The sequence below is a fragment of the Bacillus sp. CFBP9009 genome, assembly GCF_036541465.1.
In the GTDB taxonomy this organism is placed as follows: Bacteria; Bacillota; Bacilli; order Bacillales; family DSM-1321; genus Peribacillus.
Genome location: NZ_JAZHFU010000008.1, coordinates 57,672 through 115,342, shown reverse-complemented (window position 1 = coordinate 115,342; position 57,671 = coordinate 57,672). Strand labels below are relative to the sequence as shown.

The following is a 57,671-nucleotide window of genomic DNA, read 5'->3' as shown; positions in this document are numbered from 1 at the left end:
CGGGGATGTCCACATCTACTCTAACCACCTTGAACAAGTGGAACTGCAGTTGACTCGTGATCCTAAACCATTGCCAATCATGAAAATCAATCCGGATGTGAAAAATATCTTTGATTTTAGCTTCGAGGACTTCGTTTTGGAAAATTACGAAGCCCATCCCCATATAAAAGGTGAGGTTAGCATATGATATCATTGATAGTGGCTATGGATCAAAATCGTGTGATAGGTAATAACAATAAACTGCCGTGGCATTTACCGGCAGATTTGCAGTATTTTAAAAAAGTGACGATGGGCCATCCGATCGTCATGGGCCGAAAAACATTTGAATCGATCGGGAGGGTCCTGCCTGGCCGCGAAAATGTCATCGTTACCCGCAATCAGGATTTTAAAGCGGAAGGCTGCGTAGTTTTACATGATATAGCAGAAATCAAAACGTTTGCAGATAACCGAGATGAGGAAGTCTTCGTGATTGGCGGAGCTGAAATCTTCAAGGAAATCCTTCCTTTTACCGACCGCTTGTATATAACGGAAATCCATGAAACCTTTGAAGGTGATACTTTCTTTCCCGTGATTGATGAAAATGAATGGGATAAAATCTCTTCAAACCCTGGCAGCATCGATGAAAAAAATCGATATGCCCACGATTTTATTATTCTTCAAAAAAAATAAAGTGCTAATCCGATTATGGGGAAATGACCATAATCGGTTTTTTTTGGTATGAAACAAACAAAAGAAAGAATTTTTAGAAAAATCAATTACATTAATAACAGTAAAGTGCTATAATGATTGAATTCATTAGGAAGGAAAGAGGGATTGTTATGAATCAGACTGCATCTAAGAATAGGGGGATTCAATTGGAAGATATTCTAATTGCCTATAGAGAACTGAAAGAAATCGTTTTGCATACTCCTTTACAAAAAAATCAGAGACTCTCTGAAAAATATGATTGTAATGTTTATTTAAAACGTGAGGACTTACAACACGTACGTTCCTTTAAATTAAGAGGGGCTTACTATAAAATGAAAAGCCTGACCGCTGAAGAGACGAAGAATGGAGTTGTTTGTGCCAGTGCAGGAAACCATGCACAGGGAGTAGCTTTTTCCTGCAGCCAATTGGGTATCCACGGGAAAATTTATATGCCTGCTACAACTCCAAGGCAAAAAGTCGATCAAGTTCAGCTATTCGGCAGGGATAATGTGGAAATCATCCTTATCGGGGATACATTCGATGACGCATTTGCCATGGCGATGGAATGCTGTGAAAAAGAAGGCCGTTCCTTTATCCATCCATTTGACGATGAAAAGGTAATCGCCGGGCAGGGTACAACCGCTGTAGAAATCCTGAATGATTGTGAAGATGGAATCGACTATGTATTTGCCGCTATGGGCGGAGGCGGATTAATGGCCGGAGTATCAAGTTATTTCAAATCGGTTTCCCCAAAAACGAAATGCATTGGAGTGGAGCCGCAAGGTGCTGCTTCGATGGAATTCTCCTTCAAGGAAGGAAAAGTTTCTGAACTTGAAAACATAGATACATTCGTTGACGGAGCAGCCGTCAAGTGTGTGGGACAGTTGACATATCAGCTTTGTAAGGAAAACCTGGAAGATATCATTGTCGTCCCCCCAGGCCAAATCTGTACGACGATTCTCGATTTATATAATCAGCATGCGATCGTAGCTGAACCGGCAGGGGCTATATCTGTAGCCGCGTTGGATTTATACAAAGAACAAATCAAAGGCAAAACGGTTGTTTGCATGGTCAGCGGAGGGAATAACGACATTGGGCGTATGCAGGAAATTAAGGAGAAATCCTTATTATATGAAGGGCTGCTTTATTACTTCATCGTGAATTTTCCGCAACGTGCTGGAGCTTTAAGGGAATTCCTTGATGAGGTGTTAGGACCGAATGACGATATAAGCCGTTTTGAATATACGAAGAAAAATAATAAAGAAAGCGGGCCGGCCCTGGTTGGTATTGAGCTAAAAGATAAAAATGATTATGCAGGGCTCATTCAAAGGATGAACAAGAAAGGATTCTCTTTTGTAGAGGTCAATAAAGACAGTAATTTATTTCACTTATTGATTTAATCATGGACAAAATGTTAAATTAGGATAGAATAATACCTATGTTTTTACATTTTATTCTGCCGGCCCAGTCGTACATGAGCATACTGTCGATAATTGTTACCATTCTATGACGAATTGCCAGTTCCCTTTCAATTGGTTGGAAATGGTATTATAATCGGAGTAGGTCTAATTACAACACCAAAGGGGATGTATCCATGTCGAACATTGGAGTACCTGGTCTAATTCTCATCTTAATATTGGCATTAATTATCTTTGGTCCGAAGAAACTTCCAGAAATTGGCCGTGCTTTTGGACAAACGCTTCGTGAGTTTAAAAAGTCCACGAGTGATTTAACAAAAGGTGATTATGAAGAAGATAAGAAGCTGCAACAAAAAAATCATGAATGATTGAATGCTGGGCGTAAGATGGAATCGTCTTGCGCCTTTATGCTGGAACAAGATACGGATTTTCAGATGAAGGCGTGATCAACTTTGGAAGATAAAGAATTAAATATCATCGATCATCTCGATGAATTGAGAAAACGGCTCATCATTACAGCTGTTGCTTTTGTCATCTTTTTTATCGCCAGTTTTATTTATGTTGAGGAGATTTATAATTGGTTCGTGAAAGATCTCGATTTTGAACTAATGGTATTGGGACCGAGCGATATAATCTGGATTTACTTTATGCTTGCAGGTGTCGTAGCCATTGCGGCAACGATACCGGTAATTGCCCTGCAAATCTGGTTATTCGTTAAACCCGCTTTGATGCCAAATGAAGTAAGGGCGACCCTTGCCTATATTCCGGCACTTTTCCTGCTTTTTATCGGAGGGCTTGCTTTCGGTTATTTTGTCATCTTCCCGACCATTCTTCAATTTTTGATTGAATTGGGCGATGGGATGTTCATAACCAGTTTTACAGCGGATAAGTACTTTTCATTCGTATTTAATATGACGATACCTTTTGCTGTTTTATTCGAGCTTCCTGTCGTTACCATGTTTTTGACCTCCCTTGGCATAATTAATCCTTATGTGCTTCAAAAGTTAAGGAAGTATGCATACTTTGTACTGGTTGTCATAGCGATATCGATTACGCCGCCTGACTTTATGTCAGACTTTATGGTGATGGTTCCGCTTCTGTTATTATATGAAATCAGTATTTCTTTATCTAAAGTCGTCTATAAACGAAGGGTGAAACGTGAAAGCTTGCGGGAAGGCACCTACGAGGAAGGTTTATAAAAAGAGGTCCATAAAGGCATTTTGCCCTTTATGGGTCTTTTTTTTGTGAAAGTCAATCTGATTTGTCTGTTTTTTTACACATTTGAATATTTATACTTTTGGATTTATTGTGTATAATATAAGCAATCGGTGAAAAATGAGGATTGATATTTTGATGTTCAAATGCTTGGAATTCAAAGATTGTTTTGGACATAAGGTCACAATTTCAGAAATACCTGTCTTACTGCCTAGTGATCCGAATTTTTTTATGTTGACCGTGCGTTTGGAAGTATTTGTAAAGAAGGTTTTTGCCAATAAAGATCATAAAGAAAATTACTCATTTAAGCATTATTTAGCATCCGTACTCAAATGGCCCGTTTATAACAAGCTTTTTTTTGGAAGTTTACTAAATAATGCTTAATGCGGACTGTTCCATAGCTAACTTCTCCGTTAAAAGAGATGACACGAATGCCATGCAATATCTAATAAATCGGCATGTGTTCAGGTTAGCTCATGGGACGGTCTTTTTTTGTGTGATCATTTCAAAAGACTAGTATCACTTCACTTGAAAAAAAGAAAACCTTTGGTTTGAATGCGTACCTTGAATAGGTATAATACAATAGATATGTTAATTTAGGGATGTGTAATGATGAATAAAGTAAAGATAGTAACAGACTCGACAGTAGATATGACACCTGAGGAACTGGAATTTTATAATATTACAATGGTCCCTTTATCGATTTTTATAGATGGGGAGACTTTTTTGGATAAGGTTGAAATCGAACAAGAAGAATTCCTGAAAAGAATGAACCAGTCAAAAGAACTGCCAAAAAGTTCACAACCAGCCGTAGGTACCTTTGTGGAGGTATATGATGAACTAGGAAAAGACGGCAGCGAGATTATATCCATACATATGACAGGTGGCATGAGCGGCACAGTTCGCTCAGCGGAAAGCGCAGCAAGCATGTCTGAAGCGAAGGTTACCGTTCTTGATTCGAAATTCATTTCAAAAGCGATGTCATTCCAGGTGATCGAGGCAGCGAAGATGGCGAAGGAAGGGAAATCCGTAGCTGAGATAATTGATCGACTGGAACATATTAGAAAACAGTCAAGTTTAATCATTGTCATAGAAACACTTGATAACCTCGTTAAGGGCGGAAGGATTGGCAAAGTTTCTGCTTTTATTGGTTCATTGCTGCACATAAAGCCGATTGCACTTCTTGATGATGGTGTACTGAATCCTGTATCCAAAGCTAGGAGCCAGTCACAGGTCGTGAAGTTCATCATCAAGAAATTCAAAGAAGATACTCAAGGCAAAAAAATTAGAGGCATTGGTTTTGTACATGCGAATGGCCTTGAAATAGCGGATAAAGTCCGCCACGCCATTGCAGACTTAACAGGATATCAAGACATAAAGATAGAAGCAACGACTGCCGTTGTCAGTACCCATACGGGTGAAGGCGCAATGGCAATCATGTATTATTGGGATTGATATTCATAAACCATATGAAACTGCGTTTGGCGGCGGTTTTGTCACTTTTACAATTGTCTTTAATTCGTAGAAATAGTTGCTGTTCTCATTCCGATTGGTCTGTTAGAATAAATGAAGTAACAGAATATTTTATACATAAAGGACGGGGTAGGGATGAGAAAGCTGCAATTGCTTATGGCAGCTATGGGAGCATCAATTTTATTGCTGTTGACAGCATGTGGTTCCAATGGTGTACCTGATGCTAAAAATTGGGACCTTGAAGATTTCAGTTACATCGATCAGGAGGGTAAACCTTTCTCAAAAAGCGATCTTAAAGGAAAGGTTTGGGTAGCGGATTTTATATTCACTAGCTGTGAGACGGTCTGTCTCCCCATGACTTCGAATATGACGAAGCTGCAGCAGCAATTGAAGGATGAAGGTATTACGGATGTAGAGTTCGTTTCATTTTCCGTGGACCCGGAAATTGACAAACCTGATGTTTTAAAAAAGTTTGGTGACCAATTTAATGTGGATTACGGCAACTGGCACTTTCTGACCGGTTATGGACAGGAAGAAATCGAGCAGTTTGCATTGGATAACTTTAAAACGATCGTCAAAAAACCAGAAGCAGAAGATCAGGTGATTCATGGTACCAGCTTTTTTCTGATTGATCAAGAAGGAAAGATCATCATGGATTATACAGGCCTGCAGGATATTCCCTTTGATGAAATCATTAAGCATATTAAAATTTTACAGAATTATTGAACAGGTTAAATGACCTGTTCTTTCTGTTTTCATCCATCCTTTATAAGGATTTCAATGGAGCTTTAACGATGCTGAAAATGAGCAATAAGTTTTTGAAGAAACAGCGGTAGTTAAGAATGATTTTACATGCTCAGTACATGCTAATTTTTATAGGACTAGCTTTATTTCACTGCATTTTTCATATTGTATAGTAAGGAATGCTCAATTCTGGAAGTACAATGAAGGTATATTGTTTGCAATCTTTCGTTTTCTGCATGATATAATATATGGGTAGGAAGGTGAGGGTCATGAGGTACAAAATCACCTGTCTTTTCATATGCCTAGTTTGGATTTCAGGCTGCAGTCAAAGTGAAACAGCCTCAAATCAGCCATCTGTTCAGCAGAAAAGCATAGTTGAGCTGAGTAAAAAGGAAACCATTCCTGCCAGCTTTTTTCCGGACCCTGTGAAAATCGTATCGATTGGCGACTCCTTGACTCAAGGTGTCGGTGATAGTAAAGATAATGGCGGGTATCTGCCTTATTTACAAAATAAGCTGGAAAAAGAACCATCGATTACTTCAGTTGAGATGATTAATCATGGCATACGTGGAAATAGGACCGACCAACTATTGAAAAGACTGGATAAGACTAGGATTAAAGAAGACATAAAGCAAGCTGACTCGATTGTCGTCACAATCGGTGGAAATGATATCATGAAGGTCTTTAAACAGAATTTCTCCAACTTGGAACTGAATCAGTTTGAATCGGCAAAAATAGGGTATGAAAAAAGATTAAGGCAGATACTTGATAAGGTTCGTTCCGAAAATGATTCTGCGCAAATTTACCTTGTAGGCGTCTATAATCCATTTTCCAAATGGTTCGGAGACTTTTATGAACTTGATATGATCATGAATGATTGGAATGAAAGCGGAAAAGAGATCATTGAAGAATATGATTCAGCCTATTTTATTGAAATAGCAGACATTTTCGAGAATTCCGAAGAAGATTTGCTGTATGCCGAGGATTATTTTCACCCAAATGACCGCGGATATGAATTAATCGCGACAAGAATCTATAATGATATGGATATTACCACTATCGGAAAGGACACATTGGAAGCGAGTGCCAAAGGAGATGATGACCAAGAATGACAAATGTCAAATGGAAGACATTGTTTATTTCCCTATTAGCCCTAAACATCCTGGTCATCCTGTTTGTAACGATTTTAGTTAATCTGCCGACTAAAGATCAAGATCTGATACCCAAAGTAAGCCATGAAGAAGATATCCAATTTCAAATTCATACGAATCGGGAAGATTTGACAAGATTAATCAACCAGTATCTGGATAAAGAGGGATTGACGGGATCCATTCACTACGAAGTGTATTTAACGGATGAAGTCGAATTATATGGAACAATGCCATTTTTCAACCGTGAAGTGGAAATGAAATTGACTTTTGAACCAATTGCCCAAAAGAATGGGGATTTGATCCTGAAGCAAAAATCAATTGCAGTCGGTAAAATGAACCTTCCTGTTTCATATGTAATGAGTTTAATAAATGACCGTTATAATATGCCGGATTGGGTTAGCATCAGTCCTAATGACGAAAGTATTTATGTGTCATTACAGGATATGGAACTGAAAAGCGATATTAGGGTTAAGGCGAATGAATTCGATCTAAAAAATGATGATATTTCATTTTTATTGACCATCCCATCATCATTACAGTGATAGTGAATAGATGGATAAAAAACCAGGATCGATGCATCCTGGTTTTTTATCCATTTATGGAGATAGCGTTAAGGTTTCCAGTGAGGATGACTGCCGATTCGAACCAATTAAATAAATGGTTGTGGGAGTATTTACTTGGAAGGCTTTGTTTGGCAAAGGGAGTGCGATCTCTTTTGTCCCAGCTATCCTCACTTCGAAGTCTACTATCATGGGATGTATATTAAGATATTCGCTTGCTTTCCTGAAATGGAGTTGATCAAAAACGACATCTCCATCTTTGACGGCAATATCCACCGAGAGTAAATCATGTGAAAGCTGGATGAATCGTACCTTTGCTTCATTTGGAGGAACAAATGGAATATCTTCGAAAGGTAACATGTTCAATGATTCATTAGCCAGGGCAGATGCAAGAGCAATGGTATAGAAAGTCCCGCTTTCGAGTGTCACATTACAGCTTAAAAGAGGTAAGGCGCTTTGTCCGCTGCGGTATATTTCCAATGGGTACTTGCCAGGGGGGAGTGGTAAATAACCATTGTTCTCTTTATATGAGAAATTTTTAAGGATAGGCATTTCATTTACATAAATATCAAATGAGGGAGCTGTTGGGGCAGCATGTAAAAAGCGTACTTGTGCAGGCAGTAGGACATTCATTTGTTCATATCTCAATTGTTGTGTTGATTTTTCGAGACTTTTCAAATGCTTATGGAAATAATAATCATGCAATTGCGGATCGCTGTTTTTGTAATAAGACGATAGTAAATCATATGTTACCGATTTTTGTGAATATGATTGTTTATCGCTCATTTCAAACACCTCTCATTTTTCCAGTATGTTCTTATCATATGTTGTCATGCTTGGGCGTGTGTCTCCCGTTTAAAAAGAGGAGGGACGATTTTTCGTAAAAAGGGTCGATCGGCATATTATTTTACAGCGTCATATAAAAGCGTTAAAATTCATTCAATGGATTGTTTGTAAAAAAGGAGGATTTTCATTTGACAAAGCAATTAGAGAAGGCAACATTCGCAGGCGGATGTTTCTGGTGCATGGTGAAACCATTCGATGAACAGCCTGGCATCGAATCCGTTATCTCTGGCTATACGGGCGGGACTACGGAAAACCCTACGTACAAAGAAGTTTGCTCCGAAACCACGGGCCATTATGAAGCAGTTCAAATCACCTTTGATCCAAGCGTATATCCATATGAGGAGATAATCGAGTTATTCTGGCAGCAAATTGACCCGACAGATGCTGGCGGGCAATTTTATGACCGGGGAAGTTCTTATCAAACGGCCATTTTTTATCATGACGAAAACCAACGTGAAATTGCAGAAGCATCCAAAGCTAAGCTGCAGGCAAGCGGGAAATTTTCAGGACCGATCGTAACGCCGATTATACCAGCCAAAACGTTTTATCCAGCCGAGACATACCACCAGCATTATTATAAAAAGCAACCTGAGCATTATGAAAGATATTCGATTGGTTCAGGACGGAAAGCATTTATACAACATCACTGGGGGGAAAAAAATGAAAAGTAAAGAAGAATTAAAACAGAAACTCACTCCGATTCAATATGAAGTCACACAAAATAATGGAACGGAACCAGCCTTTAACAATGAATATTGGAACTTGAAGGAGGAAGGATTATATGTGGATATCGTTTCAGGCAATCCTCTTTTCACTTCAAAGGAAAAGTTCGATTCAGGCTGCGGTTGGCCAAGCTTCACTAAACCGCTTAAAGAAGAGGAAGTAGTGGAAAACCTCGATACGAGTTATGGTATGAGAAGGATAGAGGTTCGCTCAAAAACTGCCGATTCTCATCTGGGTCATGTTTTCAATGATGGGCCGGGACCGTCGGGATTACGCTATTGCATCAATTCTGCATCATTAAGGTTCATCCCGCTCCAAGATCTTGAAAAAGAAGGATACGGAGAATACAAAAAGCTGTTTGATTGAATGCAAAACCCCCTATCAGCTAATGATAGGGGGTTATTTATGAGTAATATTCAATCTGTGATGATTGATGCGATCCGGACATATGGAATGGTGGTAAGTTCCATTGCTTTATTCCTGCCAGTCACCTCAAAACGGACAGTATGTGAACCGGGACGGAGCCCATTTGTGATAAATAAATATCTTTCACGGGCAAATGGCCACCACGTATTCAAAGTCGTAATTTCATTTCCGTCGATCCATACATTCACTTCCCCGCCATCAGGACTTCTAAGCAGTTTCACACCAAGCATACTTCCTTTGAAGGTATATTCAATCACACTGCCCTTTTCACTGCTAGTGAAATAGCCACCCCTTGGACGAAAACCGCTCATTTTTCCATAGTGGTCAATTTCCGATAATTCAAATCCAGAACGGGCATGCAGCTTAGATGGAAGGCCTGCTACAGCCTTTTCCCGTTTGATGTTTTCCAGGAACCGTTCATAAATTGCATCAGCATATAATTTATAACCCAGCCCATTTGGATGAATCAAATCTCTTGTCAGCTGTTTTTCCGTATATCCTGAATCTTTGAATATAGGTCGCATATCCACATTGGTTGCACCGTAATGTTTGGATAAAAGTCCGATGGCTGACGCAAATTCCTCATATTTCAAGGAACTCTCTGTAATTGTGAATAATTCAGCGTTAGGGTGGAGACGTTTCGCTTTTCTCATTAATGCTTCATATGTCATGGTAAAATCATCGACATCCATATATTTGCGATCATTCTCACCAAAAACGAAGAAAATCAGATCTTTATGATCATGCTCCCTTCTTTGGGAAAGCTTGAATAGGCCTTCAAAAGCAGTGGCTCCGCTTTGGACCACGTAGTCACCGTGTAAAGCAATATCATTGGCTTCATTCATCTTATTTTCTAACTGTTTGAACCATGTTAGATCAGGCTTTTCAGCTCCCGACCCTCTTCCGATACTGTCACCAATGACGAGATATTGAATGGCCTGGCCTGATTGGAATTTTTGATAAACATTTATCGAATCATCTGATCCATATGTTTTAGGGACTTTTTGAAGGATATAGCTGATTAGAAGGATCGTGGCGATTGCAGCGAAAGGGATGAAGGATTTTGCGTTCGTTTTCAATTATGTTCCCCCGTATTGCCTTTTATGTATCCATGTAGGTATGAGATAGCTTAAAGAGGCTAAGAATTGTTTTTCCTTATTATATCCCAATTTTAACGTAACACAATAAATATGAAACGTTTTTTTGACATTTTTCTGGTTACTTGCGGTATTTCAGCCATTGAATGATTAACGGTGAAGATGGTGTTGCTTGAAGTTTTTTCTTAAATCCAGAAAAATAGGCAAATGCACAGACCAAGGCGGGCGTATTGACATATGGTAAGGTGTAAAGAGAAATAAGAATTCTAAAAGGAGTGAAACTTAATGTACGGATATGGTGGAAATGTTGCAGGACCAGGATTTGGTTATGGTGGCGGTGGATACGGCGGCGGCGGTTGCTGCGGATTTGGATCAGGCTTCGCATTAATCGTTGTCTTGTTCATTCTATTGATTATCATCGGCGCTTCATTCTGCTGCTAATACAATAACCTAAAGACCAGCTGATAAAGCTGGTTTTTTCTTTTTTGTAAGGAATGTGGGTGGACCTTTTTAGATTCCATGGTTGTTGACTGAAAAGGCAGGTTAAATCCATGGTGGACAGGCGATACATAACCAATCCTATTTCGAATCCTGATACGGGCATGGCCAATCTGCAAGAAAATAACTTGTGTGAAGGACATACCATAAAGGTTCTGGGTTTTTCTTTGTTCACCATTTCTGCTAAAATAACGACAGAATGTAATTAATTTAGGGGGATAAAGATATGAAACCTTCCCGTTTACAAGCAGGGGATGAAATACGCGTAATTGCTCCTTCAAGAAGCTTGGCGATTGTCAAAGGGGAACAACGCAGATTGGCAGAAGAAAGGTTGACTGAACTTGGTTTTAAAGTGACATATGGTGAAACGGCTTTGTTCCATGATGACTTTTTCTCGAATTCGATCGAAGACCGGATCGAGGATTTGCATGAGGCGTTCAGGGATCCAAATGTGAAGGGGATTTTTACAGCCATCGGGGGGTATAACGCTAACCAATTGTTACGATATATCGACTATGATTTGATTAAGGAAAATCCAAAAGTGTTGATGGGTTATAGTGATATAACCGCAATTTTATTGGCCATTTATAATAAAACAGGTTTAACTACATATTCAGGTCCTCATTTCTCGACGTTCGGGATGAAGGCTGGTCTGGAATATACGATGGAATATTTTAAAAAGGCTGTAATTGAAAGTGAAGGCTTTTATCTTGAGCCAAGTGAAACGTGGAGTGATGATTCCTGGCATTTAGAACAGGATGACCGAACTTTTCACCCGAATGGTGGATATATGGTCATTCAGGAAGGTGAAGCGGCCGGGACAATCATTGGAGGTAATCTTTGTACACTCAATCTATTACAAGGGACAGAGTTCATGCCATCTTTAAAGGACAGTATCCTTTTCATAGAAGATGATGAAGAAAGCCATCCTTTCAGTTTTGACCGGGATTTACAATCCTTGCTCCATCAGCCAGGTGCAAGCGGGATTAAAGGAATCGTCATCGGCCGTTTCCAAAAGGATTCAGGAATGACTGAATATGCCTTGCAGGAAATCATCACTTCCAAAAAGGAGATAAATGGCATACCTGTGATCGCTAATGCCAACTTCGGTCATGTCCATCCATTTGTAACGGTGCCGGTTGGTTCAAAAGCATTAATGAAGGTGAAGAATGGAAAAGCGACGATCCAGATCCTTTCATGACACATTATGAAGACGCCGTTCAAAAAGTGGACGGTGTCTTTATCTGTCGGGATATGTATGAATATATTTTACATTATGGTGTATTTTGGAGTCTTTCCTCTTGTAAGCCCTGGAAATTGTCCTATTTTACAAGCATTATTAGGGAATATGAGTCTAATAGTTCAAATTCTATATTTTTCTGATATAATACTAAGAGATTTAAAATAGAAAAGGTGATTATGTGTTATTAACAATTCCAGCATCCATTCGTTTAGAAGGGGCTTTGGCCGAGTATAATAAAAAAGGCCGTGTGAGCCATACATGTTTCGTATGTAACGAAGACACTTCTAATGGGGATGCAAGTAACTTGAACTACTATAAGTTAGGAACTAAAAAAGTTTGTCATTCCTGCATGAAAAATGTTTTGCGTCATCCGTCTTTAAAAGAGTATGAATATGTACATACTTCAGTTATCGATAAAACTGCTTTTTATAAAAATGTGCTGGCTGTTTTAAAGGATGAAAGTTTTTTGGAGTCAATTCGTGAAGAAAAACTAAATAGCGCATTGTAAGAAAAAAGTGTATCTCTTGCGGATACACTTTTTTTGTCGCCATTTTTTTGACGATCTCCCATGAAACCAAGAAACTTATCCGATTACATGCCTAGGCCAATTTCCTTAGCAAGATTGCCTTCACCTGGACATACACTTTATTATATTGCATTTGTTTTTAAAGAGAAGGAGTGTGCAGGCTTATGGAGCAGTCTTCATTGATCAAACCGGTCCTGGGAGGAGCCTACCCGACTATCAGTCATGGTCAGGGAGTTTTTTTGTACGATAAAGATGGAAAGGATTACCTGGATGCTTCTTCCGGTGCTGTTACAGCCAATATTGGCCATGGAGTCCAGGAAATCATTGAGGCGATGGTCAAACAGGCTAAACAGGTTTCATTCGTGTATCGTTCCCAATTTACCAGCGATGCTGCAGAGAAACTTGCCGGGAAAATTGCAGAATTGACAAAAGGGGAACTGACATACAGTTTTTTTGTAAACAGCGGCTCCGAAGCGACTGAAACGGCATTGAAAATTGCCATTCAGCATTGGCAGGAAAAAGGGAAGCCAAAGAAACAGAAAATCATATCGAGATGGATGAGCTACCATGGCATCACGATGGGAGCTCTTTCAATGTCCGGACATCCGATTCGCCGGGAACGATTTACTCCTTTGCTTGAATCATATCCTTCTGTATCTCCTCCATATTGTTACCGATGTCCACTTCAACTTGATTCACATACGTGCGGAATGGCCTGCGCTTCGGAATTGGAAGCATCAATCCGGCGTATTGGCAGTGAAAATATAGCTGCATTCATTGCTGAACCTGTTATCGGCGCTGCAGGAGGGGCAATCGTTCCTCCTGATGGTTATTTTCGAAAACTCAAGAAAATATGCGAAGAGAATGATATTTTATTTATTGCGGATGAAGTAATGACCGGATTTGGACGTACCGGAAAGATGCTTGCTTCCGAATATTGGGATGTGGAACCTGATATCGTAACATTTGGTAAAGGCATGAGTGGAGGCTATACCCCGATAGCAGCCGCAGTAATGACCAAAAACGTCATGGAGCCCATAATGAAAGGCTCGAAATCAATTATAGGAGGCCATACGCTTAGTGCTAATCCGTTATCGTGTGCGGTATCGTTGGCCGTTTTGGAATACGTCGAAAGGAATGAACTTGTCGAAAAATCGGCCGACAGAGGGAATTACCTGATTAGGGGCTTGAAAAAGTTGGCAGGGAAGTATTCCTATATCGGTGATATACGCGGTAGAGGTTTATTGATTGGCATCGAATTTGTCCAGGATAAAGCAACATCGGCCCCATTTCCGAAGGAGGAAGACGTGACCAATGAAATCATTGAATTGGGAATGAGAAATGGAATACTTCTTTATCCCGCGGCCGCAGGCCTTGATGGTGTAACCGGGGCAGCCATCATCATCTCCCCGCCGTTAACGATATCAGAAGAGGAGTGTGCTGAATTGTTAATGAGGGTCGATATAACTTTTAGGCAATTCAATGAATCGATAGGTAAACGTTCATCACAACAAGGAAGTGAGTCATAGTGGTGGAAAATACATTCCAGAAGATTTGTCGTTTGGAGGATGTCCGCCATCACTTTAAAGATAATCAGTCCATCCTCTATGGGGGATTCGGTGGCATAGGGACGCCTCCGGGATTGATCAATCTGATTTTGGAATCAGGTATTAAGGATTTAACCTTGATTGGGAACGATACAGGTTTCCCCGATATCGGAATCGGAAAACTGGTCACGCAACGCCGAGCGAAAAAGATCATCGTTTCCCATATCGGTTCCAATCCTAATGCAGGACTATTAATGAACAATGGAGAACTCGAAGTGGAGTTCTCTCCGCAAGGGACACTTGTCGAACGCATCCGGGCCGGAGGGATGGGACTAGGCGGTATATTGACTGATATTGGAATTGAGGCCGATATCGTCCGGGACGGCAAGCAAACCGTAAAGCTAGGTAAGAAAAATTATCTGGTGGAACCGGCATTAACTGCAGATATCGCCATTGTATACGCAGAAATGGCAGATCCTTATGGAAATCTTAAATTTGATAAAAGCGCCCGGAACACGAATCCAATCGTTGCTGCAGCTGGACAAATCACTATAGTCGAAGCCATGCAAATCGTTCCGCTTGGCTCTATGGATCCAGAGGACATCATTGTTCCGGGTGCCTTTGTGGATTATATCATTCCATCAAAAGGAGTCGATTGGAAATGGGTTTGGGAACAGAAGATAGGAATAGAATAGCGAAACGGGCAGCAGCAGAAATAAGCGATGGGATGCTGGTCAATTTGGGAATCGGCATTCCATCACTTGTACCGAATCATCTGTTGAATGACCATAAAGTTATGTTTCATGCGGAAAATGGCCTTGTGGGAATAGGCAGTACTCCTGAAACGGGAAAGGAAGATGCGCATCTTTGCAATGCAGGCGGACTGCCGATCACCATTAGAGCCGGGGCTTCCTACTGCGACAGTACTGTTGCATTTGGGATGATACGGCGTGGCAGGGTGGATATCACGATTCTTGGAGCCCTTCAAGTAAGTCAAGCGGGGGATCTCGCTAATTGGATTGTCCCGGGAAAGCGGGTGCCAGGCATGGGCGGTGCCATGGAGCTGGCGGCAAAGGCCAAAAAGGTCATTGTCTTGATGGAGCATAACGATAAAGCGGGCATGTCTAAATTAGTCAAAAAATGTACGTTGCCGTTAACTGCCAAGAAATGCGTACATATGATCATCACCGAATTAGGCGTGTTTTCCGTAACTTCGGAGGGCCTCCTTTTAACTGATGTATTTGATACGTCCAGCATTCAGGAAATCAGGAATCGGACCGAAGCCTCGTTTACCGTCTCTGAAAACATCCATATTTTAAAAGAATGAGAGAGGAGAATGGATATGTATGAGGAAAAAATAAGAACATGGTTGAATGAACATCGGATGAATGGGGTTCAGCTTTTGCAAAAACTGGTTCAGGAACCGAGCAAAAGGGGGCAAGAAGGAAGTGCACAAGCCATAGTGGTCGAGAAGTGCAGACAACTTGGTCTAGAAATAGATCTTTGGGAAATCGGGGATGAACAATTAAGAAAACATCCCCATTTTTATTGCGACCGCCGGGATTTTAAAGGAAATCCAAATCTTGTGGCTATTAAAAGAGGAACGGGCCAGGGGAAATCCCTTATTTTAAACGGACATATTGATGTAGTTCCTGAAGGAGATCTTGCAGCATGGCACGATGAACCCTATAGCGGCAAGTTAATGGACGGGAAAGTTTTCGGGCGGGGAACGACGGACATGAAGGGCGGCAATGTATCTTTATTGCTGGCCATTGAAGCGATCGTCGAATCCGGAATCAAATTGAAGGGGGACGTGATATTCCAGAGTGTGATTGAAGAGGAAAGCGGTGGTGCCGGCACACTTGCGGCAGTAATACGGGGGTACAAAGCTGATGGTGCAATCATTCCGGAGCCTACAAATATGAAACTATTCCCTTTACAGCAAGGTTCGATGTGGTTTCGACTGAAAATAAAAGGCAAGTCTGCACATGGAGGCACTAGGTATGAAGGAGTCAGTGCAATAGATAAAGCGGTTAGTGTAATGAAAGAAATCAAGATGCTCGAACAAGAACGGAATGAGTCACTCCGTCATTCACTCTATAAAAATGTCCCTATCCCCATTCCAATCAACATAGGTAGCATTCAAAGCGGGAATTGGCCTTCCTCCGTGCCGGATACAGCCGTTCTGGAAGGTAGATTCGGCATCGCACCGACAGAAACCATGGAAGAAGCACAAAAATCGCTGATGGAGCGAATAGATGCTTTAAACGAGAGTGATGCATGGTTTAAAGAAAAACCGATTGAATTGGAATGGTTTGGGGCAAGATGGCTGCCTGGCAATCTCGAAATAGATCATCCGCTCATGAAGACAATTAGCACATATTATGAAAAAGTGGTAGGGGAGGAACCGCTTATCGAAGCGTCCCCTTGGGCGACGGACGGAGGGTATCTTTCATCGGTTGGCTCTACCCCCGTAGTTGTGTTTGGACCAGGGGAAACGAAGATGGCCCATGATTCGAACGAATATATAGAGGTGGATAAAATGATGGAGGTTGCGGAAATCATTGCATTGACCATCATAGAATGGTGTGGGGTGGACCAGGAATAATCATTTTTCCGGAGGTCTGATTCCAGGAAGGGTCAGGCCTTTCGCAACAATTTCGAAGTTTTGAAGGGAGCGGGACAAATGGAGGCTGGAATCATTGAAAAAAGGATTCAAAAGCCAAGGTACACCATACATATTACGATCGACCATTTTAATAAGCGAATCAGGATTGATGATTATTTAGGTCATTTTCAAGAATGCGTGGAGGAATCTTTAAAGGTGGCTAAAGACATTTCAGCGGAAAAGATCATCTTCAAGTCACGCAAGGAAAACGTTCTGGCATTGCTTGCTCAGGGCTTTCTATATGAAGGAAGCATCGATAAATTCTTTTTGGGAAGCGATTGTTTCTTCCTTGTTAAATATAACCGGAATGCAAGGCGCAACAGTGCAGAATGGGAAAAGGAAGATCAAATCCTTACCGATGTACAGAGGCTGCCGATAAAATCCGGATTAGATAATCCGCCGTCAGCCTATCAAGGCCGTAAAGCGAAAGTTACCGATGCACCTCAGCTGGCCCAATTGTATGGGGAGGTTTTCAAAGTGTATCCCACACCGATGAATGATCCGGTATATGTAAAAAAGTGCATGGAAAAGGGAACGGTTTTTTATATTTATGTCCATGATGACAGGATTGTCAGTGCTGCTTCAGCAGAAATTGATTCCTTTTACCATAATGCAGAAATCACCGATTGTGCGACATTGCCAGAACATCGGCAGTACGGCTTAATGAAACACTTGATTTCCGCGCTTGAAGAATATCTTATTTCACATGGGGTTTATTGTATTTATTCGATTGCCAGGTCGCTCTCATTCGGCATGAATGCTGCATTGCATCAGCATGGATACTCGTACCGCGGACGTTTGGCCAATAACTGTTACATCTTCGATAAACTGGAAGACATGAACCTTTGGGTGAAAAATTTCACTTGAATGCTCAATTTTAGGCAGTACATGACAAGTTTTTGGCATTTCCTCATATACATCTAGCAAGAAGGTCTTGAGGAGGGATATCTTGCCAAGTGAATTTTTTAATACAAGTGAAGTATTGGAAGCAATATTAGAAACCATTGATGAAGGCATTCATGTGATAGATCCAAAAGGACAGACCATCTTTTATAACGAAGTGGCGGCCAATCATGATGGGATGAAAAGAAGTGAGGTGCTTGGGAAACCTTTGCTTGAAGCCTTCCCTTCTTTGAATCACAAATCATCGACATTGCTGCGGGTCATTAAATCTGAAAAACCAATCTACAACTATAGCCAATCGTATGTAAATGCACATGGGCGAATCATTGAGACGTTAAACACGACGCTCCCCATATATGTAGATGGGTTTATGATAGGTGCTATAGAGATTGCCAAGGATTATTCAAGCTTGAAGCAATTATCTGAAAGGTTAGCAGACCTGGAGAGCTCGATCAAGACGATCAAAAGTCCTGAAAGGAAAACGCCCGGAACCGGCGGATTATATTCTTTCACTGAAATCCTGACTATTGATGCTGGATTTAAAGGTCTGATCTCACAAGGGAAAAAGGCTGCCCGCTCCTCCTCATCGGTGTTGGTTCATGGGGAAAGCGGTGTAGGAAAAGAGCTTTTTGTTCAAAGCATACACCAGGGCTCGAGCCGCAGTAAAGAACCATTCATCGCGCAAAATTGTGCGGCCTTACCAGAAAATTTATTGGAATCGCTTCTATTCGGTACGGCTAAAGGAAGCTACACTGGTGCTGTGGAACGCCAGGGACTGTTTGAATTGGCCAATGGCGGAACGTTGTTTTTGGATGAATTGCAATCGATGCCGATTGACTTGCAGGCAAAGCTTCTGCGTGTGCTCGAAGATGGGTTCATAAGGAGGATAGGAGGTACAAAGAGTGTACAGGTGGATGTGAGGATCATGGCAGCGATGAATATAGATCCGAAAAAGGCGGTATCGGATAACAGGCTAAGACCCGATTTATTTTACCGATTGAACGTATTGAGCTACGAGCTGCCTCCGCTAAGGGAGCGGATTGATGATATAGAGCTTCTTACTGAACATTTCATATCAATATTTAACAGTAAATTAGGATCGTCCATAAAAGGCATGGATGAGCAGACAAAGGTTTTTTTTCGGGAATATCATTGGCCTGGAAATGTAAGGGAGCTTAAACATTCCGTAGAATTCATGATGAACCATACGGAGAATGATGTTTTGAACCTTGCAGATTTGCCCCAGTCTTTAAAAAAGCGCACCCCATCTGAAAAAATACTTCCGCTTCGTGAGGCCATGATTGAGATGGAAACAAAATTGATTACCGAGGCCCTTCTTCAAACGAACGGTAACGTTTTCCAGGCATCGAAGCTATTGCAAATTCCAAGACAGACCTTGCAATATAAAATTAAAAAGCATATTTGAATGGGGAAAATCCGGATGCAGCCTGCAGTCCGGTTTTTTTTATGGGCCTTCGAATTATTGGGTCATTTTGGCACCCTTCTTGCATTTAATACTACTATCATAACTCAGGAGGTATAACCATGTTATTTGACTTATATAAGCCAGATCGCAATTGGAAAGATATAGAGCTATGGAAAGATGTAACCGAAGAACAATGGAACAACTGGCTGTGGCAGCTTACGAATACGATCCGAACTGTTGATGATTTGAAGAAAGTGATAAACCTTACTCCGGATGAAGAGGAAGGTGTGAGGATTTCCACAAAAACCATTCCATTGAATATCACCCCATACTATGCTTCGCTAATGAATAAAGATGACCCAAGGTGTCCAATCAGAATGCAATCGGTCCCAATCTCGGAAGAAATGCATAAAACCAAATATGACATGGAAGACCCCCTTCATGAGGATGAGGACTCCCCAGTGCCGGGACTGACCCATAGATATCCGGATCGCGTTCTTTTTTTGGTGACGAATCAGTGCTCCATGTACTGCCGTTATTGTACGAGAAGACGCTTTTCAGGACAAATTGGCATGGGCGTGCCAAAAAAACAATTGGACGCTGCAATCGGTTATATACGTGACACACCGGCAGTTCGGGATGTCCTTATTTCAGGCGGGGACGGATTATTGATCAATGATACGATCCTTGAATATATCCTCAAAAACTTAAGGGAAATTCCTCATGTTGAGATAATCAGGATAGGTACGCGGGCTCCTGTTGTTTTTCCTCAAAGAATCACTGAAAATTTATGTGCCATTTTAAAAAAATATCATCCGGTTTGGCTGAATACTCATTTCAATACCTCAATAGAAATTACCGAGGAGTCAAAGAAAGCATGTGAGATGCTTGCCGATGCAGGTGTACCTGTGGGCAACCAGGCAGTTATTTTAGCGGGGATCAATGACAGTGTCGCAATCATGAAAAAGCTGATGCATGATCTTGTTAAGATTCGTGTCCGCCCTTACTATATTTATCAGTGCGATCTGTCGGAAGGCATCGGTCACTTCAGAGCTCCCATTTCAAAAGGCATTGAAATCATCGAGGGGCTCCGAGGCCATACATCCGGGTATGCTGTACCTACCTTCGTCGTCGATGCTCCAGGAGGGGGAGGGAAAATCACGCTGCAGCCGAATTATATCCTTTCACAATCTCCAACAAAAACGGTGCTGCGCAATTTTGAAGGTGTGATAACCACTTATCCCGAACCTGAGCAATATACACCAGGACTTGCAGATGAGTACTTCAAAGGGGTATATCCGAATATGGAAGAAAAACAATCAGATATAGGTGTATCCGGTTTAATGAACGACAAGCAATTCAATTTAGTGCCTGAAGGACTTAAGCGAATGAATCGAAGGGAAAATTACGTGACCAACCCAGAGCATGCTTCATTGAAAAACCAACGTGAAAAGCGAGATTTGTTAAAAGAAAAGAAATTCCAGGCACAGCAAAAAAAGAGCACGCCTAAGGGAGATGAATAGCATGGAGACGTGTCCATGGTGTGAGAAAGGGAAGCTTGCATCAGTAAATGGGACTGTGTATTGGGAACTGCCGGATGGTACGAGGGCAGTTGAAATTACGGAGACCCCTTCATCTCATTGTGAGAGTTGCGATGCGCTTTTTCAAAGTGATGAAATAGTGAAGGGAATTGAAAATCAACTATTTTTAATTGATTCGAAACAGCTTGAAAAACAAACGACATACAGTGAGCTAATGAACATGAAAAGGCTGTTGAAACGTAATTACTTTGACTTTTAGCGGCAGGATGCATTTACGTTTCCATATATGAATGTATAAATCCCCCCATTTGGACAGAATTAGTGTAAACCACTATTTCCATCTTAGATGAAGGGGATTTTCCTTTTCAGAAAATGAAAATAATAAGGTTTTTGAAGTGCATTTGTTTGAAAGAGTGGGTTAATGAAGCACTTCGTTCCTTTGTCGAATCATGAAAAACGTATAAAATAAAAAAGATTTTCAGTCTTAAAAGGACGGGATTAATATGGTAGGGAATACGATATTTAAGTGTAATTCCGTAAGAAAATGAATGCAATTTTTGTTGAAAAATCGTGGATTTCTATAAAGTGAGGAAGAATAGACCAAATTCTTTTTAAAAAAGTGGACGGAAGCGAAAGTTTCCGATATATTAAAGCAGAAATCATAGTTATTTTAGGGGGGGCTCAACATCATGAGACCATTTTATTTATATTTAATGAAATTTCGACAACCAAAGGAAATTGATGCAATCACTAAATTTGCCAATCATGCCTATGAGGATCATGGCTTCCCAAAACAATCGACTGATTATAATGAACTGAGCAGTTATTTAGAATTGAATGCAGACTATCTCGATAGTATGTCACTATTCGATCAAGCATGGGAACAGTATGTCCAAATAGAAGAAGGGCTCTTATTAGGAGATCAGGAATAGGGAGGATCGGAAGGATGCTTAAAAGCCTTCAAACCCGAATTTTGCTTTATTCATTACTTATTGCAAGTGTTCCTCTTCTGATATTGGGGATCATATCCTATGGATCACAACGGTCCCTGCTTGAGAAGGAAGCAAAAAACGCTCTGAATGCAGGTTCACTGAATATTGTAAATGAAACATATAGCTATTTGAACGAACGGATCAGTGATGTGAAGTTAATGAGCGCAAATTCGGTAATCATCAATCCTGGCCATTCTAAAGAAGAGAAGTCAGAGGAACTAAAAAAGTTTATCGATGCAAAAGGAAATTATTACAGTGTCTTGCATTTGGATATGGAAGGCAATGTCATTGCAGATACATCCAATAAAATGATCGGGGACAACCTCGCGCAGAGAATATGGTTCAAAGAGGCCATAGAAGGTCATGAATTCCTTTCTGACGTTTATAAAACCCGGGCTTACTCAGAACCGATAATAGCTCTGAGTGCGCCGGTATATGATAATGCAGGGAAAATGATCGGTGTCGTATCTCCAGCTTTCCGATTGGAAGGACTTTGGGAGCTGATGGAGAAAAAGGCTAATGAAATTAGCGATAAATACCCAGTGAACTTTTTCATGATCAATCAAGAAGGCATCATGATTTCGAAAAAAGACCCGCATGGAGTCATGCAGGATTCTGCATTGAAAGAAATGGGATTAACGAAAGGTAAGCTGATGGAAGCTTCTTTATCGGATGAATTGTACAGCGCAGAGAACGGGGAAAAAATATATTCCATCCAGCCTGTTCATACGATTGCAAAAACGGAGAATAACTGGTTTGTTGTTGTGGGTGCAGATAAGAAACAAGTGTTTCAGCCTTTGAATGACCTTTTAACACGGTATCTGACAATCTACAGCATCGTTTTTGTTTCTATCATTCTGGCTGTCTATTTACTAACAAAGACCCTTGTGCGGCCAGTTCAAGAACTTGTTGAAGCGACAGAGGATTTCATTGGAGGAAAGGAATTCATCATTTCCGATAAAAGAAGCTTCGAGGAAATGGAAAAATTGAACCTTGCCTTTCTAAGAATGATGGAAACGATAGAAGATCGCGAGAAGGAAATCGTCCGTACGGAAAAATTGAAATATGTCGGCCAGCTTGCTGCCGGTGTCGCACATGAAATCAGGAACCCGCTGACGACAATAAAGGGCTTTTTCCAATTATTGAAGAGCCAGGATCATGATAAAACATTAATAGAAAAATATAGTGATGTCATGCTTCATGAAGTGGACCGGGTTAATGTATTCGTGACACAACTTCTTGATTTGGCAAAACCGCATCAACTGGAATGGGAGAAAATCGATTTAAAGGATTTCCTTGAAGAAATAATAGATACCTATATCCCTTCAATTCCGAGTTCTCATGTAAGACTAATTAATGAAGTGACACACTCTGTCGTTGTTTATTCAGACAGAAATCGGTTAAGGCAGGTTCTCTTGAATGTCTTGAATAATTCTTGTGAAGCCATCGAAGCAAGGGGGCAGATTGAATTGCGTTATACTTCCGTGTCCCATTATGTAAGATTAGTGATCAGCGATGATGGGAAAGGCATCAGTCCCGAGAATTTAAAAAATATCGGCATGCCCTTTTTTACCACCAAACCGGATGGAAACGGATTAGGTGTGGCGACGTGCATTCAGATAATGGAGGAATTAAAAGGGAAATTCCAAATTGAAAGCGTCAGCGACGAAGGAACGAAAGTGACGCTCATCATTCCAACTACGAACCGTCTCATTAAATGAGGCGGTTTTTTGTTGTAATGCCATTTAATAAATGGGCCGGTTACTTAGCTAAATGAGCAAAATGCCCTCTCATTTCCATTAACCTCCATGTTTGTTTGTGCATATAATTTACTAATCAAACGATAAGGACCATATTGGGGGATGTCTCTTATGGGCAAAAAAAAACAGCCGAAATTTAAATTAGGCGATACAGTCGTAATAACAATGTATGGGACAGTCGGGAATATAACCGATGTGAAATTTCTCGATGGTGCTTATGTGTATGAAGTGAACTATAGTGAAGGTCTTTATATCGAAAAAACATTGCAATCGATAAATGAATATGAAGGTGAAATCCTTTATCAAAAAGAACAAATCGATATTGAATATAAATATTTATTAGGTGACTTGGTCCAGGTGGATGGGTATGAACAGGATTATTTCAAGATTATCGGCTATCGAACGGAAATTTGGCGCTATAAGGAAAATGCCTGGGAGGATGTAATCTATGAGTTATCCAGAATCTCTGATGGTGAATGGCTTGAAGCGCATGAGGAAGAACTGACTTTGATAGCCGATGCTAAACGTGCAGATGGAATCATTAAAAAGTTGGGTCTGCTACTTCCTAAAAAGAAAAATGAGCTTGCTATCATTGCTAAACAAAACAACCCTGGTAAAGGTGAGCGAGAAATGACAATGACAAAAAATGAAAAAAAGGAAATGATTGATGGACTGTTGGATTTATATAATGATTATTGTAAGCTCTACGAACATTTTGGCGATGATGAATATCGTCACATCATGAAGATCGCCCTTGCTAAAATTGGAAAAGCGGCAGAGGAAATTTATCCAGATCATAAAAAGAAGCAAACGAAGTGAAAGTATCCTGAATTTTTAAAGGGGCAATTTCCAAATTTCCTATAGAAGCTTCCATTCAAATTGAACACGGATGGATCATGATAAATATAGGCCCTTCAAATGATTTTTCATAATGGGATGCCTTACTGGTATATTTGTCTCTACACATTCATAGACCTTTAAATAAGGGGGCGATGATTTGCGAGAAATTGAGGTTTTTATTGATACAGAAGAGATAGCGGAATTCTTTTTTCAAGAATTGATAAGACGGGGCTATCTTCCAACAGAAGCTGAAGTTGAAGATCTTGCTGACATCACATTCGAATATCTTCTTGAAAAGTGCATAATTGATGAAGAAGTCGATGAGTAACCTGTCATAAGACGGTTAACAGCTTCCTATCCCTTAATTTTATTAACCTTAAAAAAAAGACGGCGGACCTCCGCCGTTTTGTTGCGGTTCAAAGGAAGGGTGCCAAAGTCTTTTCATGACTTCCAGTTTCCTTATCTTTTTCAAGTTCTAGGATAAGGTTGGATTTTCCTAACTTGTGGTTGATATGGTATAGTAGTTTTTGAATATCATTTCAACCACAAGTTAAGGAGGACATAGTCGTATGAGCGTACATATTGGTGCAAAAGAAAATGAAATTGCGGAAACGGTCTTACTTCCTGGGGACCCGTTGCGTGCAAAATATATTGCTGAAACATTTTTAGAGGATGCTAAACTTTATAATGAAGTCCGTAACATGTTTGGATATACAGGGACATATAAAGGGAAAAGAATTTCTGTACAAGGTACAGGCATGGGTGTCCCATCCATTTCGATTTACGTGAATGAATTGATGAATAGCTATAATGTCCAGAAGCTGATTCGTGTGGGAACTGCAGGAGCGATTCAGAAGGATGTAAAAGTCAGGGATGTTATCCTTGCAATGAGTGCTTCCACCGATTCCCAAATGAACCGCATGACTTTCGGCGGGGTGGACTTTGCCCCAACGGCGGATTTCGAATTACTAAGAAAAGCTTATGACGCCGGCACAGCTAAGGGCTTGCAATTGAAGGTCGGTAATGTTTTTACGGCCGATCAGTTTTATAATGATAATAGTGATTTGGAAAAATGGGCAAAATACCAAATCCTTGCGATAGAAATGGAATCAGCAGCGCTTTACACGCTTGCTGCTAAATTTGGCCGCCAAGCATTATCTGTATTAACCATTTCCGATCACATTTTAACCGGTGAGGAAACGTCGGCGGATGAGCGCCAGTCAACCTTTAACGAAATGGTTGAAGTGGCTTTGGAAGCAGCTATCCAGGACTGATAATTGGATGTAAATGACAGGCGGGTGACCAGGAATAAGTGAAGCTGTATAATGACAGTTGGATACAGGCTCAGTTATTCCTTGGTAGCCCCATTTTTGTAATGTCAATAGATGCCTGTAGTCCATGGAGCGTTTAACGTTTGCGAAGGCGTAAAAAAATACATATGGGCATAAGTTGTTATTTTTGATAACAATTATTTTTCGATTGTCATGAAAGCTGTTAAAATAGATAGAAATCGTTTATATCGTCATGAAGAATGAAAGTGGTGAGGCTTCAGTGGAAGAAGAAAATCAAGGACAGCCAAAAGAGGCAGGGAAATTCATTAAAATAAAAAAGTTTACGTTCATTATGGGGATTTTCTTAGTCATATTTCTAACTGCAGGGATTACTACAATAGCCTTGACCTTTGGAGATGAAAAAGTAGAGTCATTAGCACCGGATAAGCATGCGGAATTTGAAAAGCTGTATACTACATACGATGAGATAAAAGATAACTATTATGAAGAGGTTGATGAAGAAAAGCTGGTTGACGGCGCAATTAGTGGAATGATCAAATCATTGGATGATCCTTACTCTGCTTATATGGATAAAAAGGAAGCATCGAGTTTCAATGAGAGCATCTCTTCATCTTTTGAAGGAATCGGTGCCGAGATTCAGGAGCAGGATGGACAAATCATGGTCGTCTCACCGATAAAAGGGTCCCCAGCAGAAAAAGCGGGGGTAAAGCCGAATGATATCATTTTAAGTGTGGACGGTAAAAGCGTTGAAGGGCTAAGCTCTTCTGAAGCTGTCCTGAAAATCAGGGGCGAGAAGGGTACGAAAGTGGATCTATCCATCTCAAGAGCTGGTGAGTCGGAACCGATTGAGCTCACCATTAAACGGGACACAATTCCGATTGAGACGGTTTATGCGGAAATGCTTGATGATGGAGTTGCAAAAATTCAAGTGACCAGTTTTTCCGAACATACAGTACAAGAGCTGAAAACGGCGCTTGAAGAAATGTCCAAGAAGGATATGAAGGGTCTCGTATTGGATTTGCGGGGAAACCCGGGGGGACTGCTTAAACAAGCAATAGAAATGGCAAGCCTGTTCATACCTAATGGGGAAGTGGTCCTTCAAGTTGAGGAGCGCAGCGGGAAAAAACAAGTCTATAAATCGGAGAATGATGGAGAACTGAAAATCCCGGTAGTCGTGTTGATTGATGACGGAAGTGCCAGTGCTTCTGAAATCGTTGCAGCGGCTGTCAGTGAATCTGCGGACATTCCATTGATTGGTGTCAAGTCATTTGGGAAAGGGACAGTGCAAACTGCCGAACCCTTTGAAGATGGATCTAACTTCAAATATACGGCAGCTAAATGGTTGACTCCTGAAGGCAATTGGATTCATAAAAAAGGGATCAAGCCGGATATTACTGTGAAGCTTCCTGATTATGCCAGCCTTCCGTACATTTCGCCTGACAAGGAATTGAAAGCATCCGATTCTTCGAGTGAAGTGAAAGCTGCTGAAGAGATGCTGAAGGAAGCAGGCCATGATCCGGGTAAGGTAGATGGATTCTTTGATGAAGCAACAACGAATGCTGTCACAGCATTCCAAAGGGAACAAAAAATTAAAGAAACTGGCACCATTAAAGGTGATACTACCGTGAAATTGATGCAGGTCATCCAGGAGAAAATCCTTAAGAATGACACACAAGTGAAAAAGGCGGTAGAAGTATTAAAGAAAGAAATCAATAAATGATTTAGCACGAAAAGCCTGTCAGCGATTATCGTTGGCAGGCTTTTTTTGTCGTTTAATGCATAAGATTCCAATATTAGGCAGAGAATAGGGGTAATTTTCCGATGAGGTGAGGTAATGAAAGAAAAGGTATTGTTCATATATCTATTGATCTTGATTCTGGCAGGCTGCACTTATGCCCCTTTACCCAAACAAAATGGAAATGCAGGTACGGAAAAAAAACTAACCAAAGAAGAGAACCAGGAAAGCGTGAAAACATTTCTGTTAATTGGTGTTGATACAAGGGGAGAGGAAAAATCTCGATCAGATGCGATTATACTGGCAAAATACTTTCCTGAGCAGGAAAAACTGAAACTAGCTTCGATTATGCGTGATAGTTATGTGAAAATCCCCGGGAATAAATCAGGATATAACAAAATAAATGCAGCTTATTATTATGGTGGAAGGGAACTTCTCAAGAAAACCATACAGGAAAACTTCGGTGTCAAGGTCGATCATGTAGCGGTGATTGACTTTCAGGGATTCGTGAAGATGGTCGATTTACTTGCACCTGAGGGGGTAGCGGTGAATGTGGACCAGGAAATCATTGATGATATGAGCATTCAAGCAAGCGTCGGTAAAAATGTTTTACATGGGGAGGAAATATTGAAATATGTCCGTTTTAGACATGACGATGAAAGTGATTTTGGAAGGATTGAGCGTCAACAAGAAGTAATGGTTCAATTAAAAACAGCGTTTATAAATCAAATCTCGTCCTTCGAAGGGATGGCAGCCCTTCCTAGTATAATCGAACAAGGACTCTCGTACTTGGATACAGATATTGGACTGAAAACAATAATGGAAATGGGTCCAAAAGCCGTCTTCCATACACCGGACACCGTCGAAACCTTAAGGGTTCCAGTGGAAGGAAGCTTTAAAGATGAAATATATCCCCAGTCCGGAGCCGTTTTGGAAATAGACTACACTAAAAATAAGAAGGCACTTCAGGAGTTCTTTTCCAAAAAATAAAAATTGTATTATGGACCTCGCAAGAATAATCACAAAAACGAGAGGGATACGAAATCCTTCTCGTTTTTTATCATCAATAAAGCAAAATGGATCATTTAACAAAAAGCGGAATGTTTTTAATGAAATCCGGTGTTATGATGCCATTTTCGGTAATGATGCTTGTAATTAGATGATTCGGTGTAACGTCAAAGGCTGGATTGAAAGTCTTCACGTTTTCAGGAGCGATCCTAACACCTTGAATGAAGGTGATTTCCGCTTCATTCCGTTCTTCGATCGGGATGGAAGTGCCGGACTCGAGAGTAAGGTCGAATGTGGTTGATGGAGCGGCCACGTAAAAAGGGATACCAAAGTGCTTGGCTAATATGGCCAATCCCAATGTCCCGATTTTATTGGCTGTATCTCCATTAGCCGCAATTCTGTCGGCACCGACGATGATTCCATTTATTCCTTTCTGGTGAATCGTATGGGCAGCCATATTATCAGAAATTAATGTGACATCAACCCCCGCTTGCATCAATTCCCAAGCAGTCAAACGCGCCCCTTGCAGGACAGGCCTGGTTTCACATGCATACACTTTTAGCGGAAAGTCCTTTTCTTTAGCCAGGTGGAAGGGAGCCAAGGCTGTGCCATACCGAGCCGTGGCAATTCCCCCAGCGTTGCAATGCGTTAGAATGGAATCACCTCTAGTGAATAAGGATAAACCATGTTCCCCGATTTTCCTGCACATTTCTTCATCTTCAGCAAAGATGGCTTTAGCCTCCAATACAAGTGCTTCCTTGGCAGTTGAAATGCTTTGCGCAGCTTGCAGAGTATTTTCCATCCTCCTTAACGCCCAAAAAAGGTTGACAGCAGTTGGCCGTGAAGAGGCGAGTTTTTCAATATGCCTCGCTACATTTTTCTTGAATTCCGCTAATTCAGCGGTTGTTTCCTGTTTCGCACCAAGTGCAACACCAAATGCTGCCGTCAGTCCAATTGCTGGAGCCCCGCGAACTTTTAATGTCAAAATGCTGTCATATACATCATCAACAGAATGAAGTTCAATAAATTCAGTTATGGAAGGAAGGGCTTGTTGATTTAATAATGTAATATGGGTATCAGCCCATTGTACCGAATAAGGTAATGGTGCTAGTGTAGTCATGTGCAGGTCTCCTTTTAAATGGTTGAATAAGATGGCAGTGTACGTTGCTTCAACGCTTCAATGACAGCTGGAACATCCAATTCTTCCCGTTTTTTAATTAAAAAAGCACCAATTTCCAATGTTGCCGTTTTGGCAGCGATCCTTGTTTCTTTATCTTCGATGACATTTAAATCGGCAACATGGGAAAGTCCGATGGTTCGCCGAATCAGTTCACAGCCGGCAAAGCCGAATGCATCTTTTTTGAATTTTGTCAGTAAATAAGGCAGATAACCTTTCACATGGCGAAATGGGCTTTTATTTTGGCCTTCCCATAATTCGGAATAAGTTTCTTCAAAGGCCTTCCAAAATTCATTAAGGTGTGTGAAAATCTCTTCCTTTCCAGCGCTATTACGTGTGACTGCCTGAAAGAGAAGGTTGGCGGTGTATTGACCAAGGTCAAAACCAACTGGACCATAAAAAGCGAATTCCGGATCGATAACCTTTGTTTCAGTTTCACTTGCAAATATACTTCCAGTATGTAAATCTCCATGAAGCAATGCTTCCTGCTCGGTTTCAAAGCTTTGTTTCAGCTTAGCGACCTCAAGGATCACTTCTTTATCATTCCATATATTTTTGGCGGCATCAGTCAATTCCACCTCGAAATCTCCCGGGAGTTCCTCAAAAAATGGATCCGTGAAAATAAAGACCTCAGTGATTTTGCAGAGTTCGGGATTCGTGAAATGTCGGGCCACTTCCTTTTTCGCAGAGGGTTCTAAATGATAATCGGATGTATAAAATGCCGTTTTCGCAACAAATTCACCAATATGCTGTGAAAGCAATGGATAAGAATCGCCTTCGATAAATCCTGTTCTAACGATTTTCAAGTGCGATAAATCCTCCATGACCGTGATGGCAAGCTGTTCATCAGAATAATAGACTTGCGGTACGAATTCTGGGCAATAACTTCTGAAATGAATCAGCGCATTCGCTTCAATGGCAGCTCTTTTCAATGTCAGCGGCCAGCTTTCTCCCAGTACCTTGGCATAAGGGACCGCTTGTTTAATTATAATTCCTTTATTTGTGACTGTGTCTGTAATATGAAAAACATAATTTAAGTTTCCATCGCCGATTTCTTTACAAGTTAAACTTGCATCCACATTGACCAACCCAAGTTTTTTTGCAAGGGTTATAGCTGTTTCGTTTGTCAATCTCTTAAAATTTGAATGGTTTTGAGTCATTCTTTTCCCCTCCGGATTCAAAATAAGAATAAAAAAGCCTCTTTCATATAGAAAGAGGCAGAAGTTTTGGCTTCGGACCTCTTATCTTCCAGAATATGAATTCTGGTGGAATTAGCACCGTGCTCTGTGGATTTTATAATCCGGCGGTGAATCCGCCCCATTTCACAATGGTATTACAGTCGGTTGCTGGGCTTCATAGGGCCTTTATCCCTCAGCCTGCTCTTGATAAGAGTAAATGTTTTCTGAAATTTTAATCTTCGGGAAAATAATATCAACTTTTTAAATAGTTTGTCAATGGGTAAATTAATAAAAATCAGGACGGCGATCTTCGAATACAGGTATTTTGTTACGTGCTTCCGTAACTTTATTGAAGTCCAAGGTGCCTGTCAGGAGTTCGTTTCCTTCTCCGGCTTCACTTATGATATTCCCCCAAGGATCAATAATCAAGGAATGACCGGCAAATATATTATTGACATCAGAACCTGAGCGATTAACGGCTACAACATAGGCTTGGTTCTCGATGGCACGGCTAATCAATAAGGCTCTCCAGTGATCGAGTCTCGGCTTTGGCCATTCAGCCGTAATGAATAGAACTTCGGCGCCTTTAGCGGTATGGGCTCGCTGCCATTCAGGGAAACGGATGTCATAACAAATGAAACCAGCACATATTTTTTCATCAAGAGTAAATAAACCATCTTTTTCTCCTGGCTTAAGGAAATGATGTTCATCCATTAACTGAAATAAGTGAAGCTTATCATATTCTTTTATGAGATTTCCCTGTTTATCGATGATGATCATGGTGTTATAGATTCCATTGCTCGTTTTTTTCGCAATGGAACCGCCTACGATGTGAATCTCGTGTTTCTTTGCCTGTGTTTTAAGAAATTCAATCGTTTTTTCCGCCTCTTGATCAGCAATCTCATTTAACCTGCTTAAGTCGTATCCGGTTGTCCAAAGCTCTGGTAAAATGACGATATCGGGTTCTGACCGTGCTGCTTTTTCCAACCATTGTTCCGCAACCTGAAAATTGATACCCGGTTGCCCGAATGCTATATCCATTTGAATACAAGCTATTTTCCACTTCATCGTTTAAAACCCCCACATGTAAAAAATGCTTTACAAGACTATGATAAACATATATCATTTGTGACTAGAATTTCAAGAAATTTCAGAGAAGGTGTATAAATGGTGCAATTCGAAAAATCCGGACAGCTTCAGGACCTGCCCAAGCAGTTTTTTGCCTCACTAGTCGCAAAAGTCAATGCCATCACGGAGCAAGGACATGATGTCATTAATTTAGGTCAGGGAAACCCTGATCAGCCAACACCAGACCATATCGTGAAAAGTTTGCAGTCTGCCGCTGAAAAAACGATTAATCATAAATATTCGCCATTCCGGGGGCATCAATATTTAAAAGATGCTGCTGCGGTCTTTTATGAACGTGAATACGGTGTCAAGCTAGATCCGAAAAGTGAAGTGGCGATTCTCTTCGGGGGAAAGGCAGGTCTAGTCGAACTGCCGCAGTGTTTATTGAATCCGGGTGATACGATCCTTGTTCCGGATCCCGGCTATCCGGATTATCTTTCCGGTGTTGTTTTAGCCCAGGCAAAGACCGAATTCATGCCCTTGACAGAAGAAAATGATTTTCTTCCAAAATACAGTGACATACATAAAGAAGTACTTGATAAAGCCAAAATGATGTTCTTGAACTATCCGAACAATCCCACAGGTGCTTCTGCAACTGAAAGTTTCTTTGATGAGACCGTCTCCTTTGCAAAAGAGCATTCAATTTGTGTGGTCCACGACTTCGCTTATGGGGCGATAGGATTCGACGGAAAAAAACCGATAAGCTTTCTTCAGTCAGAGGGAGCGAAGGAAATAGGAATAGAAATATACACATTATCGAAAACATACAATATGGCAGGGTGGAGAGTCGGCTTTGCAGTGGGGAATAAGAGTGTCATAGAAGCTCTTGAACTATTACAAGACCATCTTTATGTGAGTCTCTTCCCGGCGATACAAGAAGCTGCGGCAAGCGCTTTGCTTGACTCGCAGAGCTGTGTAGAGCAGTTAGTGCAGATGTACGAGGGGCGAAGGAATGTTTTCATTGAGGGATTGAGGGCAATCGGCTGGGATGTCAAAGCTCCTGCGGCATCATTTTTTGCCTGGCTCAAGGTACCTAAAGGTTTTACTTCCGAGAGTTTTGCAGATTATTTATTAACGCATGCCCACGTAGCTGTTGCTGCTGGTAATGGATTTGGTGAATTTGGCGAAGGATACGTCAGGGTAGGGCTTCTGACTTCGGAAGAACGGCTGAAAGAGGCTGTGGAACGGATAAGTAAATTAAAATTATTTTAACCACAATGATATATCCGATTAATTCACTCTTATATAGTTAAAACTTATTGACAAAGTAGGGATTACCTGTCAGAATACAAAATAAATTCTTAATCTTTCGATACTTGGATGCAAATTTATATATCAGCGTTTTCTTATTTTGAGCAGGTGGAGGGACTAGCCCTATGAAGCCCAGCAACCGACCGTAATTCCATTGTAAAATGGGGCGGAATTCTTCGCCGGATTTTTCTTGAAATCCACAAGGCACGGTGCTAATTCTTGCAGCCAATGGCTGGGAGATAAGAAGATGGCTTTTTAAAGCCTCTTCTTTATGAAGGGGCTTTTGCCATTTTGAGACCATTTCAGGTTAATGACATCGAGAGTTTACTAACGTGATATAGGAGTGATCAAATGAGCGAGATAGTCGCTACTTATTTAATTCATGATTCTAAGGGAAATCATGAGAAAAAAGCAGAGAGCATTGCCTTAGGATTGACTGTCGGGACATGGACGGACCTGCCCCATTTGGTCCAGAAACAACTGGAAAAACATAAGGGACGCGTCGTATCGGTGACACCACTTTCTGAAGAAGAGAGGGCAAACAGCTACTTTAATCGTAAAATATACCGTTCGCTTATTAAAATTGCCTATCCGGCAAGGAATTTCTCCAATGATTTACCTGCAATCCTCACGACGGTCTTCGGCAAACTATCATTGGACGGAGAAATAAAACTTATCGACCTGGATTTTGTCGGTGATATTCAAAAAGCCTTTCCCGGGCCGCAATTTGGCATTGAAGGCATTAGGAAAAAGGTTGGCGTATTTAACCGGCCCCTGGTGATGAGCATCTTTAAAGGTGTATTAGGAAGAGACCTGACATTCCATAATGAGCAACTGAGGCAACAAGCATTAGGAGGTGTCGACCTAGTTAAAGATGATGAGATCCTCTTCGACCAGGAACTGACTCCATTTTTCGATAGAATAAAAACGGGAAAAAGAATATTGAATGATGTCTATGAAACCACTGGCCACCGAACTTTATATGCTGTCAATCTATCAGGGAAAACATTTGAATTATTGGATAAGGCAGAGCAAGCGGCTGATGCAGGGGCAGATGCCTTGTTGTTCAACGTTCATACATATGGTTTGGATGTATTGCAGGCCTTGAGTGAACATGATCGTATCAAGCTGCCGATCATGGCGCACCCCGCATATAGCGGGGCATTGGCAGCTTCATCATTTTATGGGGTCGGCTATCCATTATTGCTTGGTAAATTAGTAAGGTTATCAGGTGCGGATTTATCCTTGTTCCCATCCCCTTATGGAAGTGTCGCACTTGAAAAGAAGGAGACCTTGGCGATTGCCGAAGCTCTGACAAAAGATGAACTTTCATGGAAAAAAGCCTTCCCTGTTCCTTCTGCTGGCATTCATCCGGGCATGGTTCCGGACCTAATCAAGGATTTTGGAATCGATAGTGTGATTAATGCCGGAGGTGGAATTCACGGGCATCCTGATGGAGCAGAGGGCGGGGCAAAGGCTTTCCGTTCTGCTGTGGAAGCCGTACTGGCAGGAAAGGACCTATCAGAAGCGGCTGCTGAAGATGAAACACTAAAAAAAGCTCTTGTGTTATGGGGAGGCCTATAAGAAATAATGAAACCGATCATCTTTTGTGATTTTGACGGAACGATCACCAACACGGATAATATCATTTCCATCATGAAGAAATTTGCGCCTCCGGAATGGGAAGCGTTGAAAGACGGTGTCCTTCAGCAAAAAATCAGTATATCTTCAGGAGTAGGGGATATGTTTTCCCTGCTTGATAGCGGCTTGAAGGATGACATCATCCAATATGTAAGAAAGACGGCCGGCATTCGTCCAGGGTTTAATGAATTCGTTGAGTATACGAAACAAGCCAACATCCCTTTATATATTGTAAGCGGGGGCATGGATTTTTTCATTGCACCGCTTTTAAATGATATCTTGCCAACAGAGTCCGTTTATTGCAACCATGCATTTTTTGATAAGGAAAAGATTTATATTGAGTGGCCACATGCTTGTGATGATCAATGTAATAATGATTGCGGTTGCTGCAAGCCATCCATTATGAGGGAAATTGCGGGTGCGGAAGATTTTAAATTCGTTATTGGAGATTCAGTAACGGATTTTGAAGCTGCAAAACAGGCCGATTTTGTCATAGCCCGTGACATACTGCTTGAAAAATGCGATAGGGAAGGGATTCCACATCAAGGATTTGAAACGTTTTTTGATGTAATTGATATTTTAAAGCAGCAGGAGGTGGTTAAAGCGTGAACAATCATTCTAAAGAATGGCAGGAGCTGGCCTATATTAAAGCTGAACTGGCCGAGAGGGATTGGTTTATGGGAACTAGCGGGAACTTGTCCATTCGGGAGCCCAAAAGCCCTTACTTTTATATTACGGCAAGCGGTAAGGATAAGAGGAAGCAAACGGATTCAGACTTTTTACTGGTGGATTTAAAAGGAAAGCCAGTTGAAGAAACGAACCTAAGACCATCGGCCGAAACTTTACTTCATACAGTCATTTACCGGAAAACGAATGCGAACTGTGTGCTCCATGTCCATACAGTTGAAAATAATGTGATATCCGAATTGTACGGAGATGAAGGCCAAGTTTCTTTTTGTAATCATGAAATCATTAAAGCGACCGGTCGGTGGGATGAAGATTCGGAACTTCGGATTCCAATCATATATAATCATGCTGACATTCCGCTGTTATCCGATAAGTTCGAGCCACATGTTGAAGAAAACTCTGGCGCAGTGCTGATCCGCAATCATGGTATTACGGTTTGGGGTAAATGCGGACTCGAAGCAAAGAGAATACTTGAAGCTTGCGAATTTTTATTTCAATATCAACTTTTGCTTAATCAACAAAAGGCGTTTGCAGGTTCTTTAAGATAAACACTCATAGAGGAGGAATGAATGATGGCGACAATCAGATTCCATGAAACAAACGAGGTTATTGAAAACGGTGAACAGGTAAAAGGATTTTTAGAAACACAAGGGGTTATTTATGAGCAATGGGACATTTCTAAATTACCGGCCCATCTCGTGGAAAAATACGATCTAACAGATGCTGACAAGGAGGAAATCCTTGTAGCATTCCAGTCAGAGATAGCGGAAATCTCCGAAAGAAGAGGCTATAAAGCGCATGATATCATCACATTATCCGATGCGAATCCGAACTTGGATCAAATGCTTGAAAACTTTAAGCAGGAACATCACCATGAAGATGATGAAGTGCGTTTCATAGCAGGCGGAACGAGTATCTTTGCCATTGAAGGCAAAGATAAACAGTGGTTTGATGTGCGCCTTAATCCAGGAGATCTTATTAGTGTACCAGAATCAACAAGACACTATTTCACGCTTGCAGAGGATAGGAAAACTGTTGCTGTCCGCATTTTCGTTACAGCTGCAGGATGGGTGCCGATTTACGAAAAAGACGAAGTTCAAGCATGAATCAATGTTGAAAAACCAGCTTAAGGGCTGGTTTTTTTATTTGGATCCGGCAAGTGCGTTAGTAAGATAAGTATGATAAAATTTAACCGAATCGAATTTAACCGGATTATAGGAGCAGATAAGAATGAAAACAACCGAAGTATACATATTGGGCGGCTTTCTCGGCAGCGGGAAAACGACGCTTCTTCGAAATATATTAAAGCAGGAAAGTGACGCGGGCAGAAAAGTGGCCGTGCTTTTAAATGAGCTTGGCAGTGTATCGGTTGACAGCGGACTCATTGGTGATGGAGTGCCTCTGAAGGAGTTGTTTGACGGGTGCATCTGTTGCACAATTCAAGATAAACTGGAGGTTCAGCTTCATGAATTGCTAACCGAAAATGACCTGGATGCGGTTTATATTGAAACGACGGGCGCTGCTCATCCAGTTGAAGTATTGGATGGCATCATGTCGCCAATTTTCGCAAAAAGGCTGGAGTATAAAGGGATTATCACGGTGGTCGATTTATTAAGGTGGCGCGATCGCGAGGAACTATCTCCGCAGCTTCGGCAGCTGCTGGCCGAGCAAATCCACCATGCCGATTTCATACTATTGAATAAAGCGGATTTAGTAAGTGAGATGGAGGCTGCACAGCTGATATATACGATACAGGCGCTGAATACGGATGCTGTATGTTTATTGACGGAGTATGCAGACGTTTCCTTGAAATCATTGCAAGGAATGCAAAGAAATCGGCAAAATGGCCATCAAAAGCTTGATGTACATGACCATTTGCATTTAACTGCAGTCGTTCATACATTTGAAGGTGCCGTGGCACAAACCGACTTTGAAGAGTGGCTTAGGTCCCTGCCGGAAACGGTATATAGAATGAAAGGATACATTTCCTTTACACATTCACAATACCCCCATTTATTTCAATACTCCTACGGAATGCCAATGTATATGAATGAAATGATGAAAATGCCATTGAATATCGTCATGATAGGGGAAAAGTTGGATGAGGAAATGTTGATCGGTCAGTTGAAAGCTATAGAAGCGAGAGCGGCCCGATAAACGTTTACCGCCCATATAAGAAGGGAAACATATAAGAAGACTTTCTTATCAAGGAGGCGGTATTAATGCCATGGAATAAGAACGATTACCCAAATTCGATGAAGAATCTAGATAAAGATGTCAGGGATAAGGCTATAGAGATCGCGAATGCATTATTGGATGAAGGATATGAGGATGGAAAAGCCATTCCAATTGCCATAGACCGGGCTAAGATGTCGGTGGGAAAAGATTGAAAAAATGGTCAGACCCATTTGTGGGTCTGACCATTTTTATTCTTGCATTCCAAAGGCGGCAAATGTCTTTTCGTCTTCTATTAATCCGCACGCAGCACATTGCACCCGAACTTCAGGACCATTATATGCTAGATGGAACGGCTGAAGGGAATCGTTCGAATATTGTTCAACAATCTCACCGGATTGCGGATCCTTTTTAACGGGGGTTGCTACTTGCTGAATGAGATTGAAGCGAGATTTATTTGTCCGGCAATTCGGACAGCGGTATACTTGAGACACTGTACTCACTCCTTTTTTGAATTTTAAAAAGCGTGATCGTATTATTAAGATAGTCTTTACGAACTTGATCAATAATATGTATGAATTAGTAATGGATGGAAGGGATACTATGAAAGAAAATATCAGGCAAGAAGAATTACTGGTGGCTTATTTAAGCATATGGAACAATCGTAAGGTGACCGATGGAGGTGGAAGGGAAGTTTTGTCGGAACTCATCCGCCGTGAGCTTTTGGATGAAAATGCCCATCCCCGTGCCCGAAAACCAGTATTGGAGAAATTTTACCTCTGCATTAAACGCGTGATGGAATCTTCGCTTTCGGAAGAAATGAAAAATGCGATCGTCATGCTCTATATCACTGAATTGGAAAAATTATGATTGTCGATTGTGATACGGATGCTTGTTAGCAAATATTCTTTTCCGCTTCATACTTTTTTCACAAATCATTGTTAAAATTTTTTAAAAATAGATATTTAATGAATAAGGAGCTTAAAATATGAAGTGGGGCATTGGGCTTTTTCTTGCCATCGTACTGCTTACTGGGTGTAATAGCGGTAATGCATTTACTAAAATCAATAAAAGTGAATCTTTTCTGGCGACTGTCAATATCAAGGATACTTCTCTGACTTTTATAGATGAAAACTATCATCCATTTGCAAAATGGGATATTTCAGAACCATTTACCGGAGCCCTGCTCCTGGCAGACAAAGATACTATCCTGCTTTATGGAAAAGAGATGAAGAAAGTCCAAGTTTACTCTTTATCAGCAGGAAAACTGATAGACAGTTGGGAAATTGGGAAAGGAATCGTCAATATGCAGTTGTTACGTGATGGAAAAAGCATCGTGGCGGTCAATCAAGCGAATCATTCCATTTATTTTTTAAATGCTGATGGGGAGGAACTGGATATTGTCAAGGTTGGTAAAAGCCCCTTGACCGTTCTTCAAGGAGAGCAAGCGAATCGTTTGTATGTTATTAATTTTGGTGATACCAAATGTTCAGTGATAAATCTTGAAACGAAAAAGGTCGATTTCGAATTTCCCGTACATAGTTCCAGCACTGGCACATTATTAAGGGAAGAAAAGGATGAAATATGGATCGGAGGACACGGTGATGGGGACCAAGTGGAAGAAGATCTATATATTTATTCGGCAAAAACAGGAGAGTTGAAGAAGAAGCTGAAGGCCCCCACCATGCCGATAAAGTTCCTGGAGAATGCTGAAGGCATATTTGTCCTTAGTCATGGTACAAGCTCGTTATATAAATTGAATGATCAATATGAAGAAGTGAAAAGCAAAGTGGTCGGCGTCAACCCCTTTGAAATGGCGAACTTCAATGAAGATGTGGTCGTGGCGGGATATGATAGTGATGAAGTGTATGTAATGGATGCTGAAACAGTCGATGTTAAAAAAACGATAAAAGTCGGCGAAGGTCCGTTCCAATTGATGTTGAGGGAGTAGATGACATGCATGCTTACACCATTTTAGTCGTGGATGATGAAGAAGATATGCGAAATCTAGTTGAAATGTATTTGCTGAACTCAGGTTATCGATGCCTTCAAGCTGCGAATGGAAAAGAAGCTATAAGGATGGTTGAAACAGAGGAAGTGGATTTAATCCTATTGGATATCATGATGCCAGGTATGGACGGTTTCTCCGTTTGTGAAGAAATTCGTGAAAATGGGGAGATCCCTGTGATATTTGTCAGTGCGAAAGGTGAAGAATGGGATAAGGTGAAAGGGCTGAAGCTTGGCGGCGACGATTATATCGTCAAGCCGTTCAATCCAGGAGAATTGGTCGCAAGGGTCGAAGCTGTATTGCGAAGGACAGGGAAATTATCATTGAATGAAGAGAATCAAAACCATGTCCGATTCGGTAAAATTAGCTTGAACTTACAATCCAGAACGGTATTGGTTGAAGGGAAGGCAATCAATTTAACCTTGAAAGAATTCGAATTGCTGTTATTTCTCATGCGTCATAAAAGCCAGGCACTCAGCCGTGAACAACTGCTTGAAAATGTATGGAGCGGGGAGTATGGAGGATCTTTACGTACCGTGGATACCCATATCAAAACGTTACGAATGAAATTAAGAGCGGCCGATTACATTCAAACCGTCTGGGGAATCGGTTATAAGATAGAGGAAAAGAAATGATCAATAAATGGCGAACCCTCTCATTTAAATTATGGCTCACCATCATCACCGCCATCATCCTTTCCGTACTGTTTGCTTACTCACTTTCTCAATATTATTATAAAAATCTATATGTGGAGAAGCTTAAAACAGATTTAGTCAATGAAGCGTCATTGCTAGGGGCGGATTATACCGGCGGTGAAATCAGTGATGACTTCAAGGAAAAAGTTGAATGGTTTAACAGTAAGAATGACAGTGAGGTCTTTGTCGTCAACAATCCCAGGGAATTGAGTGCCTGTCTGCCTTTTGAAATCAATTATGATACCCTTATTTCTGAGGAAGAACGTCAAATGCTTTTAGATGGGAAAGCCGTTGAAAAAGAGGGATATGAGAAAAGGTTTGAAAAGAACATTGTAGCGGCGATCATACCCCTGATTGACGAAGATCGCCTCGAAGGTATCATCTATACATATATTCCAGTAGATTCCATTACGGTTTTACTTAAGGAATTTGCTGCAAAATGGTTGGCAGCGGTCCTATTATTCTTGATAGTCGCGATATTTTTTACTACAAAATGGTTGAAAAGGCTAATCAGTCCGATTAAGGAAATAGAGACTGCAGCCCATCGTGTTTCAGAGGGGAATTATGACATACAGGTCCATGTAAGGAGCCATGATGAAATAGGTAAACTGGCAATAGCCTTTAATGATATGGCCAATTCCATCCATTTGGAAGAAGAAAGAAAAAAAGAATTTCTAGAAAATGTTGCACACGAGCTCAGAACCCCGCTTAGTTACGTAAAGGGATACACGCAGGCCATATTGGATGGTGTCGTGAAAAATGATGAAGAACAACGGAAATACCTTCATCTCATTTCAAGGGAGGCCCTTAGGCTCCAGCGGCTTGTGGGAGATCTGATGGACTTAACAAAAATGGATAGTGATCCATTCTTGTTAAATAAAATCCCAATTGCCTTTGCCCAATTCATTGAAGACGTACTTGTGAAATATGAACCGATAATAAAAGAAAAGCAATTGGACCTGCAGCTGAATCTGGATCCAGACCCGATTATTTTTGGGGATGAAGGAAGGATGGAACAGATCCTGCATAACATTTTTGATAATGCCATTCAGTACACGGATTCTGGAGGGTCGATCCATATTACCCTAATTCAGCATAAAGATGATTGCGAACTGCTGATTACTGACACGGGTAACGGGATCCCGGAAGCGGATCTGCCACATATCATGAATCGTTTTTACCGAGTGAACAAAGCACGTAGCCGTTTTGATGGCGGTTCAGGGCTTGGACTGTCCATTGTCAAAAAATTGGTGGAATTGCAAAATGGTAAGATCGAAATAGAAAGCAAGGAAAAAAGGGGAACAAAAGTCAGGGTCATCCTACCGGTTATAAAAGAAGAATGGAATTCATAAAAAGGGGATACGTTCAAAAATGAAAAAAATCGTGTTATTTTGCATGACGTTAATTTTTTTGGCCGGATGCGGCAAGGAAGAGGAAATTCCGAAAATGTTAAATGTCGATTTAGCTGTCGATCCAATTCAGGGTAAAGTGAATGAGCCTGTGAAATTTCAGGCAAAAGTGACTTATGGGGACGAAGTCGTGACAGATGCGGATGATGTCAGTTTTGAAATTTGGCTTGCGAATAGCGATGACCATGACAAGATTGCAGTAAAACATAAAGGAAACGGCATATATGAATTGGAAAAGACTTTTGATGAAGAAGGAACCTATTATGTATATGCCCATGTAACGGCAAGGGATATGCACAACATGCCAAAGAAAGAATTCGTCATAGGGAAACCAAGCACTCCTGAACAAAATGGCGGGAAAAAGGAAATGGACGAAATGGATGATGAAGAAATGAAATGATGAATGACCATCAAAACCAAAACAATTCGGGAGTGAACCCGAATTGTTTTTTTTTTGAAAAATGGTTCAAGACAATAGGGTAGAAATAATTGGGACAAAAGACGGGGTGTCGAAGTTAAATCGAAAAATTTGTAACATAAAAGTAATGAAAGTCATATTAAGTTGGTTAGATACGATATGTCAACAAAAAGTTATTAGTATTCAATGGAAATGGTTCTATGTAACTACCATTGACAAGTAAGGACTGGAAAAATATGAGTATATATACCGCCGAAAGAAACATAGATAGGTAAAGCATTCTTGCAAGTTTTCTCTGAAACTAGGATAATAATATTTTCTCTTTCGTATCCTGATGAATTCGATGGAAATTGATGGTGCATTTATTACAAAAAGTGCATGTTATGATAATTCCAGAAGCAAAGCACAACACAAATCGAACATCACAGGAGGAAATACGAATGAAAAAGAAAATGTTTATGTCAGCAGCAGCGGCTGCAGCTATTATATTCACAGGAGTAGGAGCTAACCAAGCTGAAGCAGCCAACTGTGATACTGTTAAACAAGTAACATATAAATCTATGAATCAAGAGGATATGCAAAAAGTCCTTAACCAATATCTAGCTAAATACAATATCACTTTACCTGCAGCGCAGGCACAACAAAAACCAGTTCAAAAACCAGTTCAAAAACCAGTTCAGCAAGAAGCTGGAACAACTAACCAAGCAAAACCTGCAGCAAAACCTGCTGCACCAGAAGTAACACCTGATAAATCAACTGATAAAAAACCAGAGACAAGCTCTGAATTAAGTGCTTTTGAACAAGAAGTTGTTAAATTAACTAATGCAGAACGTGAAAAACAAGGTTTGGCAGCTCTTAAAATCGACACTGAGTTGAGCAAAGTTGCACGTATCAAGTCTCAAGACATGAAAGATAAAAACTACTTTGACCACAATAGCCCAACTTACGGCTCACCTTTCGATATGATGAAACAATTCGGAATCAGCTATAAAACAGCTGGCGAAAACATCGCACAAGGTCAACAAACACCTGAAGAAGTGGTACAAGCTTGGATGAATAGCCAAGGACACCGTGAAAACATCATGAATTCTAGCTTTACTCATATTGGAGTAGGTTATGTAGAATCTGGTAACTACTGGACTCAACAATTCATCGGAAAATAATAGATTAATAGAAAAGTGCATCCCATTAACATGGGGTGCGCTTTTTTTTGCGAGAATGGATCATTCCACTCCATGGAAAAAAATCTATTGTGACATCGATTGGTTCTCTATAATGTACCCAAATCTAAAAAAATTGAACCAAGAAATAACAGGAACCGCACCTTATCATCAGCGAGGTCCCGGTGAAGCAACTTAAATCTCGGATACATCGATTTCTGAATACTGTGTATTGAAACTTTTTTGAAGACGTATTTCCAATGTTGATTCTTTATATTGGGCGGATGCTCCTTTTTTCTTAACAGTTGCGGGGAGTGTTATGACATGCCGATTTGACTCTTCAGGAATCCCCTCGATAATGGATTGGTTAGATGTATGGTAAAGTTTCATTTTCTTTAGCCAAGATTCATCTTCTATGGGAATCCTTACGAAGACATATAAGTGGGTTTCAAATACTTCGGCATGTAAAGGATGTTCAGATCTGGCATTTACTTTTTGTGAGCCGCCATCATTTTGATTCATCATACCTTGCATATTGTCAGGGATGACTTGTGAAAATACTTTTTCAATGAATGATTGTACATCACTTTGCTGCATATTTTTCATAAAGTCCTTTTGGTTCGGGTTATTCTTAAAAGAAAAAAGTGAATTCCAGGGAAACATATTGAATTCCTCTCTCCTGCTTATGGTCTGACAGGTTTATTTGTTATATTTTATGCAGCTAAAGCCCATAGGTTCTTTTATATAATTACTAAATTATAGAAAATGGAATAAACTTATGTATAATTAAGTAAAATCCATTAGATAAAGAGGGTAGGCCTGTGGATGAAAAAGTAGCTTTTATTACTGGTGGAGCAACGGGAATCGGCAAAAGGATGGCATTTTCACTCGCGGATAATGGAATGTCCATTATCATTACTTATCGGAAAAGTAAAAAGGCAGCTTTAGCATTAGTGGATGAATTACAGGAAAAATACCATGTTAAGGCACTTGCGATTCAAGGTGACTCGTCAAGTGAAGAAGATTGCCGCAATATTTTGCAAAAGATTTTGGAGGCCTTTGGCCATGTTGATATCTTCGTTCATAACGCAGGGCCATATATGCATGATCGTAAACACATGACTGAATATGGCAGTGATGAATGGAAGTACATCATGGATGGGAATTTAAATGGTTTTTTCTATTTTGCGAAGGAACTTATTCCGCAAATGCGAAGTAGAAACTGGGGCAGAGTCATTACATTAGGGTTTGAACGGTGTGAAACTGCACCAGGCTGGATTTATCGTTCTGCTTTTGCCGCGGCAAAGAGCGGCTTGACCTCCTTGACAAGAACTTTAGCTGCCGAAGAAGCTACACATGGCATCACCGTGAATATGGTCTGTCCTGGTGATATCGTAGGTGATTGGAAAGAGGGGGAAATCAGGGGCGCGAGGGCAGAAAAGGATGGTACGGTTCCGGTCGGCAGACCGGGTACAGGCGAAGATATAGCGAGGGTCGTCACGTTTCTTTGTGATGAGGAGTCAGATTTCATTACCGGCAGCATCATACCGGTAACAGGCGGTAAGGATGTTCTTGGGAAAATATATAAAGCCTAGCGTGAGAATGAAAAAGGGTGAGGCCGGTAATTCAGCCCCACTCTTTTTTTACGCCATTTTTTTATATTTCACTTGCTGTATGAACCGTAAGCGAGCCGCCAAGCCTATAGCTCCGAGAGCCAAGCCGGTAATTAAGCCGATCCAATACCCAAAGGCTCCCATATCGGTATACTTTGCAAAAAAATAGCCAATGGGAAGCCCGAGAATCCAGTAGGAGACCAGTGACATCGCAAATGTGACATTAACATCTTTATATCCACGCAATATACCCTGAATGGGTGCCTGGAGGGCATCCGATATCTGAAAGAAGATGGCATATATTAAAAAATGTGAAGTCAGCATCATTACCTCATGATCTTTTGTGTATAAAGAAGCCACAGGTTCACGGAAGAGGAATAGGATGGTCGACAAAACGAGCGACATCGTCAAGGCCATCGATATGCCAATCCAGCTATACACTTTTGCATCTTTATAACGGGTTGCCCCAATTTCAAATCCAATGACGATCGTCAAAGCCATGGATATACTTAGCGGTATCATATAAAGCAGGGACGCAAAATTCATGGCAATCTGATGCGATGCAATTGTCACGGTATCATACTTACTCATCAAAAGGGTGACGGCCGAGAAAATGCTTGTTTCAAAAAAGATAGCCAGCCCGATGGGGACCCCAATCAATAATAAAGCCCGCCATTCTTTCCAGGAAACCCGGAAAAATTCATTGAAAACCTTATATGTCGAAAACGGGTTGATTTTTATTACAACAAGGATGGCCACCAGGGCAATTAACCAATAAGTAATGGCAGTGGCGTACCCGGAACCGACACCGCCAAGTTCGGGGAATCCAAACTTCCCGTAGATTAACAGGTAATTAAAAAGGACGTTTACCGGGAGTGCACATAAGGTGATGATCATGGAAATCCTGGTCTGCCCCAGAGCATCAATGAAGGCCCTTAACGCATTATAAATGAATAAAGGAATGATACCGAGTGAAAGTGCGATCAAATAATCATGAGCAACCATGTGTACACTATCTTCAAGGTCCATGGCATTCAATACAGGGTTCAAAGAAAACGCCCCAATGATTAATATGAACAAGGCTAAAGCGACAGCTAAATAAATGGCCTGCATCACGGAATAGGAAACGGATTTAGACTGCCTGGAACCGACCAGCTGTGAAACCACCGGCGTTAAGGCAATCAATATCCCGCTCAGCCCCGTGTACACGGGTGTCCATAGCGAACTGCCGATGGAGACGCCAGCAACGTCCTGAGTGCTGTATTGTCCCGACATCATCACATCAAAAAAGGTCATGGCATACATGCTGATTTGGGTTATAAGGATAGGTATCAATATATAAAATAACAGGCGGATCTTTTGTGATTTAGTATAAGTCTGATTCATTAAAGTACCTCAATATCAATATTTGGAATTTTCAACACAATGAAAGAATTATATCACATAAGCATGTGATGTTTTAAGAGTTTTTATTTGAAGCTAAAAAAGACTTGCAGTTTAGGGCAAGTCTCAGTTTGTAGACAAAAGGGGTTCGGAATTAAAAAATTCCGAACCCCTTTTGAAATTCCCTTTGAATTTTCGCTTATTTAAGTTAATAAGTGCAGAGCAAGTATACGTGGATTCCACACATGTGAAAGCCAGTGCGATATGATTTCCATGATAAAGTGCCTCATATCTCAATGTTCGGGGAAAATTAAACGACGCTTTAAAGATACAGACTTGTTTGAACAGACTTCTATCGTATCTTAATGACAACTGCTGAGCCAAAGAACCAACTGTAAGCCATATTTGTTTCAACCTTCTTTCAATTCAATTGTTTTACGCATGAACGAATAATGAAGGTATATTAAATGAAGGTCAGTTTAACTTATTTAGCTGGATCAAAACTTGGGCGTCCTACCTCTGAATACATATCTTTTACCAAATCTAAATGAAAGAGAAGTCAATGGCAGCTTCCATTTTACGAACCAAATGGTTTGCTGGCACCAGTTGATCTAAAGTAATCATTTCAAGTTGATCTCGCTGAATAGAATCATGTTTAGAAAGCATCCTCATCACCTCAAGTTTTAATTAGTCTATTTTAAAACAATAAAGACTTTAGGCAAAAGGGTTCTATCTAAAAGTTAAAACAAAGTAGATTGGAGCGGGTGTGCGAGACTCCTGCGGGAAAAGCGCGTCCAGGGGAGACCCCACAGGCGCAAGGGCGCCGAGGAGGCTCCCGGACCGCCCGCGGAAAGCGAGTGCCTTACGTTATAATCAACGTCAAAATTTGTACAAGCCATAAAAAACTGTAGACAACCTCGATTTTCCTAGAGGTTGTCTACAGTCTGAGACTTGCCGTTTTGGGCAAGTCCTTTTGTCAGTCGCGCATGGATTCAAAATCATTCATGGCTTCCATATTTGAGTCTTTTTGAAGAATGAAGGCTTGGGACGGAATGGCAATTTGTACATCTTCCTGTTCCAATATCTCCATTATTTTAAAGTTCACATCTTCTTTGATTGATAAATATCCTCCAAAGTCCGTCGCTTTCGTGAAGAAATAAAGGTAAAGATTGAAACCGGAATGACTGAACTCATCAAATTTAACCAAAATCGTTTCCGGATGGACTTCAGGATGATCAATCAGCATTCTTTCTATGTCTTTAATGACATTTTCCAATTTTTCTTTTGGTGTCGTGACATTCACACCCAAATGGAAGGCAATCTGTCTTTTGCCCATCTTGGACCAGTTGATGATCGGTTCATTCGAAAGGGTCGCATTTGGAACGGTAACTAAAGCTTGAGCAAAAGTTCGAACTTTGGTGCTTCGGAATGTGATGTCTTCAATGGTCCCCTCCACACTTGGAGTTTTAACCCAATCTCCAATGGTAAAAGGTTTTTCGGTAACGATGACGATACCCCCGAAGAAATTGCTGACTGTATCTTTAGCGGCAAGAGCGAAAGCCAATCCACCCAATCCAAGCCCTGCAACGAATCCATCGACATTAAATCCCCATTCTTCCGCGATGATGGAAGCACCAAAAGCAATGATGATTAATTTTATGATTTTCGTAAAGAACGGCATGACGATTTGATCGACTTCAAGTCCGAATTTACTTACTAATTTCGGAAATAAAATGGTTAAGATCGAACTGATATTGAAAATCGTCCAAATTATTAAGAAGACAAAAAATGATCTGTATATTTTTGATCTTAATTCAACCGAAGGTGAGTCAATCGGAAAATAGTGTAGTGAAATGATAACACCAATCAAAACGATAAGCCATCTTACCGGCTGTTCTATTGCGAGCATTAAGTTGGCGGCAAATTCTACTTTACGTTTTTCTGCAATTCGTAGAAAGAACTTGAATATATATGTAGTAAATACTTTCCGAAGCAAAAGAAAGATTAGAAAAATGCCAATGGAAATTCCTAATTTGGTCCAGGCTTCGATCCCATCAAATTGATTGAGTGATTCAGAAACTTCTTGCAATGTATTACTCCTCCAATGTATCTTGTAGTATTGTAGAATACTAAGATTATAATATATTCATGCTGAAAAAGGAAAAATAATCGATGATTACTTTCATCATGGGGATTTTACGGTTCACTGAATACTTTTTCAAGTTATTAATGGCAAGGATATATGGTAATATGGATGCAAAGTGATTTTTTAAGTTTGGAAGGTGGAAATATTGACTAAGAAAATAGTATTTACCGGAGGCGGTTCTGCCGGTCATGTATCTGTTAACGCAGCAATCATCCCGGAATTTTTAAAGCATGATTGGGATGTTACTTATATTGGTTCAAAAAAAGGCATTGAAAAAAATATCATCGAAACGGAATTTCCCGAGGTCCGTTATGAAACGATTTCCGTTGGGAAATTCCGACGTTATCTATCTGTTGAAAATATGAAAGACCCTTTCCGGGTCATAAAAGGGATTTTTGATGCACGAAAAATATTAAAAAAGACCAAGCCGGATTTCATTTTTTCTAAAGGTGGATTCGTTTCGGTTCCAGTCGTTTTGGCAGGCAGGATGCTGAGAATACCGATTGCGATACATGAATCGGATTATACGCCTGGTCTGGCTAATAAGATTGCCATGCCACTTGCATCGAAAATTTTCACCACTTTCCAGGAAACGGAAAAAGACCTTCCGAAAGAAAAGGCCATGTATCTAGGCGCTGTATTGCGCGATGGGATTTTTAAGGGAAGCGCTTCTGCTGGTAAGGCATTCTGTGGATTCACGAATAACAAACCGGTGTTACTCGTTATGGGCGGGAGCCTTGGGGCCGTTAAAATCAATAATCTGATAACAGATAACCTAGATGCCTTATTAAAGGATTACCAGATTATACACATTTGCGGGAAGGGAAATGTGAAAACGGAATTGAAACAAAGGGGATATGCTCCTTTTGAATTCGTACATGAAGAATTATTCGATCTTTTGGCGGCTGCTGATGTCGTTGTGTCAAGGGCAGGTTCAAATTCAATCTTTGAATTCCTTGGTTTGCAAAAGCCGATGCTGCTTATCCCTCTAAGTGCCAATGCATCCCGCGGAGATCAAATCCTGAATGCGTCAAGCTTTGAAAAACAGGGCTTTTGTAAAGTCATTCAAGAAGAAGAGTTAAATGACCGGATTTTTAATGCTACATTAGCGGATTTATTGGAACAATCGGATGAATATCAGGAAAAAATGCGTCAAAAACGCCCATTCAAAACGGCAGCTGAAATGTATGAATTATTACTTCAAGTAATGGCTGCAAAAAAATAAGTATCAATCCCCTCTATGCAGCATATCTTTTTCGAACAGAGGAGGGGGTAGAATGGCTTATGAATATTCCAAAGGATGGTTCATTCAGCAGCTGAAAGCTGCAGGGATAAGCTATCATCCAATTGAGAAAAAAAAGCTGGAGCTGTATAAAACCTATATTCTTAGGCGTTTATACGACGATCTGCAAAAAAGATAAATCATAAAAAAGAACCGCAACGTCATTGACGTTACGGTTCTTTTTATTTTATAGAAAATTACTTATAAAAGGAAAAAAACAGGAAATAAGGATACCTGCGATAGCCATTGCCGCACCTGCGACAGCCCCGGTGAACTCACTTTCCTGGGCAGCTTGAGCAGTTCCAAGACCATGAGCGATCGTACCATAAGCGATACCACGAGCGAAGGGCATCGTGATGTTTAGTTTATCCATCATTTTTGGAGCGATCATCGTACCCAGTACCCCAGTCAAAATGACAAAGGCTGCTGATATATTGGAATTTCCGCCATAAAGTTCCGTGATTTCAACAGCGATGGGCACTGTAATGGATTTAACCGCCAATCCTTGGAGTATGAATTGCGGAAGAGAAAATGCTTTAGCGATGGCGAAGGCAATGATCAATGTGACCATAAGACCAAATATCATGCCGCTAATTGCCGGCATTGCATATTTAACGATTATCTTTCTATTTTTATAAAGTGGTACGGCCAAAGCAACGGTAGCCGGTCCCAGGAAATAGGTGATGATGTCTTTTCCCGGTGAATAATCTTCGAAGTCCAAACCGCTGATCAGCAGTACGAGAATTATTGTAACCGTACTGAAAAATACGGGCGTCGTAAAAGGTGATGGATGTTTAGCATATATTTTCCTTCCAATGAAATAGGCAAGGAAGGTTATCAAGATGCTATATGTTGTGATGAGCGCTGTCATGCTGCTTAACCTCTCCTCTATGGGATAGCTTCTGAACAGTCCAAGCTGAAACGATGAATCCAAATATCAGGCTGACTCCCAATGTAAGTGCCAATGGCAAACCGAATTTAATGAAAAGCCATCCCATTGTCATTAAACTGATTGAAATGGGGATGAAGAAAAAGGCTAGGTGCTTTACCAAAAATCCTGAAGTAAGTTCAATCCATTCGACTTTTATAACCTTCGTCTGTAATAAACCGAATAACAGAATCATGCCGATGACGTTGCCTGGTATGGGTAATTGAAGTAAATTGGCTAAATAATAACCGAGCTTGCAAATGATGAGCAGGAAGATAAGCTGCACGATAAAAGCAAATGTTTTTTTCATGATTAAGTCCTTTCAATGACGCTTTGAATATATTGATGAATTGGTCAATTGTATTCATTATAAAAAAATATCCCTAAAAAGAATAGGGATTTGCAGCAATCTATCTTAAACATCCTATGCAAATGGAAAAAAGAGCTTTCCAGGTTTGGAAGCTCCGGCCATTATATGAAAAGATAAACAAAGCCATATTGAAATGTTCTTCGCTTTATGCTTCAAGTAACTGCTGTTCGTCATCATCATGCTGTCTAAGGATATGAAAGGTGTATAAATCTTTAGGGATTTCATACAAATCGTAGATATCGCCTTCATGATTGATCTGATCATAAAGGGATTTTCTAGTTTCGTTGGCATTGACGGCATAGGGAAGCTTTTCTGCGGCTTTTATAGAGCGGATATTTTTTTTGCGAATACGCATGAAGACCGTTTCCAAACCGAGCTCGAAAAAAAGCTCTTTGAAGAAAGCGTCTTTTGCAATGGCATTATACCCTTTTCCATGATATGGCTTGCCAAGCCATGTGCCTAAGAAACCTGCACCATTTTCAATATCGTATAAAGAAATACAACCGATGGGATTTTCCCATTCATCCAAGATTGTTCGTGAAATGAGTTGCCCAGCATCTTCGGCTTCGATCGTTTGCTTAGTAATGAAAACATATTCTTCATATGAATCTACCTTATGGCGCACGAAAGGGAAGACATCTGGATGCGTCATTTGTTCATAAAGAGAAAAACAATCTGTGAAATCTCTCTTTTTTAACATTTCCGTCCCTCCGTTTGAGGGCAGTTCTTATGCGTAGTCGCTGCCCACCCTCGAAATTTTTTAAGTCGTTCATCAAAAAATTTCGGGGTGGGAATCGAACCCACTAGAACCGGAAACCGGTGGCGCACCATTTGCCTTCCCTATTTTTATTGTCAGAAAATATGCAAATCTAAAGAACCTTACGAAGGTATAATACTAAAAAAAAAACGGTTTGGGAATAGGTTTTTTGCCTTTTTTTTTCGTCAAATTTCAACTTTTTCTTGAAGGGTGAAATCGTCAGGCAAACGCCTGCATTTTTCCTTGAAAAACTGGTTTTTTCGCCCGCTTTTTTCTTTAAAATTTACCTGTGAATTGCATGAATAAAATGATTGCGCCGAGGGCCCACACATAAATGGAGAATATTTTCAGTGAACGCTTTTTTAAGAAATCGATCATCCATACTACGGCTATATAACCAAAGATTGCTGCGGCCAGGGTTCCGACGAAAAGCGCAGTGAGTGGAAGCCGTTCAACATCTCCAGTAAAAATCGGTTTCATCTGAAATACGATGCCCCCCGTAATGGCAGGAATTGAAAGCAAAAAGGAAAAATAGGCTGCGGTGGCCCTATCCAATCTGCAGAAGAGGCCGGCGGCAATAGTTAGGCCGGAGCGCGAAAGAGCAGGCATGATGGCAGCAGCTTGGAAGGTACCGATAATCAGCGCATCTTTAATGGAAATTTCATTAAGGGATTTGGCCCCTTTTTTCACTCCGTCCGCTACCCATAAAATCAGTCCGGTCGCTAAAAATTCCCAGCCTATGGTGACACCTGTTTTTGAAAGGCCATCAAACCAATCCCCGAGTAAAATGCCGGCAATCACTGCAGGAATCGTCCCAGCAATGAGAAGCAGAGTCATTTTGGAGAAAGGATTTTTCAAAATGGCAATTATGTCATTCTTATAGACGACCAATAACGCCAGCAATGTTCCGATGTGGAGCATGGTATCCAGAAAAATGCCGGCCTCGTCAAGATGGAAAATATGCCGACCTAAATATAAATGTCCAGTACTTGAAATAGGTAAAAACTCAGTCAAGCCTTGAATGATCCCAAGGATGAAGGCTTGAAATTCATTCAGCAAAAAAACATCACTCCATTCTAGAAGGTATAGGACAATCCATTATTTAAACTGTATGCACAAGAATGATGAACATGTCCGGATTTTATTGGCTTTATCAAGAAAAAGCAGTCCAATTTTACCTTTTTTCGAATAAAATGAAAGGAAAAATGAAACTATTTTTCATTTGATTCGTAATTATTCATATGAGAAAGGAGGAGAAGACACTATGCCTAATAAAGATGAAAGAGTGTTTGCTGCCCTTATTTATGTGATCAGCTTTTTTACAGCATTTATCGGTCCTTTGGTGATTTGGTTATTGAAGAAGGAATCGTCACAATTTGTGGATTATCACGGAAGGGAATACTTGAATTTTTTCATTTCCTACACCGTATATTCAATAGTCGCAGGGATACTCACTATAGTATTGGTTGGATTCTTGCTATTGCCGGTTATCGGGATAGCTTTAGTCGTATTCACCATCATTGCTGCTGTTAGGGCTTATGAAGGAACGGATTACAGGTTCCCGTTGATTTTCAGGATATTATAGAATGATGTAAAAGGATTCCGTTCAATACGGAACCCTTTTTGTAATGAACCATGTTGGGAATTGCCATTAATTAAAAAAGGGAATAGATCATATTAACGCGAATAAAGTATTATGATATTTACTTCAATGCACTTTTAGGAAGTGGATGCCGGGCGGATTGTGGTACTGCTAGCCAATGGCCGCCCTTAAGGCGGCAATCTTTCTTGTAAGGAGTGAGGAGCAGAGCGGGATATGAATATACGTGAATATTATCAAAAAACGAGTAATTCTAATTTTCATGCATCTTGGATATCTCTTCTTTTGGCATTTGTATTTTTCATTTTCCATATTTTTGCGATGATACCGGGCAATATATTATTGATCACGTCTCCTTTTATTTTCTTTAGCATTGCCCAATTTGTCAGTCATCGTATATATGAAAATAGAATGAATGAATTGCCTGATGAACTCGTGGGGACGAATACCGGGTTATTAAAAAATGAACATATTTTATTGACTTTTATGCCAGCACCGACATTGCGCCTGCTCCTTTTTGCGCCTGATGGGTCACTAATGGGCGAGATACGGGATTTGAATATGAAGTGGTTCATGTGGATGATACCCAATTTCTTGTCGATGCTCATGACCAAGCGATATGAACTGGTGGACCATGAAGGGCGTTTGCTGGCTAAGTACCATATCAAAAGGGGGCTTTTCAATAAAATGACGATCATGGATGATCAGGGCGGCATTATAGGATCGTATCAAGAAAATCGATCATTCGTGAAAATCAATGGAATGATCTATAAGGAAGACGGTACGGAATGGATGCCCATCGAAACGCCGGGGAGCGTGAATTCTTTCGAGATTGTCACAAAAGACGGGGAAAAGATCGTTTCATACCAAGAAGGCTGGATGCCTTTGGAGTGGGGGAAACGATTCAAGACAAATACACCCATACTTTCTTTTTCATCAAATGTTGCTGAAATTCCTAAAATCATCGTCTTTGGTTTCTGTGCAGCCACTCTGAATCATCGTTCAAATTGATTAGGGTTACCCTTTAGCAAATCTTTTAAATATTTGATATAATCATAGTGGAATACATAGGTTAAATACATTTAAAAAGGTGGTAAATATGAGTTTACTTAATGAGATTCTTGATTATAATGAACAGTTTGTAGAAAAAGGTGAATATGTTAAGTATAGGACGGATAAGTTTCCTGAAAAACGGATGGTCATCATAAGCTGTATGGACACTCGGCTCGTTGAACTATTGCCAAAATCCTTGAATGTCAAAAATGGCGATGTCAAAATCCTGAAGACTGCCGGGGCAATCGTCTCCCACCCATTCGGAAGTGTCATGCGGAGTATCCTTGTTGCTATTTATGAGCTAAAGGCAGATGAAGTATTGGTCATACCTCACCATGACTGCGGGATGGCGTCAGTCGATGCCGATTCTGTAGTAGACAAGATGATCGAACGTGATATACCAAAGAGCACCATTGATACACTTGGAGCTGCAGGAATCGATATCCGCAGTTGGCTTCGCGGATTTGATGATGTTTATGAAAGTTGTAAGAACAGTGTGGAAGTGATTAAAGGACATCCTTTGATCCCTAAAAATATTCCTGTGCATGGTCTAATCATTTCCCCTGATACAGGGAAGCTGGAATTGGTAGTCGATGGGTATTCTGAAGGAAAAAAATAATATATTCATCGAGGCTGTCGGGATCATTCCCGGCAGTTTTTTTCAAATTTTTATCATTACTATTTATTTTTATCCTTTTTTTTGTTAAAATCGCCAAGTGTAGTTTGTCACTAATACAAACGGGTGGGCGAGGGATAAATTTAATAAGGATACAACATGAAGAAATTAAACTTGGAAACGTTTTTTCATTTTTCCGACTATGGAACGAATGGAAAACGTGAAATCCTTGCTGGAGTGGTCGGCTATTTTACGATAGTCTATATTCTCATCGTGAATTCCCTGATTTTATCGGAAGCGGGCATACCGATTAATGGTGCAGTGATCGCCACGATTCTTTTATCTGCTTTAAGCTGTGTCATGATTGGACTTTGGGCGAATGTCCCAATCCTTCTCGTTCCAGGAATGGGCGTAAATGCCCTATTTGCTTATACCATGGTTCAAGGAATGGGTCTATCTTGGCAATCGGCTCTTGGTGCTGTGTTTATCTCAGGGGTAATTTTTGTAGTCATCGCTTTTACAAAATACTCTAAGTTAATCAGTGATTCGATTCCAAGTTCGATAAAAGAAGCCATATCTGTCGGTCTTGGCTTATTCTTGATGTTAATCGGTCTTGAAAAGGGCGGGATAATCACAGGAGGTTCATCATCAATCGTCGCACTCGGAGATTTAAGCGATCCAGCGGTGTGTGCAACGGTGTTGACCTTTTTACTGGCAATCACGCTGTTCATCAAGAATGTCCCCGGTAATTTCATGATTACCATCCTGGCAGGCAGCCTCATTGCCTATTGGTTCGGGACGGTTCAACTATCTGAAATCCATTTTTCAGGCATAGACACAGCTTCCTACGGCGATCTTTTCTTTTCATTATCGTTCTTGGAAGTAAACCGGATTGAATTCTGGATAAGTGTATTTGCGATGACGATGGTTCTTGTTTTTGAAAATATTGGTCTTGTACACGGGCATGTAGACAGTATCAACCGCCAGGATGCCTATAAAAAGTCGCTGCAGGCGACAAGTGTGTCCGTTCTATTATCAGGCTTATTCGGTTCGAGTCCTACCGTTGCAACAGTAGAAACGGCAGCTGGAATCGCATCAGGAGGCAGGACTGGTTTTACTTCAGTGGTGACGGGCGTGCTATTCATTCTATCACTGTTATTTATACCGGTGATTAAAGTAATCCCTGATAGCGCCATTGCCCCCATCTTGATTATCATTGGCATTTTGATGCTCGGAAACATAAAAAAGCTGAATTTCAGTGATTTAACCGAGAGCATACCTGCAATCATGATCATCACGATCATTCCTTTCACATACAGTATTGCCGATGGAATGGCATTCGGTTTCATCCTGTACCCGTTCTTGAAGCTTGTAACCGGAAAAGCGAGAGAAGTGTCAGCCCCGATGTATGTGAGTGCCGGAATGTTTATCGTCTATTTCATCATTGGTATGATCGATTAATAATTCAAAAGAGCGGTTGTAATGAGTTAATTCTTATTCCAACCGCTCTTCTTATTGGTTTTTTCGTCGGAAAAATGGATTTAATGTAATTTACGCGATGACACATCCATCTTGAAAATGCTATGATATAGAATATTAAAAAATGAAAAATGACAAGCAGCATATTAGAGGATGTGACAGAATGATTATTGAAGGTTTAAAAAGCCATGGTTCTGGAAATGATTTCTTAATCATTGATGAATTGACTACAACCCTGACGTTTACTGAAGAAGAGCGGAAAAATTTCGCGAAGGCCCTATGCAATAGGGAGAAGCTTGGAGCGGATGGTATTTTGTTCGTAATGAAAAGTGAACATGCCGATTGCCGGATGCGTGTCTTTAATGCAGATGGATCGGAAGCCTCGATGTGCGGCAACGGACTTCGCTGTGTTGCACGTTACGCGAACGACGTTCTGGGGTTAGATAAAATGATCGTGGAAACAATGAAGGCGGATCTACTCGTGGAAAAAACGGAAGATATCTATGAGGGCATTCCGACTTTCAAGGTGGAAATTTCACCAGTAAGTTTTAATGTGAAGGATCTACCTCTTGTATTGGCTAAAGAACAGCTGCAAAACGAACCATTGCCGGAACTTCATGATACCCTGCTATTTTCGGCATTGGCGGTTCCTAATCCACATTTGATCACACTCGTCGATAGTGATGTTTTACAAAGTGATTTGCAGGAAGAACTTTCAACAAAGGTCAATCAACCGAATGAACTTTTCCCTGATGGTGTCAATGTCAGCTTTGTGAAAGAGCTGGAACCAGGGAGCATTTATGTGCGGACATTCGAACGGGGAGTAGGCTTCACGAATGCATGTGGAACGGCGATGTCGGCTTCAAGCCTTGTAACATGCTCTGTTGGTTTAAACGTATTGGAAAGTGAAATATCTGTCTACAATAACGGCGGAAAAGTTAAATGCGTCGTCCATCATGATGAAGAAAGCCAAAAGTATTCAATTGATTTAATCGGGAACGCAACCTATGAATTCAAGGTATCGATTGAAATAGACTTAGATCAGCCTGAAAAATTTGAAATGCTTGAAAAAGAGGATTTTGAATTGGAAACAAGCTTATATGCCAAGCTTCAGGATGAAGTGCAAAGTTATTTGAAAGCAAATTTATAAAGAAATCTTCAAACTGCAGGCAAACTCGAAGAAAAGCGAGTTTGCCTG

Annotated in this window: 64 protein-coding genes, 1 pseudogene and 2 riboswitches (1 of these 67 only partly in view); of the genes and pseudogenes, 51 read left to right on the top strand and 14 right to left on the bottom strand. The window is 40.6% G+C overall.

Translation table 11 applies throughout. The features are described from left to right. The 10 genes from V3595_RS18830 to V3595_RS18785 form a co-directional block, all read left to right on the top strand. Positions 1–187 carry the end of a thymidylate synthase gene (locus V3595_RS18830; protein ID WP_048686772.1) on the top strand. The gene continues 608 nt to the left of window position 1, outside the view, so the window shows 187 of its 795 coding nt (coding positions 609–795); its start codon lies beyond the left edge, outside the window; the stop codon is at positions 185–187. Beyond that, positions 184–669 (top strand): dihydrofolate reductase, encoded by a 486-nt coding sequence (locus V3595_RS18825; RefSeq protein WP_485890057.1) that lies wholly within the window; start codon positions 184–186, stop codon positions 667–669. The genes V3595_RS18830 and V3595_RS18825 overlap by 4 nt, the downstream gene beginning before the upstream one ends. 149 nt (positions 670–818) lie before the next feature. Continuing rightward, the gene (gene ilvA / locus V3595_RS18820; RefSeq protein ID WP_402904926.1) at positions 819–2,087 is read left to right on the top strand and encodes a threonine ammonia-lyase IlvA; all 1,269 of its coding nucleotides are present in this window, start codon (positions 819–821) and stop codon (positions 2,085–2,087) included. Between the two features lie 194 nt (positions 2,088–2,281). Further along, positions 2,282–2,473 (top strand): twin-arginine translocase TatA/TatE family subunit, encoded by a 192-nt coding sequence (gene tatA / locus V3595_RS18815; protein WP_034307557.1) that lies wholly within the window; start codon positions 2,282–2,284, stop codon positions 2,471–2,473. Positions 2,474–2,557: 84 nt separating this feature from the next. After that, positions 2,558–3,304, top strand: coding sequence for a twin-arginine translocase subunit TatC (gene tatC, locus V3595_RS18810; RefSeq protein ID WP_101225286.1), 747 nt, complete (start codon positions 2,558–2,560; stop codon positions 3,302–3,304). Between the two features lie 136 nt (positions 3,305–3,440). Next, entirely contained in the window at positions 3,441–3,704 is a 264-nt protein-coding gene (locus V3595_RS18805) for a DUF2535 family protein (RefSeq protein ID WP_306804680.1), read from the top strand. Positions 3,705–3,932: 228 nt separating this feature from the next. Continuing rightward, positions 3,933–4,775, top strand: coding sequence for a DegV family protein (locus V3595_RS18800; protein WP_485908740.1), 843 nt, complete (start codon positions 3,933–3,935; stop codon positions 4,773–4,775). 153 nt (positions 4,776–4,928) lie between these two features. Continuing rightward, entirely contained in the window at positions 4,929–5,519 is a 591-nt protein-coding gene (locus tag V3595_RS18795) for an SCO family protein (protein WP_352920692.1), read from the top strand. A 287-nt stretch (positions 5,520–5,806) separates the two neighbouring features. After that, entirely contained in the window at positions 5,807–6,649 is an 843-nt protein-coding gene (locus tag V3595_RS18790) for an SGNH/GDSL hydrolase family protein (protein ID WP_350299163.1), read from the top strand. Continuing rightward, positions 6,646–7,230 carry a YpmS family protein gene (locus tag V3595_RS18785; protein WP_485908739.1) on the top strand — a complete coding sequence of 195 codons (585 nt, stop codon included), beginning with the start codon at positions 6,646–6,648 and terminating at the stop codon, positions 7,228–7,230. Before V3595_RS18790 ends, V3595_RS18785 begins: the two co-directional genes overlap by 4 nt. 54 nt (positions 7,231–7,284) lie before the next feature. Here V3595_RS18785 and V3595_RS18780 read toward each other — a convergent pair whose 3' ends face one another. Next, positions 7,285–8,034: a DUF4397 domain-containing protein gene (locus tag V3595_RS18780; RefSeq protein ID WP_485908738.1), complete on the bottom strand. Its 750-nt coding sequence runs from the start codon at positions 8,032–8,034 to the stop codon at positions 7,285–7,287. A gap of 239 nt (positions 8,035–8,273) precedes the next feature. On the opposite strand from V3595_RS18780, the gene msrA reads away from it, so the two are divergent. Both msrA and msrB read left to right on the top strand, forming a co-directional pair. Then, on the top strand, positions 8,274–8,765 hold the full coding sequence (msrA, locus tag V3595_RS18775) for a peptide-methionine (S)-S-oxide reductase MsrA (protein WP_485908790.1): 492 nt from the start codon (positions 8,274–8,276) through the stop codon (positions 8,763–8,765). Further along, entirely contained in the window at positions 8,755–9,183 is a 429-nt protein-coding gene (msrB, locus tag V3595_RS18770) for a peptide-methionine (R)-S-oxide reductase MsrB (RefSeq protein ID WP_101225279.1), read from the top strand. Before msrA ends, msrB begins: the two co-directional genes overlap by 11 nt. Positions 9,184–9,233: 50 nt before the next feature. Here the strand turns inward: msrB and V3595_RS18765 are convergent, their stop codons facing one another. Beyond that, positions 9,234–10,322 (bottom strand): SGNH/GDSL hydrolase family protein, encoded by a 1,089-nt coding sequence (locus V3595_RS18765; RefSeq protein ID WP_485908737.1) that lies wholly within the window; start codon positions 10,320–10,322, stop codon positions 9,234–9,236. A 303-nt stretch (positions 10,323–10,625) separates the two neighbouring features. Between V3595_RS18765 and V3595_RS18760 the strand changes: the two genes are divergently transcribed. The 18 genes from V3595_RS18760 (at position 10,626) to V3595_RS18675 (ending at position 28,301) form a co-directional block, all read left to right on the top strand. After that, positions 10,626–10,781: a YjcZ family sporulation protein gene (locus V3595_RS18760; protein WP_137017678.1), complete on the top strand. Its 156-nt coding sequence runs from the start codon at positions 10,626–10,628 to the stop codon at positions 10,779–10,781. 283 nt (positions 10,782–11,064) lie between these two features. Further along, positions 11,065–12,039 (top strand): S66 family peptidase, encoded by a 975-nt coding sequence (locus tag V3595_RS18755; RefSeq protein WP_485908736.1) that lies wholly within the window; start codon positions 11,065–11,067, stop codon positions 12,037–12,039. A 220-nt stretch (positions 12,040–12,259) separates the two neighbouring features. Then, the gene (locus tag V3595_RS18750; protein ID WP_076366028.1) at positions 12,260–12,589 is read left to right on the top strand and encodes a hypothetical protein; all 330 of its coding nucleotides are present in this window, start codon (positions 12,260–12,262) and stop codon (positions 12,587–12,589) included. A 182-nt stretch (positions 12,590–12,771) separates the two neighbouring features. Beyond that, entirely contained in the window at positions 12,772–14,136 is a 1,365-nt protein-coding gene (locus tag V3595_RS18745) for an aspartate aminotransferase family protein (RefSeq protein WP_485908735.1), read from the top strand. Positions 14,137–14,159: 23 nt separating this feature from the next. Further along, positions 14,160–14,849, top strand: coding sequence for a 3-oxoacid CoA-transferase subunit A (locus V3595_RS18740; protein WP_485908789.1), 690 nt, complete (start codon positions 14,160–14,162; stop codon positions 14,847–14,849). Then, on the top strand, positions 14,816–15,481 hold the full coding sequence (locus V3595_RS18735) for a 3-oxoacid CoA-transferase subunit B (protein ID WP_413018458.1): 666 nt from the start codon (positions 14,816–14,818) through the stop codon (positions 15,479–15,481). The genes V3595_RS18740 and V3595_RS18735 overlap by 34 nt, the downstream gene beginning before the upstream one ends. 9 nt (positions 15,482–15,490) lie before the next feature. Beyond that, positions 15,491–16,762, top strand: a complete 1,272-nt coding sequence (locus tag V3595_RS18730; RefSeq protein WP_485908734.1) for a peptidase — start codon at positions 15,491–15,493, stop codon at positions 16,760–16,762. 60 nt (positions 16,763–16,822) lie between these two features. Beyond that, positions 16,823–17,689 (top strand): putative beta-lysine N-acetyltransferase, encoded by an 867-nt coding sequence (ablB, locus tag V3595_RS18725; RefSeq protein WP_485908733.1) that lies wholly within the window; start codon positions 16,823–16,825, stop codon positions 17,687–17,689. 82 nt (positions 17,690–17,771) lie between these two features. Further along, entirely contained in the window at positions 17,772–19,151 is a 1,380-nt protein-coding gene (locus tag V3595_RS18720) for a sigma-54 interaction domain-containing protein (RefSeq protein WP_485908732.1), read from the top strand. 119 nt (positions 19,152–19,270) lie between these two features. Then, complete coding sequence (kamA, locus tag V3595_RS18715) at positions 19,271–20,674, top strand: lysine 2,3-aminomutase (protein ID WP_485908731.1); 1,404 nt, start codon at positions 19,271–19,273, stop codon at positions 20,672–20,674. A gap of 1 nt (position 20,675) precedes the next feature. Further along, positions 20,676–20,951, top strand: a complete 276-nt coding sequence (locus V3595_RS18710) for a YokU family protein (protein WP_485908730.1) — start codon at positions 20,676–20,678, stop codon at positions 20,949–20,951. Positions 20,952–21,381: 430 nt separating this feature from the next. Beyond that, a complete protein-coding gene (locus tag V3595_RS18705; RefSeq protein ID WP_101225334.1) occupies positions 21,382–21,624 on the top strand; it encodes a YozE family protein in 243 nt (80 codons plus the stop codon). A gap of 14 nt (positions 21,625–21,638) precedes the next feature. Further along, a complete protein-coding gene (locus V3595_RS18700) occupies positions 21,639–23,405 on the top strand; it encodes an ATP-binding protein (RefSeq protein WP_485908729.1) in 1,767 nt (588 codons plus the stop codon). Between the two features lie 150 nt (positions 23,406–23,555). Continuing rightward, positions 23,556–24,263, top strand: coding sequence for a hypothetical protein (locus V3595_RS18695; RefSeq protein WP_485908728.1), 708 nt, complete (start codon positions 23,556–23,558; stop codon positions 24,261–24,263). 178 nt (positions 24,264–24,441) lie between these two features. Then, positions 24,442–24,612, top strand: coding sequence for a YozD family protein (locus V3595_RS18690; RefSeq protein WP_064505166.1), 171 nt, complete (start codon positions 24,442–24,444; stop codon positions 24,610–24,612). A gap of 241 nt (positions 24,613–24,853) precedes the next feature. After that, complete coding sequence (gene deoD / locus V3595_RS18685; RefSeq protein WP_230175687.1) at positions 24,854–25,558, top strand: purine-nucleoside phosphorylase; 705 nt, start codon at positions 24,854–24,856, stop codon at positions 25,556–25,558. 250 nt (positions 25,559–25,808) lie between these two features. Further along, positions 25,809–27,296: a lmo1851 family serine protease gene (locus V3595_RS18680; protein ID WP_485908727.1), complete on the top strand. Its 1,488-nt coding sequence runs from the start codon at positions 25,809–25,811 to the stop codon at positions 27,294–27,296. A gap of 114 nt (positions 27,297–27,410) precedes the next feature. Then, a complete protein-coding gene (locus V3595_RS18675; protein WP_485908726.1) occupies positions 27,411–28,301 on the top strand; it encodes an LCP family protein in 891 nt (296 codons plus the stop codon). Between the two features lie 91 nt (positions 28,302–28,392). Here the strand turns inward: V3595_RS18675 and mtnA are convergent, their stop codons facing one another. The 3 genes from mtnA to V3595_RS18660 all read right to left on the bottom strand — a co-directional run bounded on the left by mtnA (position 28,393) and on the right by V3595_RS18660 (position 31,742). Next, positions 28,393–29,439, bottom strand: coding sequence for an S-methyl-5-thioribose-1-phosphate isomerase (gene mtnA, locus V3595_RS18670; protein ID WP_485908725.1), 1,047 nt, complete (start codon positions 29,437–29,439; stop codon positions 28,393–28,395). Positions 29,440–29,453: 14 nt separating this feature from the next. Next, entirely contained in the window at positions 29,454–30,656 is a 1,203-nt protein-coding gene (mtnK, locus tag V3595_RS18665) for an S-methyl-5-thioribose kinase (RefSeq protein WP_485908724.1), read from the bottom strand. A gap of 78 nt (positions 30,657–30,734) precedes the next feature. Further along, positions 30,735–30,888: riboswitch (SAM riboswitch) on the bottom strand. Positions 30,889–30,959: 71 nt separating this feature from the next. Next, the gene (locus V3595_RS18660) at positions 30,960–31,742 is read right to left on the bottom strand and encodes a carbon-nitrogen family hydrolase (RefSeq protein WP_485908723.1); all 783 of its coding nucleotides are present in this window, start codon (positions 31,740–31,742) and stop codon (positions 30,960–30,962) included. Between the two features lie 99 nt (positions 31,743–31,841). Between V3595_RS18660 and V3595_RS18655 the strand changes: the two genes are divergently transcribed. From V3595_RS18655 to V3595_RS18625, 7 genes and pseudogenes are all read left to right on the top strand, one after another. Next, positions 31,842–33,014, top strand: a complete 1,173-nt coding sequence (locus V3595_RS18655) for an aminotransferase class I/II-fold pyridoxal phosphate-dependent enzyme (protein WP_485908722.1) — start codon at positions 31,842–31,844, stop codon at positions 33,012–33,014. 131 nt (positions 33,015–33,145) lie between these two features. Continuing rightward, positions 33,146–33,299: riboswitch (SAM riboswitch) on the top strand. Positions 33,300–33,404: 105 nt separating this feature from the next. Further along, the gene (gene mtnW, locus V3595_RS18650; protein WP_402904974.1) at positions 33,405–34,637 is read left to right on the top strand and encodes a 2,3-diketo-5-methylthiopentyl-1-phosphate enolase; all 1,233 of its coding nucleotides are present in this window, start codon (positions 33,405–33,407) and stop codon (positions 34,635–34,637) included. A gap of 6 nt (positions 34,638–34,643) precedes the next feature. Further along, the gene (locus V3595_RS18645) at positions 34,644–35,303 is read left to right on the top strand and encodes a 2-hydroxy-3-keto-5-methylthiopentenyl-1-phosphate phosphatase (protein ID WP_137017699.1); all 660 of its coding nucleotides are present in this window, start codon (positions 34,644–34,646) and stop codon (positions 35,301–35,303) included. Further along, on the top strand, positions 35,300–35,929 hold the full coding sequence (locus V3595_RS18640) for a methylthioribulose 1-phosphate dehydratase (RefSeq protein WP_485908721.1): 630 nt from the start codon (positions 35,300–35,302) through the stop codon (positions 35,927–35,929). The genes V3595_RS18645 and V3595_RS18640 overlap by 4 nt, the downstream gene beginning before the upstream one ends. A gap of 24 nt (positions 35,930–35,953) precedes the next feature. After that, on the top strand, positions 35,954–36,487 hold the full coding sequence (locus V3595_RS18635) for a cupin domain-containing protein (protein ID WP_137023436.1): 534 nt from the start codon (positions 35,954–35,956) through the stop codon (positions 36,485–36,487). A 124-nt stretch (positions 36,488–36,611) separates the two neighbouring features. Beyond that, positions 36,612–37,538 carry a CobW family GTP-binding protein gene (locus V3595_RS18630; RefSeq protein WP_485908720.1) on the top strand — a complete coding sequence of 309 codons (927 nt, stop codon included), beginning with the start codon at positions 36,612–36,614 and terminating at the stop codon, positions 37,536–37,538. A gap of 65 nt (positions 37,539–37,603) precedes the next feature. After that, positions 37,604–37,750, top strand: a pseudogene (locus V3595_RS18625) (DUF2188 domain-containing protein); the annotation flags it as partial. Positions 37,751–37,807: 57 nt separating this feature from the next. Here V3595_RS18625 and V3595_RS18620 read toward each other — a convergent pair. After that, positions 37,808–38,050, bottom strand: coding sequence for a DNA alkylation repair protein (locus V3595_RS18620; RefSeq protein WP_101225235.1), 243 nt, complete (start codon positions 38,048–38,050; stop codon positions 37,808–37,810). Positions 38,051–38,066: 16 nt separating this feature from the next. On the opposite strand from V3595_RS18620, the gene V3595_RS18615 reads away from it, so the two are divergent. From V3595_RS18615 to V3595_RS18590, 6 genes are all read left to right on the top strand, one after another. Continuing rightward, positions 38,067–38,426, top strand: coding sequence for a hypothetical protein (locus V3595_RS18615; RefSeq protein WP_485908719.1), 360 nt, complete (start codon positions 38,067–38,069; stop codon positions 38,424–38,426). A gap of 118 nt (positions 38,427–38,544) precedes the next feature. Then, a complete protein-coding gene (locus tag V3595_RS18610) occupies positions 38,545–39,507 on the top strand; it encodes a YncE family protein (protein ID WP_485908718.1) in 963 nt (320 codons plus the stop codon). Positions 39,508–39,512: 5 nt separating this feature from the next. After that, positions 39,513–40,199, top strand: coding sequence for a response regulator transcription factor (locus V3595_RS18605; RefSeq protein ID WP_137017705.1), 687 nt, complete (start codon positions 39,513–39,515; stop codon positions 40,197–40,199). Next, positions 40,196–41,611 (top strand): sensor histidine kinase, encoded by a 1,416-nt coding sequence (locus V3595_RS18600; protein WP_485908717.1) that lies wholly within the window; start codon positions 40,196–40,198, stop codon positions 41,609–41,611. Before V3595_RS18605 ends, V3595_RS18600 begins: the two co-directional genes overlap by 4 nt. A 19-nt stretch (positions 41,612–41,630) precedes the next feature. After that, positions 41,631–42,068 carry a FixH family protein gene (locus V3595_RS18595; RefSeq protein ID WP_402904990.1) on the top strand — a complete coding sequence of 146 codons (438 nt, stop codon included), beginning with the start codon at positions 41,631–41,633 and terminating at the stop codon, positions 42,066–42,068. 458 nt (positions 42,069–42,526) lie between these two features. Further along, positions 42,527–43,249, top strand: coding sequence for a CAP domain-containing protein (locus tag V3595_RS18590; RefSeq protein ID WP_485908716.1), 723 nt, complete (start codon positions 42,527–42,529; stop codon positions 43,247–43,249). A 192-nt stretch (positions 43,250–43,441) separates the two neighbouring features. Here the strand turns inward: V3595_RS18590 and V3595_RS18585 are convergent, their stop codons facing one another. After that, entirely contained in the window at positions 43,442–43,909 is a 468-nt protein-coding gene (locus tag V3595_RS18585) for an Hsp20/alpha crystallin family protein (RefSeq protein ID WP_485908715.1), read from the bottom strand. A 158-nt stretch (positions 43,910–44,067) separates the two neighbouring features. On the opposite strand from V3595_RS18585, the gene V3595_RS18580 reads away from it, so the two are divergent. Then, the gene (locus V3595_RS18580) at positions 44,068–44,841 is read left to right on the top strand and encodes an SDR family oxidoreductase (protein ID WP_485908714.1); all 774 of its coding nucleotides are present in this window, start codon (positions 44,068–44,070) and stop codon (positions 44,839–44,841) included. A 48-nt stretch (positions 44,842–44,889) separates the two neighbouring features. On the opposite strand, the gene V3595_RS18575 is transcribed toward V3595_RS18580, so the two are convergent. The 3 genes from V3595_RS18575 to V3595_RS18565 all read right to left on the bottom strand — a co-directional run bounded on the left by V3595_RS18575 (position 44,890) and on the right by V3595_RS18565 (position 48,331). Then, the gene (locus tag V3595_RS18575; protein WP_485908713.1) at positions 44,890–46,245 is read right to left on the bottom strand and encodes an MATE family efflux transporter; all 1,356 of its coding nucleotides are present in this window, start codon (positions 46,243–46,245) and stop codon (positions 44,890–44,892) included. Positions 46,246–46,785: 540 nt separating this feature from the next. Beyond that, positions 46,786–46,908, bottom strand: a complete 123-nt coding sequence (locus tag V3595_RS18570; protein ID WP_307271019.1) for a hypothetical protein — start codon at positions 46,906–46,908, stop codon at positions 46,786–46,788. A 310-nt stretch (positions 46,909–47,218) separates the two neighbouring features. After that, positions 47,219–48,331: a mechanosensitive ion channel family protein gene (locus V3595_RS18565; protein ID WP_485908712.1), complete on the bottom strand. Its 1,113-nt coding sequence runs from the start codon at positions 48,329–48,331 to the stop codon at positions 47,219–47,221. A gap of 193 nt (positions 48,332–48,524) precedes the next feature. Here V3595_RS18565 and V3595_RS18560 point away from each other — a divergent pair, with 193 nt between their 5' ends. Together V3595_RS18560 and V3595_RS18555 are read left to right on the top strand one after the other, a co-directional pair. Continuing rightward, positions 48,525–49,613, top strand: coding sequence for an undecaprenyldiphospho-muramoylpentapeptide beta-N-acetylglucosaminyltransferase (locus V3595_RS18560; protein WP_485908711.1), 1,089 nt, complete (start codon positions 48,525–48,527; stop codon positions 49,611–49,613). A gap of 52 nt (positions 49,614–49,665) precedes the next feature. Continuing rightward, on the top strand, positions 49,666–49,809 hold the full coding sequence (locus V3595_RS18555; RefSeq protein ID WP_101225224.1) for a DUF2639 domain-containing protein: 144 nt from the start codon (positions 49,666–49,668) through the stop codon (positions 49,807–49,809). A 48-nt stretch (positions 49,810–49,857) separates the two neighbouring features. Here the strand turns inward: V3595_RS18555 and V3595_RS18550 are convergent, their stop codons facing one another. The 4 genes from V3595_RS18550 to V3595_RS18535 form a co-directional block, all read right to left on the bottom strand. Further along, positions 49,858–50,541: an LrgB family protein gene (locus tag V3595_RS18550; protein ID WP_485908710.1), complete on the bottom strand. Its 684-nt coding sequence runs from the start codon at positions 50,539–50,541 to the stop codon at positions 49,858–49,860. After that, on the bottom strand, positions 50,516–50,908 hold the full coding sequence (locus V3595_RS18545; protein ID WP_101225222.1) for a CidA/LrgA family protein: 393 nt from the start codon (positions 50,906–50,908) through the stop codon (positions 50,516–50,518). Before V3595_RS18545 ends, V3595_RS18550 begins: the two co-directional genes overlap by 26 nt. Before the next feature lie 205 nt (positions 50,909–51,113). After that, entirely contained in the window at positions 51,114–51,668 is a 555-nt protein-coding gene (locus tag V3595_RS18540) for a GNAT family N-acetyltransferase (protein ID WP_034307447.1), read from the bottom strand. Positions 51,669–52,001: 333 nt separating this feature from the next. After that, positions 52,002–52,781 carry an undecaprenyl-diphosphate phosphatase gene (locus V3595_RS18535; protein WP_352920876.1) on the bottom strand — a complete coding sequence of 260 codons (780 nt, stop codon included), beginning with the start codon at positions 52,779–52,781 and terminating at the stop codon, positions 52,002–52,004. Positions 52,782–52,989: 208 nt separating this feature from the next. Here V3595_RS18535 and V3595_RS18530 point away from each other — a divergent pair, with 208 nt between their 5' ends. The 5 genes from V3595_RS18530 to dapF all read left to right on the top strand — a co-directional run bounded on the left by V3595_RS18530 (position 52,990) and on the right by dapF (position 57,623). After that, the gene (locus V3595_RS18530; RefSeq protein ID WP_485908709.1) at positions 52,990–53,310 is read left to right on the top strand and encodes a DUF4870 domain-containing protein; all 321 of its coding nucleotides are present in this window, start codon (positions 52,990–52,992) and stop codon (positions 53,308–53,310) included. 231 nt (positions 53,311–53,541) lie between these two features. Next, positions 53,542–54,336, top strand: a complete 795-nt coding sequence (locus tag V3595_RS18525; protein WP_485908708.1) for a hypothetical protein — start codon at positions 53,542–53,544, stop codon at positions 54,334–54,336. Positions 54,337–54,424: 88 nt separating this feature from the next. Then, positions 54,425–54,997, top strand: coding sequence for a beta-class carbonic anhydrase (locus V3595_RS18520; RefSeq protein ID WP_485908707.1), 573 nt, complete (start codon positions 54,425–54,427; stop codon positions 54,995–54,997). Positions 54,998–55,153: 156 nt separating this feature from the next. Next, the gene (locus V3595_RS18515; protein WP_485908706.1) at positions 55,154–56,455 is read left to right on the top strand and encodes an NCS2 family permease; all 1,302 of its coding nucleotides are present in this window, start codon (positions 55,154–55,156) and stop codon (positions 56,453–56,455) included. A 181-nt stretch (positions 56,456–56,636) separates the two neighbouring features. Further along, positions 56,637–57,623 (top strand): diaminopimelate epimerase, encoded by a 987-nt coding sequence (gene dapF / locus V3595_RS18510; RefSeq protein ID WP_485908705.1) that lies wholly within the window; start codon positions 56,637–56,639, stop codon positions 57,621–57,623. The last annotated feature ends 48 nt before the right edge of the window (positions 57,624–57,671 follow it).

What these genes read in the sequence shown, in the direction of transcription:
- V3595_RS18630 (WP_485908720.1), top strand. Translation starts at nt 36,612, where the DNA reads ATGAAAACAACCGAAGTATACATATTGGGCGGCTTTCTCGGCAGCGGG.
- V3595_RS18610 (WP_485908718.1), top strand. Translation starts at nt 38,545, where the DNA reads ATGAAGTGGGGCATTGGGCTTTTTCTTGCCATCGTACTGCTTACTGGG.
- V3595_RS18700 (WP_485908729.1), top strand. Translation starts at nt 21,639, where the DNA reads ATGCTTAAAAGCCTTCAAACCCGAATTTTGCTTTATTCATTACTTATT.
- V3595_RS18550 (WP_485908710.1), bottom strand. Translation starts at nt 50,541, where the DNA reads ATGACAGCGCTCATCACAACATATAGCATCTTGATAACCTTCCTTGCC.
- kamA (WP_485908731.1), top strand. Translation starts at nt 19,271, where the DNA reads ATGTTATTTGACTTATATAAGCCAGATCGCAATTGGAAAGATATAGAG.
- V3595_RS18655 (WP_485908722.1), top strand. Translation starts at nt 31,842, where the DNA reads ATGGTGCAATTCGAAAAATCCGGACAGCTTCAGGACCTGCCCAAGCAG.
- V3595_RS18570 (WP_307271019.1), bottom strand. Translation starts at nt 46,908, where the DNA reads ATGCTTTCTAAACATGATTCTATTCAGCGAGATCAACTTGAAATGATT.
- V3595_RS18645 (WP_137017699.1), top strand. Translation starts at nt 34,644, where the DNA reads ATGAAACCGATCATCTTTTGTGATTTTGACGGAACGATCACCAACACG.
- mtnA (WP_485908725.1), bottom strand. Translation starts at nt 29,439, where the DNA reads ATGACTACACTAGCACCATTACCTTATTCGGTACAATGGGCTGATACC.
- V3595_RS18590 (WP_485908716.1), top strand. Translation starts at nt 42,527, where the DNA reads ATGAAAAAGAAAATGTTTATGTCAGCAGCAGCGGCTGCAGCTATTATA.
- V3595_RS18790 (WP_350299163.1), top strand. Translation starts at nt 5,807, where the DNA reads ATGAGGTACAAAATCACCTGTCTTTTCATATGCCTAGTTTGGATTTCA.
- V3595_RS18710 (WP_485908730.1), top strand. Translation starts at nt 20,676, where the DNA reads ATGGAGACGTGTCCATGGTGTGAGAAAGGGAAGCTTGCATCAGTAAAT.
- V3595_RS18675 (WP_485908726.1), top strand. Translation starts at nt 27,411, where the DNA reads ATGAAAGAAAAGGTATTGTTCATATATCTATTGATCTTGATTCTGGCA.
- V3595_RS18545 (WP_101225222.1), bottom strand. Translation starts at nt 50,908, where the DNA reads ATGAAAAAAACATTTGCTTTTATCGTGCAGCTTATCTTCCTGCTCATC.
- deoD (WP_230175687.1), top strand. Translation starts at nt 24,854, where the DNA reads ATGAGCGTACATATTGGTGCAAAAGAAAATGAAATTGCGGAAACGGTC.
- mtnW (WP_402904974.1), top strand. Translation starts at nt 33,405, where the DNA reads ATGAGCGAGATAGTCGCTACTTATTTAATTCATGATTCTAAGGGAAAT.
- dapF (WP_485908705.1), top strand. Translation starts at nt 56,637, where the DNA reads ATGATTATTGAAGGTTTAAAAAGCCATGGTTCTGGAAATGATTTCTTA.
- V3595_RS18730 (WP_485908734.1), top strand. Translation starts at nt 15,491, where the DNA reads ATGGATATGTATGAGGAAAAAATAAGAACATGGTTGAATGAACATCGG.
- V3595_RS18525 (WP_485908708.1), top strand. Translation starts at nt 53,542, where the DNA reads ATGAATATACGTGAATATTATCAAAAAACGAGTAATTCTAATTTTCAT.
- V3595_RS18575 (WP_485908713.1), bottom strand. Translation starts at nt 46,245, where the DNA reads ATGAATCAGACTTATACTAAATCACAAAAGATCCGCCTGTTATTTTAT.
- V3595_RS18680 (WP_485908727.1), top strand. Translation starts at nt 25,809, where the DNA reads ATGAAGAATGAAAGTGGTGAGGCTTCAGTGGAAGAAGAAAATCAAGGA.
- V3595_RS18795 (WP_352920692.1), top strand. Translation starts at nt 4,929, where the DNA reads ATGAGAAAGCTGCAATTGCTTATGGCAGCTATGGGAGCATCAATTTTA.
- V3595_RS18540 (WP_034307447.1), bottom strand. Translation starts at nt 51,668, where the DNA reads ATGTTAAAAAAGAGAGATTTCACAGATTGTTTTTCTCTTTATGAACAA.
- V3595_RS18600 (WP_485908717.1), top strand. Translation starts at nt 40,196, where the DNA reads ATGATCAATAAATGGCGAACCCTCTCATTTAAATTATGGCTCACCATC.
- V3595_RS18745 (WP_485908735.1), top strand. Translation starts at nt 12,772, where the DNA reads ATGGAGCAGTCTTCATTGATCAAACCGGTCCTGGGAGGAGCCTACCCG.
- V3595_RS18805 (WP_306804680.1), top strand. Translation starts at nt 3,441, where the DNA reads ATGAGGATTGATATTTTGATGTTCAAATGCTTGGAATTCAAAGATTGT.
- V3595_RS18585 (WP_485908715.1), bottom strand. Translation starts at nt 43,909, where the DNA reads ATGTTTCCCTGGAATTCACTTTTTTCTTTTAAGAATAACCCGAACCAA.
- V3595_RS18705 (WP_101225334.1), top strand. Translation starts at nt 21,382, where the DNA reads ATGAGACCATTTTATTTATATTTAATGAAATTTCGACAACCAAAGGAA.
- V3595_RS18780 (WP_485908738.1), bottom strand. Translation starts at nt 8,034, where the DNA reads ATGAGCGATAAACAATCATATTCACAAAAATCGGTAACATATGATTTA.
- V3595_RS18825 (WP_485890057.1), top strand. Translation starts at nt 184, where the DNA reads ATGATATCATTGATAGTGGCTATGGATCAAAATCGTGTGATAGGTAAT.
- msrB (WP_101225279.1), top strand. Translation starts at nt 8,755, where the DNA reads ATGAAAAGTAAAGAAGAATTAAAACAGAAACTCACTCCGATTCAATAT.
- V3595_RS18695 (WP_485908728.1), top strand. Translation starts at nt 23,556, where the DNA reads ATGGGCAAAAAAAAACAGCCGAAATTTAAATTAGGCGATACAGTCGTA.
- V3595_RS18595 (WP_402904990.1), top strand. Translation starts at nt 41,631, where the DNA reads ATGAAAAAAATCGTGTTATTTTGCATGACGTTAATTTTTTTGGCCGGA.
- ilvA (WP_402904926.1), top strand. Translation starts at nt 819, where the DNA reads ATGAATCAGACTGCATCTAAGAATAGGGGGATTCAATTGGAAGATATT.
- tatA (WP_034307557.1), top strand. Translation starts at nt 2,282, where the DNA reads ATGTCGAACATTGGAGTACCTGGTCTAATTCTCATCTTAATATTGGCA.
- V3595_RS18660 (WP_485908723.1), bottom strand. Translation starts at nt 31,742, where the DNA reads ATGAAGTGGAAAATAGCTTGTATTCAAATGGATATAGCATTCGGGCAA.
- V3595_RS18605 (WP_137017705.1), top strand. Translation starts at nt 39,513, where the DNA reads ATGCATGCTTACACCATTTTAGTCGTGGATGATGAAGAAGATATGCGA.
- msrA (WP_485908790.1), top strand. Translation starts at nt 8,274, where the DNA reads ATGGTGAAACCATTCGATGAACAGCCTGGCATCGAATCCGTTATCTCT.
- V3595_RS18635 (WP_137023436.1), top strand. Translation starts at nt 35,954, where the DNA reads ATGGCGACAATCAGATTCCATGAAACAAACGAGGTTATTGAAAACGGT.
- V3595_RS18755 (WP_485908736.1), top strand. Translation starts at nt 11,065, where the DNA reads ATGAAACCTTCCCGTTTACAAGCAGGGGATGAAATACGCGTAATTGCT.
- V3595_RS18530 (WP_485908709.1), top strand. Translation starts at nt 52,990, where the DNA reads ATGCCTAATAAAGATGAAAGAGTGTTTGCTGCCCTTATTTATGTGATC.
- V3595_RS18735 (WP_413018458.1), top strand. Translation starts at nt 14,816, where the DNA reads ATGGGTTTGGGAACAGAAGATAGGAATAGAATAGCGAAACGGGCAGCA.
- mtnK (WP_485908724.1), bottom strand. Translation starts at nt 30,656, where the DNA reads ATGACTCAAAACCATTCAAATTTTAAGAGATTGACAAACGAAACAGCT.
- V3595_RS18760 (WP_137017678.1), top strand. Translation starts at nt 10,626, where the DNA reads ATGTACGGATATGGTGGAAATGTTGCAGGACCAGGATTTGGTTATGGT.
- V3595_RS18515 (WP_485908706.1), top strand. Translation starts at nt 55,154, where the DNA reads ATGAAGAAATTAAACTTGGAAACGTTTTTTCATTTTTCCGACTATGGA.
- V3595_RS18520 (WP_485908707.1), top strand. Translation starts at nt 54,425, where the DNA reads ATGAGTTTACTTAATGAGATTCTTGATTATAATGAACAGTTTGTAGAA.
- V3595_RS18785 (WP_485908739.1), top strand. Translation starts at nt 6,646, where the DNA reads ATGACAAATGTCAAATGGAAGACATTGTTTATTTCCCTATTAGCCCTA.
- V3595_RS18555 (WP_101225224.1), top strand. Translation starts at nt 49,666, where the DNA reads ATGGCTTATGAATATTCCAAAGGATGGTTCATTCAGCAGCTGAAAGCT.
- V3595_RS18800 (WP_485908740.1), top strand. Translation starts at nt 3,933, where the DNA reads ATGAATAAAGTAAAGATAGTAACAGACTCGACAGTAGATATGACACCT.